Below are 57,671 nucleotides of genomic sequence, written 5' to 3' on the forward strand. Positions count from 1 at the left end.
CCACGGCTTCCGGATCATCGGCGTTGATGTGCAGGACAGGTGCTTCGATCATCTTGACGACGTCCGAGCAGTACAGGGTCGAGCGGGCATCGCGCGGATCCGAGGTGGTGAAACCGATCTGGTTGTTGATCACGATATGCACCGTGCCGCCGGTATGGTAGCCACGGGTTTGCGCCAGATTCAGCGTTTCCATGACCACGCCCTGGCCGGCGAAAGCGGCATCGCCGTGCACGAGGATAGGCAGCACTTGCGCGCCCTGCGCGTCGCCGCGGCGATCCATGCGGGCCTTGACGGAACCTTCGACCACAGGGTTGACGATTTCCAGGTGCGACGGGTTGAACGCCAGCGACAGGTGGACCGGGCCGCCTGCGGTGGAGATGTCCGACGAGAAGCCTTGATGGTATTTCACGTCGCCGGCAGGCAGGTCGTCGCCATGCTTGCCTTCGAATTCTTCGAACAGTTCCTGCGGCGCCTTGCCCAGGGTGTTGACCAGCACGTTCAGGCGGCCGCGGTGGGCCATGCCGATGACGATTTCCTGCACGCCTTTTTCGCCGGCGCGCTGGATGGTTTCATCCATCGAGGCGATGAAGGTTTCGCCGCCTTCCAGGGAGAAGCGTTTCTGGCCCACGTAGCGGGTGTGCAGATAGCGTTCCAGGCCTTCAGCCGCGGTCAGGCGGTCGAGGATGTGGATTTTTTTCTCTGGGGTGAAATTCGGGGTGGAGCGGATCGATTCCAGTTTCTCTTGCAGCCAGCGCTTTTCGGCCGGGTCGGAGATGTACATGAATTCGGCGCCGATCGAACGCGTGTAGGTATCGCGCAGATAATTGAGCAGATCGCGCAGGGTGGCGGTCTCGGGGCCAAAATAGGTATTGCTGATGTTGAACACGGTGTCCATGTCAGCGTCGGTGAAACCGTAGAAGCTCGGCTCGAGCTCAGGGATCATCGGACGTTCCTGGCGTTGCAGCGGATCCAGGTTGGCCCAGTGGGAACCGAGGTAGCGGTAAGCAGCGATCAGCTGCGTGGCGGCGACGCGCTTGCGGCCCATTTCAACATCGAAGGAAGCGGTCACTGTGCGGATCGGACCTGCTTTTGCGCGCTCGGCGAACGAGGCGACGACGGAGGCATGCGCCACGTCAGGCTTGTTGGTGCCATCGACGGCAGGCACGTGCTGCATTGCGTCGAAGTAGGAACGCCAGTTATCGGGGACCGAGCCTGGGTTGTTCAAATATGCCTCGTACAGGTCTTCCACGTACGGAGCATTCCCACCGAACAGGTAGGAGTTGGTCGTTAATTGCTGCATATATTGCTCACCTTTCTTCGCGCTTCGCGAGGAATTAGCGGGTTAATCTAACCTTCCGCGACACGGCCTGACCGGTTAGCGGATTGCACATCAAGTTGTGGGGAAGGGCTTTTTTATTGCACCAGCATTCTGCATACCGTCATTTAGAATAGCACGCGGTATTGTAACGCAACAACGGCAAGTTGAATTTTATTTGGCAAGCAAATGTAAGCTGTGTTGTTGATTTTCCCAGGCTTGCAAGCCTGTCACTGTTGCACTTACAGCACATCGGCGGCCCTGCCGGCCTGCCGCTTGCGGCCAACTGGTCTGCCCGGCGAAGGCGGCGCCGCGATGGCGGCCAGCCACTCGGGATCGCCGGCAAACCACTGCACCAGGAAGTCGAGCATGGTGCGCAGCAGGGGCGACATGTGCTGGCGCGAGGTGTAGACGCCATAGATGCCCATGTCCTGCGGCTGGTACGCGGGCAGCAGCTCCACCAGCTGCCCGCTGGCGATCAGCGGCGCGGCGGAAAAACGCGGCTGCATGGCGATGCCCGCCCCCGCCACCGTGGCCACCAGCAGGACCAGCGACTCATTCGCCGACAGGCGGCCGCTGACGGGAACAGTGAGCGCTTCCCCGTCGTGCGTAAATTGCCACAGGCTCTTGCCAAAATACGTATAGGTCAGGCAGTTGTGCAGGGCCAGGTCTTGCGCCCGGCGCGGCGTGCCGTGCGCCGCCAGGTACGATGGTGCGGCGCACACCACCGAGGCGCAGCTGGCCAGCTGGCGCGCGATCAGGTTCGGCTCGAGCGCGTTCGTGATGCGGATCGCCAGGTCGATGCGCTGCTCCACCAGGTTGACGGCGCGATTCTCCATCTGCAGGTCGACGGCGGCGCGCGGGTAGCGCCGCAGGTAAGCGGTTACTGCGCCAGCGAGCGCCGTCTGCGCCAGCGATTGCGAACAGGTGATGCGCAGCAAACCGTGCGGCGTATCGAGACCCTCGGGCGAGGTGACGGCCATGGCGCCGGCCACTTCCAGCATCTGGCGGCAGCGCGCCAGGGTGGTTTCGCCCGCATCCGTCAGGCTCAGACGGCGCGTGGTGCGATGCAACAGGCGCGCCCCAGCCCACTGCTCCATTTCGGCCAGGTAGCGCGTCACCATGGCGCGCGACATGTCGAGCGTCTCGCTGGCGGCCACCATGCTGCCCCGCTCGGCGATGGCGACGAATACTTGTGCGGCGGTGATACGGTCCATGCGGTGATACCCCCTTGATTCATCCGATCCATGCAACTAATATCGCAATCTACCCTATTTGCCGCGCCTGGCCGAAAGGCGGGAGAGCATTCAATACATAAAGAACAATATATTTGTACGCGGCGCCCGCACCCTGGAAACCGTTCCGATGCGGCGCAGTTAGCGCACACCATCGCCGCCAGCGGCGAGCGGCATTGCATTGAGGCTGACCCCGCCGCCTTACAGCGCGGCCAGGAAGCGCTCATACTCTTGCGCACTGCGTGCCAGCCGCCCGGCATAGTCCGGCTCCTTCGGCCCGTCTTCCGCGCCATAGAAGGCAAAGAAGCGGCGGTTGTCTGCGCCGATATACGCCAGGGTCACATCGAACGGTGCCAGCAGCTGCGCCAGGGTGACGTGCCACTTTCCTTGCGGCGTGAAGTCTTCCTGGTGGATGCCTGCCGTGACGGCCAGCGCCACTTTTCTCCCCTTGAAGGCATCGCCGCCCGTGCCGTAAGCCCAGCCATACGCCAGCACCTCGTCGAGCCACTGCTTGAGCAAGGGCGGGCAGTTGAACCAGTACACGGGGAACTGCAAGACCACATTGGCGTGCGCCTCCACCAGCGCCTGCTCGCGCGCCACGTCGATATTTCCATCAGGATAAGCCTGGTGCACGTCGTGGATGGTGTAGCGGTCGGGATACTGCGCCAGCTCCTGCAGCCAGCGCTTGTTGGCCACCGACGTGTCGATGGAGGGATGGAAGACGATAACAAGGGTTTTCAACATGCTGTTTTTCCTGAAAATGGACGGATGCACCGGCCTCGCATTCTGAGAAAAGCAAGCGAGCCGGTACCCTGCCCCGCAGCGCTTCATTGCACCGCCAGAGGCAAAAACAGCATAACCATGCTGAGTACTTTATACAAGTACGCACATTTACTACTCATACCATACAAAAAGTAAGCTACTCGATTATAGAAAAGCGAGTTGCCATGCGTATCCGGATCAAACTGGCTGGTGCCGCTCGCCCCACTCGCACAAGGTATGCAACACGGGGATCAGCGAGGCGCCCTTGCTTGACAGCGAGTATTCCACCTTGGGCGGCACTTGCGGGTATTCCTTGCGCACGATCAGCGCATCGGCTTCCAGCTCCTTCAATACGACGCTGAGTGTCTTGAAGGCGATGCCGCCGAGATGGCGTTTGAGCTCGTTATGCCGCAGCACCTTGTTGGCCGCCAGCGCATACAGGATCAGCATCTTGTACTTGCCACCGATCAGCGACAAGGTATAGCCGAAGGCCGTATCGCCGAGGGCCACGCCGCTGGGGGCGCAGGTTTCTTCATTCATCGCGTTGTGTTTCCTGTTGAACCAGGGTCCGAGCATAACAGCCCGGCATAAAAAAACGGGCCGAAGCCCGTTTTTTTGTTTGCTAGATACCGCTCTGGATTAACGCTTGTCCAGTGGCAGTACTTCACGCGTGGTCGAACCGACGAACAGCTGGCGCGGACGGCCGATTTTTTGCTCTGGGTCGGCGATCATTTCGTTCCACTGGGCGATCCAGCCGATCGTACGGGCCATGGCGAAGATACCGGTGAACAGCGACACAGGGATGCCCAGCGCCGATTGCACGATGCCCGAGTAGAAGTCGACGTTCGGGTACAGTTTGCGCGACACGAAGTATTCGTCGTTCAGTGCAATCTTTTCCAGTTCCATCGCCAGCTTGAACAGCGGATCGTCTTGCAGACCCAGTTCTTGCAGCACTTCGTAGCAGGTTTCACGCATCAGCTTGGCGCGTGGGTCGAAGTTCTTGTACACGCGGTGGCCAAAGCCCATCAGCTTGACGCCGGAGTTCTTGTCCTTGACTTGCGCGATGAAGGCAGGGATGTTCTCGACGGTGCCGATTTCTTTCAGCATGTTCAGTGCCGCTTCGTTGGCGCCGCCGTGGGCAGGGCCCCACAGGCAGGCGATACCGGCAGCGATACAGGCGAACGGGTTGGCGCCCGACGAACCGGCCAGACGGACGGTCGATGTCGATGCGTTTTGCTCGTGGTCCGCGTGCAGGATCAGGATGCGGTCCAGGGCGCGCACCAGCACGTCGTTGACCTTGTACTCTTCGCACGGGTTGGCGAACATCATGTGCATGAAGTTGGCGCTGTACGACAGGTCGTTGCGTGGGTACACGAACGGCTGGCCGACCGAGTACTTGTAAGTCATGGCGACCAGGGTTGGCATCTTGGCGATCAGGCGGATGGCCGACACTTCGCGGTGACGCGGGTCGTTGATGTCCAGCGAGTCATGGTAGAACGATGCCAGCGCGCCGACGGTGCCCACCAGGACCGACATCGGATGCGCGTCGCGGCGGAAGCCACGGAAGAAGAATTGCATCTGTTCGTGCACCATCGTGTGCTTGGTGACGGTGTCGACGAACTTGGCTTTCTGCGCAGCGTTTGGCAGTTCGCCGTTCAGCAGCAGGTAGCACGATTCCATGAAGTCGGCGTTGACGGCCAACTGTTCGATCGGGTAACCACGGTACAGCAGCTCGCCCTTGTCGCCGTCGATGTAGGTGATCGACGAGTTGCAGGCGGCCGTCGACATAAAGCCTGGGTCGTAGGTGAACTTGCCGCTACCGGCGTACAGTTTGCGGATGTCGATGACGTCCGGGCCAACCGTGCCTTTGTAGATTGGAAATTCAAGCGATGGGCTGCCATCGGAGAACGACAGGGTAGCTTTTGTGTCAGAGATATTCATGGGCTCTTCCTTCTCGGGAGTGAGTCGAAATTAAAATCAAAAATTCTGGCTGCAATTCGCACCGCACTCGGCAGTGCTACAGCGCGCCACTCGCACCGTTTGCAATATATCGCCCAGGCGTCTAGGCAATGCGCAGTCGTTGCAGCAGTGCGCGCACATGCGGCAGATCGACTTCGCCTTCCGGCTCTTTACGGGCCAGTACCAGATCCATTAACGCATTGTCCGATAAATCCAGCAAACGCGTCAGCGCGTCAACTTCTTCATCGGTCAATTCGGTTTCATACGCATCGAGAAAACGGGTCAGGATAATGTCGTTTTCCAGCAGGCCACGGCGTGAACGCCAGCGCAGGCGGGCGCGGTTGGCCGGGTCGGCCTGATGCGAGGACAAAATTGATTCTGTCATTTGGTTTACCACTTTACGTGTGCCTTGCGGCACGGTGCTGCTTTGCAGGCGCCGCCTGCAGGCAAGAGAGGATACCCTCTTCCCGCAAACGGCGCCCGGCGGATGCGATCAGGAGGATCAGATCGCGCGGCGGACCATCAATTCCTTGATCTTGCCGATCGCCTTGTTCGGGTTCAACCCTTTCGGGCAGACGTCGACGCAGTTCATGATCGAATGGCAGCGGAACAGGCGGTACGGGTCTTCCAGGTTGTCCAGACGCGCACCGGTGGCTTCGTCGCGCGAATCGGCGATGAAGCGGTAGGCTTGCAGCAGGCCGGCCGGGCCGACGAATTTGTCCGGATTCCACCAGAACGACGGGCACGACGTGGAGCAGCATGCGCACAGGATGCACTCGTACAGGCCATCGAGTTCTTCGCGCTGTTCCGGCGATTGCAGGCGCTCTTTTTCAGGCGGGATCGAATCGTTGATCAGGAAAGGCTTGATCGAATCGTACTGCTTGAAAAATTGCGTCATGTCGACGATCAGGTCGCGGATGACCGGCAAACCTGGCAACGGACGCAGCACGATAGGCTCCGACAGTTCGTTCAGGTTGGTCGTGCATGCCAGACCGTTCTTGCCGTTGATGTTCATTGCGTCCGAACCGCACACGCCTTCGCGGCACGAGCGGCGCAGGGCCAGCGAGTCATCGACGTCAGACTTGATGCGCTGCAGTGCGTCGAGCAGCATCTTGTCGGTGTCTTTCAGCTCGACCGTCAGGTCTTGCATGTAAGGCTTGGCATCCTGGTCAGGATCGTAGCGGTAGATTTTGAATTTGAGAGTGCGTGCCATGGTATAGCCTTAGAAAGTACGTGGTTTCGGTTTGAAGGTATCAACCGTCAAAGGCTTGGTCACGACTGGCTTGTATTCCAGTCGGTTGCCTTCCGAATACCACAGCGTGTGCTTCATCCAGTTGTCGTCGTCGCGGGTCGGGTGGTCGTCCTGGGCGTGGGCGCCGCGCGATTCCTTGCGCGCTGCCGCCGAAACGATGGTCGCTTTCGCCGTTTCGATCAGGTTGTCCAGCTCCAGTGCTTCCACGCGGGCCGTGTTGAAGACCATCGATTTATCCTTGAAGGAGACGTGCTTGCGGCGCTCGTCGAGCTTCATGATTTCTTCGACGCCCTTGTTCAGCATCTCGTCGGTACGGAACACGCCGCAGTACTTCTGCATCGTTGCGCGGATGTCGTTCGCCACGCCCTGCACCGTTTCCGTGCCGGTCGAATTTTCCAGGCGCTGCAAGCGGCCCATGGCGAAATCGGCGGCGTCGGCTGGCAAAGGCTTGTTTTCCTTGGCTTTCAGGCCGCTGTTGACGATGTGGTTGCCGGCCGCGCGGCCGAAGACCACGAGGTCGAGCAGCGAGTTCGTGCCCAGGCGGTTGGCGCCGTGCACGGAAACGCAGGCGCATTCGCCGATCGCGTACAGGCCGTTGACAACCTTGGCCGAATTATCCGGACCGGTCGGGGTGACGACCTGGCCGTGGATGTTCGTCGGAATGCCGCCCATCTGGTAGTGAATCGTCGGCACGACAGGAATCGGTTCCTTGGTGGCGTCGACGTTGGCGAACTTGTGGCCGATTTCCAGGATCGACGGCAGGCGCTTGGCGATGGTGTCGGCGCCGATATGGCGCAGGTCCAGCATCACGTGGTCCTTGTTCGGGCCGCAGCCGCGGCCTTCCTTGATTTCCTGGTCCATCGAACGCGAGACGAAGTCGCGCGGCGCCAGATCCTTCAGGGTCGGCGCATAGCGCTCCATGAAGCGTTCGCCTTCGCTATTGATCAGGATGCCGCCTTCGCCGCGCACGCCTTCGGTGATCAATACGCCCGCGCCGGCCACGCCGGTCGGGTGGAACTGCCAGAATTCCATGTCTTGCAGCGGCAGGCCGGCGCGTGCCGCCATGCCCATGCCGTCGCCGGTATTAATGAACGCATTCGTCGACGCGGCGAAGATGCGGCCTGCGCCGCCCGTTGCCATGACCGTCGTTTTTGCTTCCAGGATCATGCATTCGCCGGTTTCCATTTCCAGCGCGACCACACCGATCACGTCGCCTTCGGCGTCACGGATCAGGTCGAGTGCCATCCATTCGACGAAGAAGTGCGTACGCGCACGCACGTTGCGCTGGTACAGCGTGTGCAACAGGGCGTGACCGGTACGGTCGGCTGCCGCGCAAGCGCGCTGCACCGGCTTTTCGCCGAAGTGGGCCGTGTGGCCGCCGAATGGACGCTGATAGATGGTGCCGTCAGGGTTGCGGTCGAACGGCATGCCGAAGTGTTCCAGTTCGTACACGACCTTCGGTGCTTCGCGGCACATGAATTCGATGGCATCCTGGTCGCCCAGATAGTCGCCACCCTTGACGGTGTCGAACATGTGCCAGAACCAGTTGTCTTCGGCCATGTTGCCGAGCGACGCGCCGATACCGCCCTGCGCCGCAACGGTGTGCGAGCGGGTCGGGAAAACTTTCGACAGAACAGCGACGTTCAGGCCGGCTTCAGCCAGCTGCAACGACGCGCGCATGCCGGAACCGCCGGCGCCAACGATAACCGCATCAAAGCGGCGGGTAGGGATTGCAGATTTATATGCTGCCACGATTACACACTCCAGAGTATCTGTACCGTCCAGCCGGCACAAGCGATCAACCACAGCATGGTGGCAATTTGCAGGGTCAGACGGAGGCCAGCGCTTTTCACGTAGTCCATCCAGATGTCGCGTACGCCGACCCATGCGTGGTAGAACAGGGCGACGAAGGTCACCAGGCTGAACAATTTAAACCACTGCTGTGCGAACAGACCAGCCCAGCCTTCATAGCTGAAGTTGCTGCCGGTCAGGAAAGAAATAAGCAGGATGGCCACATAGGCCACCATGACGATGGCGGTAACGCGTTGCGCCAGCCAGTCGCGCAAGCCGTAATGGGCACCGACGACGAGGCGTTTCGGTCCGATATTATTGTCTGCCATGTTTAAAATACTCCAAACAGTTTCAAAGCGACCAAGGCCGTCAACACCAGGCTCACGACCAGCACGGACGACGCGGTCTTGCGTGCCGAATCTTTTTCGATGGCAACGTGCACGTCCATGAACAGGTGACGAATACCGGCGCAGAAGTGGTGCAGGAAGGCCCAGACGAGGCCCAGGGTGATCAGCTTGACGAACCAGTGCGAGGCGATGCCCTGGAAGTAGGCGTAGGACATTTCGGAACGCAGGCTCAGTTCCAGCATGTACAGGATACATGGCAGCAAGGCGAAAATGATGAAACCGCTGATGCGATGCAGGATCGAGACGATGGCGCCGACAGCCATGCGGTAGTTCGACAATTCGGTAACATGAATGTTACGGAATTGCGGCCGTTCTTTTTTTGGTACTTCTCTTACGGCTTCAGACATAACAAAAACCTCCCCTTTGAATTTCAACTAAATATTGAAGCCGCGATTTTCGCCGATTTTCGCAACCCATACCAATATCTATTGTTACATATAACCAAAATGGTTTTTTACTACAAAATACCGCGCTACTTTCCGTAGTTCACGTAATTTAATTACAGAATCGCCGGCAAAACACGGCCCGCCGGGGCGGGCCATGCTGTCGCTGCGCTTTCCGTTGTCTCCGTTGCCCGCCTTGCGGCAGGCATCTTGCAAGCGATGCACTTCAGCCTTGCTGCTTGTTCGGACGCCCGCAGGCGCCCCGCCGCTTCAGCTGAGTTCATTCTGATAATGATGGCGACTGGTCAGGTACAAGCCCCGGCGCAGTTCGACCGGCTTGTCGCCGTAGGTAAACGACACGCGCTCGGAACTGAGCAAGGGCGTGCCGAGGTCGATATTTAACAATTGCGCGGCGCCCGCGTCGGCGCACACGGCGCGGATCTGTTCGGACGCGCGTATCATGCGCGTGCCGAATTCCGTTTCGAACAGGCCGTACATGGGCCCCTTGTATTCCACCAGGCGCTCGGCCGTCAGGCCCTTGAAGATCAAGCCGGGCAGCCACAGCTCCTCGACGATGGTCGGCACGCCGTCGAAATACTGCACGCGCTTGATGAAGATGACGGCGTCGCCGGACTTCAGATCCATCAGGCGCGCCACGTCGGCCGGCGCGCGCACGCGCTTGACTTCGATAAATTTGCTTTCGGGATAATGCGGCACGCCTTCGTCCGGCACCAGGCGCAGGAAGCGGAAATGCGCGCGCGCCTCATGGTGGGTGGAAACGAAAGTGCCCTTGCCCTGGCGGCGCATGACGAGATTCTCGGCGGCCAGTTCATCGATGGCCTTGCGTACCGTGCCCTGGCTGACCTTGAAGCGCCCTGCCAGCTCGACTTCGCTGGGGATCAGTTCGCCCGGCTTCCATTCGCCCGATTGCAGGCTCTGCGTGATGAGCGCCTTGATCTGCTGGTACAGGGGACTGAAGGTGGGAGAAGCGGTCGCGGCAGGCGCGGACACAGCGGTGGCAGTGGTATTAATGCTGGCGACAGGGGTGCTGGCCGCAGTGGCGGCAGGCGTGGCCGGGGTGCCCGCGGTCGGACTGACCGCCCCGCTTGCAGCAGTGGCATTGTTGGTCAGATTGGACGAGGCGGAATTCATAGTCCGACATTTCAACACAAATCACTGCCCGCGTCCAGTAAAACAGACGTAGTTATCTGTCTTATATAAGACATAAGATATGATTGACAGATAGGGATCAGAGGCCTAAACTGCCCTCGATAAAACTTGTGAGCCAGCGTTTTATGTTGTCGGCCAGCCACTCTGGCCTCGTGCAGCACAAGCGTGACGGCAGCGTACACCAGCAATTCGGTGGCGCGGGCCGGTTTTGGTATCATTATAGTTTTTCCGGATAAGCGTAAGCCCAGCTTCAAGCCCGTTTTCTTTCCCATTTTTGGAGATTCATCATGGCTAAAACCCCAATGCGTGTTGCAGTGACCGGCGCCGCCGGCCAGATCGGCTACGCCCTGTTGTTCCGCATCGCCAATGGCGACATGCTCGGCAAAGACCAGCCTGTCATCTTGCAACTGCTTGAAATCCCGGACGAAAAAGCCCAGAAGGCGCTCAAGGGCGTGATGATGGAAATCGACGACTGCGCCTTCCCGCTGCTGACGGAAATGACCGCCCACTCCGATCCGCTGACCGCATTCAAGGATGTCGACGTGGCCGTCCTGGTTGGCGCGCGTCCACGCGGCCCAGGCATGGAACGCAAGGACCTGCTGGAAGCGAACGCCCAGATCTTCACGGTACAAGGCAAGGCGCTCGACGCCGTCGCTTCGCGCAATGTCAAAGTACTGGTGGTCGGCAACCCTGCCAACACCAACGCCTACATCGCCATGAAATCGGCGCCATCGCTGCCAGCGAAGAACTTCACCGCCATGCTGCGCCTGGACCACAACCGCGCGCTGTCGCAAGTCGCTGCCAAGACCGGCACCGCCGTGAAAGACATCGAGAAGCTGACCGTCTGGGGCAACCACTCGCCTACGATGTACGCCGACTACCGCTTCGCCACCGTGAACGGCAAGGCTGTCAAAGACCTGATCAACGACCAGGAATGGAACGCCAACGTGTTCCTGCCTACCGTCGGCAAGCGCGGCGCGGCCATCATCGAAGCGCGCGGCCTGTCGTCGGCAGCGTCGGCAGCGAACGCCGCCATCGACCACATCCATGACTGGATGCTGGGCACCGCAGGTAAATGGACCACCATGGGCGTTCCTTCGGATGGCTCGTATGGCATCCCTGAAGGCACCGTGTTCGGCTTCCCGGTCACCACCGACAACGGTGAGTACACCATCGTTCAAGGTCTGGAAATCGATGCATTCTCGCAAGAGCGCATCAACCTGACCCTGAAAGAACTGACCGAAGAGCGCGAAGGCGTGAAACACCTGCTGGCCTAAGTCCAGTTTTGGCGGCGCGGCAATGCGCCGCCCGCCAAAGAAGGCCGCTCCGCGAATGTCGCGGCGCGGCTGTTTTCTCAAGTAGTTTTTACCTGCAGAAATGCCTTAAGCATGCACCCTTCCGAGGTTTTATTCCAAGGCAAACGCCAGCCGCTGTTGCTCGCCGCTTGCGACCACTACGCCGGCTCTGAAAAGCTGATGCGTAAATCGATTGCTTTGCAACAAGAGCTTGGCCCCCTGTTCGACATCACCTTCGACTGCGAAGACGGCGCCAGCGCCGGCAACGAAGAAGCCCACGCGCTGATGATCGCCGGCCTGCTGGCCAGCGGCGAGAACCAGTTCAACCGCATCGGCGTGCGCGTGCACGACGTCGACAGCCCGTTTTTCGTGCGCGACGTGGAAATCATCTGCAGCGCCGCGTCCCGTCTGGCCTACATCGCCGTGCCCAAGGTGGCCGGCGTGCAGGATGCCATGCTGGCCATCGACCTGATCAACCTGCACGCGCGCCGCGCCGGCCGCGACAACCTGCCCGTGCACATCCTGATCGAAACGCATGGCGCGCTGCGCGACGCCTACGCGATCGCCGCCCTGCCCCAGGTCGAATGCCTGTCCTTCGGCATCATGGATTTCGTGTCGGCCCACTACGGCGCCATTCCCGCCGCCGCCATGCGCACGCCGGGCCAGTTCACGCACCCGCTGGTGGTGCGCGCCAAGCTCGAAGTGGCGGCCGCCTGCCATGCGCACGGCAAGGTGGCGTCGCACAACGTGACGACGGACGTGCGCGATTCGGCCGTGGTGGCGAATGACGCCCAGCGCGCGACAGCCGAGTTCGGCTACACGCGCATGTGGAGCATCCACCCGGACCAGATCAAGCCCATCATCAAGGCCTTTACGCCGCGCCTGTCCGAAGTCAACGAAGCGAGCAACATCCTCAACGAAGCGCTGCGCGCCAACTGGGGACCGATTGCGCAAAATGGCCGCTTGCACGACCGCGCCAGCTACCGATATTATTGGACCGTTTTGCAACGCGCCAAACTGGCGGGCCTCGGCCTGCCCGAGGCGGCCGCCGCATTACTCAACACCCCCTCTTCCAGCACCACTGAAAACTGACAGGAATTACACGATGTCCCTCTCCAAATTAGCAATTGCCTGCAGCGTCGCGCTGGGCGCCATGACCCTCACGCTGGCGCCAGCCAGCTTCGCCGCCACGGCAGAGGCAAATCCCAAGGCCGTCAAGGCTGTCAAGGCCAAGCCAAAGGCCAAGGCCACCAAGGCAAAAGCTGCCGCCAAGGAAGCCCATCCGCTCGCCATGTCGGCCGCCGACAAGGAAGAAGCCGATGAACCGAACACCGCAGGCTCGGCTTCCACCGATTTCAATTGCGAACTTGGTAACAAAATTACCATTTACACCAATGCTACTGACGACAAACACATCGCCCTGCGCTGGAAGAAGCGCCTGCACCGCCTGAGCCGCGTTGGCACCACCACCGGCGCCAACCGCTTCGAGAACCGTCTGTACGGCCTCGTGTGGATCGGCATCCCGGCCAAAGGCATGCTGCTCGATTCCAAGCAGGGCCGCCAGCTGGCCAATGAATGCAAGGATGCGGAGCAAGCCAAGCCGGCGGCAGTGGTGGAAGCCGCGCCATCGCTGGGCGTCTTGCCAGCCACCGGCGGCTGATGTGCGTAGCAAGGGCCTCTTCGGGGGCTCAGTCATGTTTTGTAATTTGAATAATCAATAAATAGACGATACCCAACAAGGAGAGGTCATGTCCCGCAACACTCTGAACACGCTCAAGGACTTTAATATTTCGGATAGCAAGAAGGGCAAGCTGTACTCCCTGCCTGCGCTGGAAAAAAGCCTGGGCATCAATGTCTCCCGCCTGCCAGTGTCGATTCGTATCGTGCTCGAATCGGTATTGCGCAACTGCGACGGCAAAAAAGTCACCGAAGAACACGTCAAGCAATTGGCGAGCTGGGGCCCGACCGCCGAGCGCACCGACGAGATCCCGTTCGTAGTGGCGCGCGTCGTGCTGCAAGACTTCACCGGCGTACCGCTGCTGGCCGACCTGGCAGCAATGCGCAACGTGGCCGCCAAGATGGGCATCAACGCCAAGAAGATCGAACCGCTGGTACCGGTCGACCTGGTGGTCGACCACTCGGTCACCATCGATCACTACCGCGAAAAGAAAGCGCTGGACCTGAACATGAAACTGGAATTCTCGCGTAACAACGAGCGTTACCAGTTCATGAAATGGGGCATGCAGGCATTCGACACCTTCGGCGTCGTGCCACCAGGCTTCGGCATCGTCCACCAGGTCAACCTGGAATACCTGGCGCGCGGCGTGCACCACGCAGGCAAGAAAGCCGGCGACGTATACTACCCGGACACCCTGGTCGGCACCGACTCGCACACCACCATGATCAACGGCATCGGCGTGGTCGGCTGGGGCGTGGGCGGCATCGAGGCGGAAGCCGGCATGCTGGGCCAACCGGTCTACTTCCTGACGCCAGACGTCATCGGCGTGAACCTGTCGGGCGCGCTGCGCGAAGGCTGCACCGCCACCGACCTGGTACTGACCATCACCGAATTGCTGCGCAAAGAGAAAGTCGTCGGCAAGTTCGTCGAATTCTTCGGCGAAGGTACCGAGTCCTTGACCCTGACGGACCGCGCGACGATCGCCAACATGGCACCGGAATACGGCGCGACCATGGGCTTCTTCCCGGTCGACGAAGCGACCATCGACTACTTCAAGGGCACCGGCCGCAGCAAGGCTGAAATCGCCGCGTTCGAAGGCTACTTCAAGGCGCAAAACCTGTTCGGCGTGCCAAAAGCCGGCGACATCGACTACACCCGCGTGGTGGAACTGGACCTGGCATCGGTCGCTCCGTCGCTGGCCGGCCCGAAACGCCCGCAAGACCGTATCGAAATCGGCAACGTCAAGGCGAACTTCGCCGAGCTGTTCGCCAAGCCAACCACGGAAAACGGCTTCAACAAGAACCCGGCCGACCTGGCTGCCGTGTACGAAACGACGAACGGCGTGAAAGTGTCGAACGGCGACGTGCTGATCGCCGCGATCACCTCGTGCACCAACACCTCGAACCCGAGCGTGATGCTGGCTGCCGGCCTGCTGGCCAAGAAAGCCGTGGAAGCCGGCCTGAAAGTCGCGCCGCACATCAAGACCTCGCTGGCTCCCGGCTCGCGCGTCGTGACCGAGTACCTGACCGCCGCCGGCCTGCTGCCATACCTGGAAAAACTGGGCTTCGGCGTGACCGCCTACGGCTGCACCACCTGTATCGGCAATGCGGGCGACCTGACGCCCGAGCTGAACGCAGCGATTGCCACGCACGACATCGTCGCGTCGGCCGTCCTGTCGGGCAACCGCAACTTCGAAGCGCGCATTCACCCGAACATCCGTTCGAACTTCCTGGCCTCGCCACCGCTGGTCGTCGCTTACGCCATCGCCGGCAACATGACGCGCGACCTGATGACGGAACCTGTCGGCAAGGGCAAGGGCGGCAAGGACGTCTACCTGGGCGACATCTGGCCGACCTCGGCTGAAGTCTCGGCCATGATGAAGTTCGCCATGAACGCCAAGGTGTTCAAGGACAACTACGCCGACGTCAAGGGCGCGCCAGGCAAGCTGTGGGAAAAAGTCACGACCGTGTCCGGTCAAGTCTACAACTGGCCGAAATCGACCTACATCGCGGAACCTCCGTTCTTCGACAACTTCTCGATGACGCCAGCGGCAGTGGCCACCGGCATCGAAGGCGCGCGCGCACTGGGCGTGTTCGGCGATTCCATCACCACCGACCACATCTCGCCAGCCGGCTCGATCCAGGAAAACGGTCCTGCAGGCAAATGGCTGAAGGAAAACGGCGTCCTGAAAGCGGACTTCAACTCCTACGGCTCGCGTCGCGGCAACCATGAAATCATGATGCGCGGCACGTTCGCCAACGTGCGTATCAAAAACCGCATGATCCCTGCCAAGGCAGACGGTTCGGCGGTCGAAGGCGGCATCACGATCCACCAGCCTTCCGGCGAAGAAATGTCGATCTACGACGCAGCGATGAAATATGTTGCTGAAGGCACGCCAACCATGGTCTTCGGCGGCGAAGAGTACGGTACGGGCTCGTCGCGCGACTGGGCGGCAAAAGGTACGCAACTGCTGGGCGTGAAAGCCGTGATCACCCGTTCGTTCGAGCGCATTCACCGCTCGAACCTGGTGGGCATGGGCGTGCTGCCGCTGCAATTCATCGGCGACGACAGCGTGCAAACCCTGGGCATCACCGGCAAGGAAACCTTCGACCTGAAAGGCCTCGAAGGCGAAATCAAGCCACAGCAACTGGCTACCCTGGTGATCCACCGCGCCGACGGCTCCAGCCAGGAAGTCAAAGTCCTGCTGCGCATCGATACGCCGATCGAAGTCGATTACTACAAGCATGGCGGTATCCTGCCATTCGTGCTGCGTCAACTGCTGGCCGAGTAAGCAGCCCAGCTGTGATGCAAGATCAAAGCGCCGGTTCCGACCGGCGCTTTTTTTCGTCCCTGCATCCCGTTCCGACTTGAAATTTCGACTATTGGCATGATCTAAGGACAGCTTACGTATTGCGTGCGGCTGAATCCTCTACAATACGGTTATAAGGGTTTATCATTGTTTGACTGATCCATTTTTTTCACTTTCCGAGACTCTTATCCCGCTATGCGTCGTCCTTCCAAAGATTCATCCCATAAACTGACTGCCGACAGCCAGCGCCTGGTCACCTTTGCCCAGGCGATCGTACAGGCAGCCAGCCGTCTCGAAGAGCGGTCCTGGGAACACAGCCTGGATACGCAGCTCCAGAAATTACTCAAAACCGGTCACCAGGACACCATCGACAACACCCTGGGCAGCCTGTTCAAGGATGACTTGAACGCCTATGACGTGCTGATGGACTGCGTTGAAGCCGTCAGCGAATCGACCGTCATCACGCATGAAGACGTGCGCTACGACGCCCTGCTCGTCGCCGTGCCCATCCTCGCGTGGACGCGCTTTTCCATCGCCTCCGGCCCCATGGCCGGCGACGCGCACGGTGTGCTGTCGGCGCATTTCGCCGCCCACCTGCTGGCCGACGGCACCAAGATGGCCATGGCGCCAACGCTGTACTCTATCGACCAGTTGCCGCGCAGCCATGTCGAGACCTATGCCAAGACGCAAAAGCTGGCCCTGGCCGCCCTGAAAGGCACGGCCGTCAAGCCCTCGGGCAAAGAAGCGGAAACGGCGCCCTTCCTGGCCGATACGCGCTACCTGCTGGTGGCAGTGGTGGCCCCTGCCGGCGCACCGCTGTTCCGCTGGCAGACACCAGCTAGCCAGCTCGACTTCATCGCCGAACGCAGCGCCGCCCTGGAACAATGGCGCACGCAGGCGACGCCGACGTTCGCCCGCCTGCTGCCCGGCTGCGGCCTGGAATTGCTGCTGCCGGAAGCGTATTACGTGGCCTGCCGCGAAGCGGACAAGCTGATACGTCCCGTCTCCGTGCGCGCCGCCGTGCACTACCTGACGCATACCTTGGCCATCGAACCGTCGGAACTGCGCGCCGTCATCGCCGGCTTCGGCGAGGAAGCGGCCGACGGCCAGGTGGACGAGTACCGCATCGCCTTCACCCTGCGCCAGGCGCCGGACGTCATCTATGGCATCGTCTGGCCTTTGTACGGCCAGGAAGACGAGGATGGCACGCCGATCGAAGGCCTGATCCAGGTCGGCATCGCCGCGCTGGACAAGCAAAAGACACCGGTCGATGAAATCATCGAGCACCTGAACGCCGCCGGCGTGACGCAGATCAAGCGCCACGCGGAACGCTTTGTCGGTGAATACTGCGACGATTGCGGCGCCCCCCTGTTTGCCGACCCGGTCGGCGAGCTGGCGCATGCGGAGATGCCGGAAGATACGCCGCAGGGCACGGAACACTTCCATTAATGCTGTAACGGCGTTGTCGGATTACGCGCTGCGCGCTAATCCGATCTACGCTGCCGGTATGGGCCGTAGGTCGGATTAGCCGGCACGGCGTAATCCGACAGCAGCGTTGGCGCACAAAAAAGGCGGAACCTCGGTTCCGCCTTTTTGCATTGCAAGTCATGCTTACAACACCATCACCACTGTGAAAACGGGTGGCGGATCAGATTCGCGTTGTAGTAGCGCGCATCGCCCGACACTTCCGCGCCGATCCACTCCGGCTTCTCGAACGGCTGGTCTTCAGATGCCAGCTCGATCTCGGCCACCAGCAGGCCCGCATTGGCGCCGAGGAACTCGTCGACTTCCCATACCATGCCCGCGTGTTCGATGCGGTGGCGAACCTTTTCGATCAGCGGCTGTTCGCACAGGCCGTCGAGCAGTTCGGCGGCGTCGGCCAGCGGAATCGGATACTCCCACTCGCCGCGCGTGGCGCCCACGTTGGCGCCCTTGATGGTCAGCATCGCCTGTTCGCCCTCGATGCGCACGCGCACCACGCGCTCGCGCGCGGACGACAGATAGCCCTGGCGCAGCAGCACCGCCTGCCCCAAGCCGCGCCAGGCATCGCCGGCCAGCAGGAATTTACGCTCGATCTCGACGCCCATGATCAACGCCGTTCAATCGAGCGACAGCAGGATAGGCTGCAGCATGGCCGCGCCCAGTGCCGCGCTGCGCGCGCCGTTCCAGCCCACGCTTGGGTCCGGCAAGTCGGCGTTTTCCTTGAACGGCATTTCCAGGGTCAGCGCCAGGCAGCCGAAGTGGTGGCCGATGTATTTCGATGCCAGGGTCAGCATGTCGGACTTGTACTTGCTGGCCGCGTAGCCGAACTTGTCCTGGAAGTCGGGGCTGGCCTGCTTGTAGCGTTCGATGAAGGCCTTCTGGTGTGCAGCTTGCGCCGGCGTGAAGTTTTCCAGCATTTCATTGCCGGCCACAAAGTTGTACGGCAGCGCTTCATCGCCGTGGATGTCGAAGAACATGTCGACACCCGTTTCGTGGATCTTGTTTTTCACGCACAGCACTTCCGGGCTCGATTCCAGCGATGGCGTCATCCATTCGCGGTTCAGGTTGGCGCCGGCCGCATTCGTGCGCAGGTTGCCGCGGATGGAGCCGTCCGGATTCATGTTCGGCACGATGTGGAACACGGCGCGCTGCAGCAGTTTGCGCGCGATCGGGTTGGCATCGTCGAGCAGCGAGTCGATCAAGCCTTCGACGAACCATTCGGCCATCGATTCGCCCGGGTGCTGGCGCGCGATGACCCAGATTTTCTTTTCCGCCTGCGGATTGCCGATGGTAACCATGTTCATGTCGCGGCCGTCGACCGTGCTGCCCAGGTCGGACACGCGCGCCAGCGGATGCTCGGCCACTTCGCCCAGCAGGCGCAGATGGCGTTCCCACGAATACGGCTCGAAGTAGGCGTAGTACACGCTGTCGAGTTCCGGCGTGTGCGAGATCGTCATGACCTGGCCATCGAACGTGGTCGGCACGCGGAACCAGTTTTCGCTGTCGTAGCTGGCCACGGCCTGGTAGTCTTCATAGCCGGCCGGATAGGTGGCCTGGCCCGCGTTCAGGAAGCGCATCGTGCATGCCTGACCCCGCGCGCCCTGCAGGCGGAAGTGGAACCACTGATGGATGTCGGCGTGGCTATCCTTGCGCAAATTCAGGTCGATGGCGCCGGCGCTGGTGGCGCTCACCACGTCGATGGCGCCCGAGTCGAAGTTCTGGCTGATTTTAATGGTCATGTAATGATCCCGTCCGAATGTAAGTGTTCCGGCGTTGCCTCGTGGGCCAGCGCCGTTGCGCTAAAAAACGCAGTGTAAGCTATCCTGCTATTTTCCGCCCTTTGGCCCCGTTCGCAAAGCCTGGCCCGGCGATTTATGCACCATTCCGGGGCATCGATGGAAAAGCGCGGGGCAGAAGCGCGAAAAATCGGTCGACTGTCGCATCCACCGGACAAAAAACTGAATTGTAACAATGCCAGACACATTAGCGGCCCGTCGCCCCCCTATAATTCCTGCTTTTATAGAGTCGCCAGGAAAGAGTCGTGGACAAGAAGCTGACCAATATTCAGGAAAGAAAATTACGCGAGGCGCAGGCGCGGCGCGAGCACATCATCGACGTCGTCAAAGACCTCATCAAGAAGGGCGGCGCGCGCGCCGTCTCCATCCGCAAGGTGGCCGAGGCGGCCGGCTTTTCCACCACCGTCGTGTACGCCCTGTTCCGCGACAAGGCCACCCTGATCGCCCAGGCCATGGACAAGGACTTGCTGGAACTGGTGCGCGCCATGCGCACGGCCTGCGACACCAGCACCGACCCATGGGAACGCATCAGCCTGGTAGGCCGCGCCTATATTGAGTATGGTTTCCAGCACCCCGACGAGTATTCGCTGATCTTCATGGAGCTGCGCCCGCACGCTGAAGTCGACGCCGTCGACGTGGAACACGGCAATATCGAGCAAGACCCGTATGCCTACGCGCTGCACCTGTTCGGCGAGCTGGCGCAAACGGGCCAGGTGCGCCAGGACGAGCCGGCGCTGCACACGATGACGCAAATCTTCTGGCAATCGCTGCACGGCCTCGTGTCGCTGCGCATCGTCATGGATGCGGGCGACCCATGGACGCCGCACCCGGAAATGAACGCGCATATCGACGACTTGCTCGCCGTCGTCACGGCAGGCATCCGCCTGCGCTTTGCACCGCCCTCCTGACGTTTGATCCAGCGCAAACCAGGCGGACGGAAAAGGCGGACAGTCGAGTGAAGCCGCCTGCGCCGATGCAGCGCGGCTTGCGCGAAGGAGTGCGAGATGAACGAAGCCTATTCCACGGACCGGCTTGACAAACAGCAAAGCGCGAACAATGCTGTACGCATGGAAGCGCGCCTGACAAAACTGGAAACGGACCGGGAACATGACCGGCTATGGTTCAAGACCCTGGAACAGCGTCTTGGCGAAGGCCTCGATAAGGTACGCACGGAATTGCACGACGAATCACAGCTGCTGCGCGCCGACCTGACGCAATTTCGCGGCGACTTGCGCGGCGACTGCCACGCCCTGCGCACGGAACTGGGCGACATCCGCAAGCACATGCACACCCACTTCCTGTGGTTCATGGGCATACAGGCCACCACCACCTTTGCCCTGCTGGGCCTGGGCGCCAAGGCGCTGCATATGTACTGAGGAAAGTAAAAAGGCAGCGCGGTGCCGCACCGCCCTGCCCTGTCTTTGCGCTGACGAGGATTACTGCGCTGCCAGCATGCTCTGCGTTTCCTGGTAGCGCACATGCCAGGCCAGGGCCTCTTGCAGGATGTGCGGCGTGTGGCCGCCACGCTGGCATGCCGCATCGTAATAGGCACGCAGTTGCGCGCGGTAATCGGGATGCGTACAACGCTCGATGATCAACGGTGCCCGTTCACGCGGCGCCAGGCCACGCAAGTCCGCAAAACCCCACTCCGTCACCAGCACGTCGACGTCATGTTCCGTGTGGTCCACATGCGAGACCATCGGCACGACGCTGGAAATGCGCCCACCCTTGGCCGCCGATTTCGACACGAACATCGACACTTGCCCATTGCGCGCGAAGTCGCCCGAGCCGCCGATGCCGTTCATCATGTGCGTGCCGCACACGTGCGTGGAATTGACGTTGCCGTAGATATCGAACTCGAGCGCCGTGTTCAGCGCGATGATGCCCAGGCGGCGCACGATCTCGGGATGGTTGCTGATCTCTTGCGGCCGCAGCACGATCTTCGAACGGTAATGGTCGATATTGTCCATCAGCTTTTGATGCACGGCGGCCGACAGGGTGATCGACGAAGCCGAGGCAAACGCCAGCTGGCCCGAATCGAGCAGCTCGATGGCGCTGTCCTGCAGCACTTCCGAATACATGGTCATGTTCTGGAAAGGCGAGCCGATCAGGCCGTGCAGCACGGCGTTGGCGATGGTGCCGATGCCCGCCTGCAGCGGCAGCAATTCCGGCCCCATGCGCCCGGCCGTCACTTCGCCTTGCAGGAAGGCGATCACATGGCCGGCGATCGCCTGCGTTTCCGCGTCGGGCGGCAAGGCGTTCGACGGGCTGTCGGGGCTGTCCGTGATGACGATGGCGGCGATGCGGGCCGGGTCGATGGCGATGGCCGTGCTGCCCAGGCGCTGGTCCACGCGCGTGAGGGGAATCGGCTCGCGCCCCGGCAAGGTGTGCGGAATATAAATGTCGTGCAAGCCTTCCAGCGCCAGCGGCGTGGACAGGTTGATCTCGATGATCACCTGCGTTGCCTGCTGGGCAAAGGCGGCGGAATTGCCCACCGACATGGTCGGGATGATGGCGCCGGCCGCCGTGATGGCTGTTGCTTCGATGACGGCGATATCGACGGCGGCCAGGTTGCCCGAACGCAGCTGCTCGGCCGTTTCCGACAGATGCTGGTCGATGAACATGACTTCGCCGTTGTTGATCTTGCCGCGCAAGACAGGGTCGACCTGGAACGGCATGCGGCGCGCCAGCACGCCCGCCTCGGCCATCAGGCCATCGCTGCCATTGCCCAGCGAGGCGCCCGTGATCAGGGTCAGGCTCAAGGGGTCTTGCAGGGCGCGCTCGGCCAGCGCACGCGGCAGGGCCTTGGCGTCGCCGGCACGGGTAAAACCGCTCATGCCGACACGCATGCCGTTGTGGAACAATTTGGCTGCCTCATCGGCGCTCATGATTTTGCCGAGCAAGCCTGGGTGGCGGATACGGTCCTCGTACATCTGATGCTCCTGATCTTCTTCATATTCTCAAACTGGATGGCTGTCATACACCAGCCCCATAAGTGGAATCAGTATAAAATCGCGGTCACATGCATGGCATGAATTAATTTCGTCACATCCAGTCGATATTTTCATGCCTTGCCAACGCCGAGCACCCTCGTGGATATCCGTTCCCTGCGCTATTTCGTCGAAACCGTGCGTCTGTCGAGCTTTACGCAGGCGGCCGAATCGCTGCACCTGACCCAGTCCACCATCAGCAAAATGGTGCGCCAGCTGGAAGATGAAGTGGGCGCGCAGCTGCTGGTGCGCGACGGGCGCAAGCTGACCCTGACGGACACGGGCCGCATCGTCTACCAGCACGGCCAGGAAATGCTGGCGAACATGCGCCAGCTGACCCTGGAAGTGCGCGACACCCAAGCCTTGCAGCGCGGCAGCCTGACGGTGGGCATCCCGCCCATGATCAATGTGCTGTTCACACCTGTGTTAAAAGCCTTCCGCGCGCGCCACCCGCACATCAGCCTGACGCTGCAGGAAGACACGGGCCAGCAGATCGAGCGCCAGGTGGCGGCCGGCGAACTGGAAATCGGCATGACGGTGCTGCCGGCAGATCCGGAACTCGATCTCGTGGCCGTGGAAGTGGCCAACTACCCGATCTGGGCTCTGGCCGAGCCGGGCACGTTCCAGAAAAACCGCACGACCCTGCCCTTCAAGGCGCTGGCCGAATTGCCGCTGGTGCTGTTAAAGGATGATTTCGCCCTCACGCGCAGCCTGCGCCAGCATTTCGCGCAAGCGGGCTTCGAACCGCGCATTGCCGCGCAGAGCGGCCAGTGGGACTGGCTGGTGGCGATGGCCTCGGCGGGCCTGGGCGTGGCCCTGCTGCCCGAGCCGTTCATCCACCGCCTGGCCGGCGAACCTCTGGAGGCCGTGCGCATCGTCGAGCCGGAGGTGGCGTGGCAGGTGGCACATATCTGGAGCGGGCGCTATCTGTCGCACGCGGCGCGCGCCTGGCTCGAGGTATGCCAGGACGTGCTGGGTACGCAGTTCGCGCACTGACGTAAAAAAGGGTGGCCGAGGCCACCCTTTTGCTTGATCACGCCACCTTGCTTACTTGGCGCTGTCGTTGTACATGCTGGCGTACTTCCAGCCGAAGTACAGAATGAAGGTGTAGCACAGGGCCGGCACGAGGAAGGACAGTTGCAGGTTGATGTGGTCGGCCAGGAAGCCCTGGATGAACGGCACGATGGCGCCGCCGACGATAGCCATGCAGAGGATGCCCGAACCTTGTCCCGTTTGCGCACCCAGCTTGTTCAAGGCCATGCTGAAGATGGTCGGGAACATGATGGAGTTGAACAGGCCGACGGCGATCAAGGCCCACATGGCCGTGTGACCGCTGGAGAACACGGCGACGAGGATCAGCGCGATGACGACGGCGGCATTGAAGGCCAGCGTCTTGCCCGGGCTGACATAGCGCATCACGGCAAAGCCGACGAAGCGGCCCAGCATGGCGCCACCCCAGTAATAGCTGACGAAATAGGCGGCGTCGGCGTGGCTGAGGCCCGCGATATGGCTCTCGCCCAGGAAGTTGATCAGGAAGCTGCCGATGCTGACTTCACCGCCCACGTACAGGAAGATGGCCAGCGCGCCCAGCACCAGGTGGCGGTGCGACCAGATCGAGACCTTGTGGCCATCGTGCGCCAGGGCGGCGGCATCGTCGGCATGCGAAATCTTCGGCAATTTTGCCAGCGCAAACAGCACGGCCAGGATCACCAGGGTAGCGGCCAGCACCAGGTACGGGCCTTGCACGGAGGCCGCTTCCTTGGCGCGGTAAGCCAGTTGCTCGGCCGCCGGCAGCAGGTCGAACTGCTGCACCGTCAGCACGGTGCCCGACAAGATCAGCATGCCGCCCAGCGCAGGCGCCACGGTGGTGCCCAGCGCGTTGAACGCTTGCGTCAAGGTCAAACGGCTCGACGCCGTCTGCGGATCGCCCAGCTCCGTCACGTACGGGTTGGCCGCCACCTGCAGCACGGTGATGCCGGCCGCCAGGATGAAGAAGGACAGCAGGAACAGCGCGTAGCTGCCGGTCGACGCCGGGTAGAACATGGCGCAGCCGGCGGCCGCGATCAGCAGGCCGGCGACGACGCCGCGCTGGTAGCCGATCTTCTTGATCAGCATGCCGGCCGGCAGCGAAACGATGGCGTAGGCGCCAAAGAAGCAGAACTGCACCAGCATCGCCTGCACATACGTCAGGGTGTAGATCGAGCGCAGATGGGGAATCAGCACATCATTGAGCGATGTCAGCAGTCCCCACATGAAAAACAGCACCGTGACTATAATCAGGGCGCCTGTATTGTTTTGCGTGCCGGCCTGTGCGGACGGTACGCCCTGGCCTTGCTTTACGTATTCCATACCTTCTCCATTTTTCAATTCCAAGTTGATCTTGCCTGGCATGGAAGCGTTTCCATCCGGGCAGCACCAGGACACGCAAGCGCCACGCAGATATCAGCGTGGGCCATGACTGCCATCAGCAAAACAGGGGCAGGCATGGCGCTACTTGCGCGCGGCAGGCGCACGGCCGACCGTTTCTCGCCAAAATGATGTCTTGTGGGCGCGGCACGCCTGCGGGCTGCGTCAGAAAACAACATTCAGGACAAAACAGTCTTGTAGTAAAACTACGATACTGCGCCCGCATTATGCCTTAAAGCCCCGTATTGCGCAGCTTTCCCGCCTGTTATTCTAAAAATGAATAGCCGACATTTGAAATCAAAAGTAGCCTTATAACTTGGAATCGCTATACTTATATTGCAGTGCAGCACAACGCGGCACGCCACATAAGGAGTCTGCCATGTCTACCGCATTTACTTACCACACCACGCAAAACAGCAATATCGTCGCCACCCTGGTCCACGCCGCCAAACGTGTCGGCGCCTGGCTGAACCAAAGCAGCGACCGCCGCGAACGCGCTTACGAAGAAGCCTACCTGGCCGAATCGACGGACCGCTACGACCTGGAATACCGCATGCGCGAACTGGCACGTGCCAATCCGCAGCCAAGCTGGATGAGCGGTCTGAGCCGTTAATATTGCCGCAGTATTGCCGCAGTCCCCAGTCGCTCACCGGCTGTTGCAACATCGATAGCGCCATCCTGCTCGCCTTGCGCTTGAGCACAGGATGGGCTATACAGGCGGGATGCACACGCCCATTACCATTCTCGCCATCGCCGGCAGCCTGCGCGCTGCCTCGCTGAACACCGCCCTGCTGCGCGCCATCGCCGGGCTTGCACCACCGCCATTCGACATCCGCATCTATTCGGGACTCGGGCAATTACCGCTGTTCAATCCCGACCTCGATGCGGACAGCCTGCCGGCCGTGACCGGACTGCGCGACGCCATCCTGGGGGCCGACGTGCTGATGCTGGCCAGCCCCGAGTACGCACACGGCGTGAGCGGCCCCATGAAAAACGCGCTGGACTGGATGGTGGGAAATGAATCGTTCATAGACAAGCCACTGGTGCTGCTGAACGCCTCGCCGCGCGCCACGCATGCGCAGGCAGCCCTGCGCGAAACGGTGCTCACCATGTCGGCACGCCTGATCGACGACGCCTGCGTCAGCTTGCCCCTGCTGGGATCAGGTCTCGATGCCGAGGGCATCGCTGCGGACCCGGCATTGCGCCGGGCCATCCTCGCTATGTTGCAGTGCATCAGGTCATTTTCATGACCATCTGCACGTTTTACTGTCAATTCATCTAGTTTTACTACGTACTTCTACGGACCGCTCAATGCGGGATCATGCCCGTGAAGACGTAGGCCTGCAGCATGGTGATGATGCCGATGATGACGGCAAACAACAGGCTGTGCTTCAAGGTGAAGCGGAACAGGTCCGATTCCTTGCCCACCAGGCCGGTCGCTGCACAGGCGACGGCGATCGACTGGGGCGAGATCATCTTCGCCGTCACGCCGCCCGTCGTATTGGCCGCCACCATCAGGGTGTCGGACACGCCGATCTGGTGCGCCGTCGTGTTTTGCAGGGAGCAGAACAAGGCGTTCGACGAGGTGTCGGAACCCGTCAGGAAGACGCCCAGCCAGCCCAGGAACGGCGAGAAGAACGGGAAGGCGGCGCCGCTGCCGGCCAGCAGCAGGGCCAGGGTGGACGACATGCCCGAGTAGTTGGCGACAAAGGCAAACGCCAGCACCAGGCCGATCGACAGCACGGGACGGCGCAACTCCACGATCGTTTCCACAAACGCCTTCAGACCATCGCGCGGCTTCATGCGCAGCATCAACATCGACAGCACGGCCGTCAGCAAGATCGCCGTACCCACGGCCGACAGCAGATCGAGCTTGAACACGGCGTCATACGCCTTCGGCTCGGCCACGATGGGCATCGTCTTCATCACCAACTTGTCGAGGTAAGGCACGTGGATCTTGATGACCAGGCTGGACAAGGCGCCGCCGGCGGCAAACAGCGCCTTGAAGCCGGGCAGGCTCCACACGGTGACGATGGCCGTCAACAGGCCGAACGGCGCCCAGGCGCGCATGGTCTGCGCCATCGTGTAGGGCGAGGCGGCGCGGTTGCCGCCACCGCGCACGGCCGCAGCACCGCCCGCACCGCCAAAGCCGGACAGCGCTGCCGTGCCGCCGCCGACGGCATGCGCCACTTTCGCATTCTTCGGCTGCCACACTTTCAGGAACAGGGTCAGCGACACCAGGCTGACGAGGGCCGAGGTGATGTCCGGCAGTTCAGGGCCGATATGGTTCGATGTGAAGTACTGGGTGACGGCAAAGCTCAAACCCGTCACCAGCGCGGCCGGCCACACTTCGCGCACGCCGCGGAAACCATCCATCATGAACACCAGCCAGAACGGCACCAGCAGCGACAGCAGCGGCAACTGGCGGCCCGCCATGGCGCCGATCAGGAAGGGGTCGATGCCCGTCACCTGACCCGCCACGATGATGGGGATGCCCATGGCGCCGAAGGCCACGGGCGCCGTGTTGGCGATCAGGCACAGGCCCGCCGCATACAGCGGGTTGAAGCCCAGGCCCACCAGCAAGGCCGAGGTAATCGCCACGGGCGCGCCGAAGCCGGCCGCCCCTTCCAGGAAAGCGCCGAAAGCAAAGCCGATCAACAGCACCTGCAGGCGCTGGTCGTCCGTGACGGACAGCACGGAGGCGCGGATGATGTCGATCTGCCCTGTTTTCACGACGATCTTGTACAGGAAGACGGCCGTGACGATGATCCAGGCGATCGGCCACAAGCCGTACGCAAAACCGTAGCCGGCCGCCGCCAGCGCCTGCGGCACGGGCATGCCATACGCGAAGATGGCGACGGCCAGCGCCAGCGCCAGGGTGACGGCGGCCGCCACGTGTCCCTTGATGCGCAGCGCCGCCAAGGCGATGAAGAAGAAAATGATGGGGATGGCTGCCGCCAGCGACGACAGCCACAAGCTGCCGAGCGGTGTATAAAGTTGGGTCCAGGTTTGCATGTCGGGTCTCCTCCGGTGGATGCGGGTTAAGTGAAAAAACGGCTTTTGATGTAATTGTGTGTAGCGTGTTTTTTGCGGTGCTCCGGGATCGGGCTATTCTTCCTGCCCCCGTGCATTGAGCAGGTCGGCCAGGCTGCGCGGCGCCGGCGTCAATGGCTTGCGGTGCTGCGTCCAGCCCAGCTGCGCGCGCGGCGTCAGCAGGCGCAGCCGCGTGGCGGCCCAGCGGAACAGCCGGTAGCTGGCGGGGCGCGCGAAGGCGCCGCTCCAGAAGCGCCAGATCAGGCTTTCGCCGCGGCTGAACTTGGCGCCCTGCCCGCGCAGCGGATGGCTGACTTCCTCGTTCGGATTGCGGTTCGCTTCCGTGCGCAGGCGCACCAGCAGTTGCGGAATCGGAATGCGCACGGGACACACTTCGCCGCAGGCGCCGCACAGGCTCGATGCGGTGGCCAGGTCCGCCGTCGCGTCGAGTCCCAGCAAGTGGGGCGAAATGATCTTGCCGATCGGCCCCGGATACGTGGTGCCGTAGGCGTGGCCGCCGATGCGCGTATAGACGGGACAGTGGTTCATGCAGGCGCCGCAGCGTATGCATTGCAGGGTGGCGCGCAGCTGCTCGTCGGCGTAGGCCTGGCTGCGGCCGTTGTCGAGCAAGACCAGGTGCACTTCGCGCGGCCCATCTTTTTCACCGACAAGGCGCGGGCCGGAAATCAGGTTGAAATACGTGGTGATGGCCTGCCCCGTGGCCGAACGCGTCAGGAGGCTGGCCAGCGGGACGATATGTTCGAGCTTGGCCACCACTTTTTCCATGCCCATGATGGCGATGTGCACGTCCGGCACGGACGTCGTCAAGCGGCCATTGCCCTCGTTTTCCACCAGCCACAGGGTGCCCGTGTCGGCCGCCGCGAAGTTCACGCCCGACAGGCCGATATCGGCGTCAACGAAGGCCTGGCGCAGGGCGCGCCGTCCCGTCTGGATCAGGCTGTCGACGTCTTCCGTGTAGGGCGCGTCGGGGATATGCTCGGCGAACAGGCCGGCGATGTCGGCCTTCGTCTTGTGAATGGCCGGCATGACGATATGCGACGGCTTTTCGCCCGCCAGCTGCACGATGTACTCGCCCATGTCCGATTCCAGGCACGTCATGCCGCGCGCTTCCAGATAATGATTGAGCTCGATTTCCTCGCTGGCCATCGACTTGCCCTTGATGAAGCGCGTCGCCCGGTTCCTTTCGGCGATGGCGTGGATGATGGCGTTGGCCTGCTCGCCATCCTCGGCCCAGTGCACCTGCACGCCGGCCGCCGTCAGCTTGTCTTCCAGCTGCACCAGCAAATCGGGCAGGCGCGCCAGCGCGTGCCGGCGCACGGCTTCGCCGATGTCGCGCAGGCGTTCCAGTTCGTCGCCGTCGGGGAATTGCGTCTTGCGCTTGTCCTGTAAAAAATCCATGGCGCCGCGAAAGCTCTGGCGCAGTTTCGGGTCGTCCAGCGCGGCGCGGGCGCGCGCATGGAAATCAGCCGGCTTGACGAATTGCAGGGGCTTGGCGTTCATGGCTGCCCCCCTTCATGGGCGGACAAATCATCGATGATCAGTACCCACAGCCAGCGCGGGCCGTGCGCGCCATAGGCCAGCGTTTGCTGGATATCGGACGTTTTCGAGGGACCGGACACCAGCACCAGGTTGGCCGGCATGCCGTCCGCCCAGCGCTCGGCGCGCGCCGCCGCATGCAAGTCCACGTGCAGGGTGCTCGCATACACGAGGCAGACATGCAGGGGTGGCGCCAGGGACACCGTGCGCGGCGTGGCCGCATCGGGTGCGATGACCAGGGTTCCCGTGGCGGCGATGCCGGAACGCGCGATGGTAAAGCCCGCATCGACGGTGTCGAACAGTTCACTTTTCCACTGCGCCAGCGGACGCGCGAAAGACAGCGTCTCCACCTCGGCCGGCAAGGCGGCGCGCAAGGCCTGCCCTTCGGCGCTGCCGGTATCGAGCAGTAAACGCCGCACGCCGTGTTCGCCGAGGCGCTGCGCCAGCAAGGCGGGCCAGGCCTCGCTACTGATGCAGTAGACCTCCGCATGCGAAGCGCGCAAGGCGGCCTGCATGGCGGCGATCCTGTCCCGTGCCGGCAGCGGCGCGGCGGCGCGGCGCGCCAGGTAGTGCTGGTCGATCGCCGTATCGATGGCGCCCACCGCTTCGGGTGCGGCGGGCGCGGCGGCGCGCAGGCGTCCCAGCATGCGTTCGCGGGCGGTCAGGATCGCGCTCATGCCGCGCCTCCCGTGCGGCGCCACAAAAAGCTGGCCATATGCTCGACGGGTAGCGGCGCGCCCTGGTGCTGCGCGGCGTGGCCGATATTGAGCAGGCAGCCGCAGTCGGCCGAGACGAGCCGGTCGCAGCCTGTGGCGCAGGCCGAGGCGATCTTGTCGCTGACCATGGCGCCGGAAATATCGGGATGCTTCAATGAAAACGTGCCGCCAAAGCCGCAGCATTCCGATTCGCGCTGGTGTTCGATGCGCGTCACGCCGGGCAAGGCGTCGACCAAGGCCATGCCGTGGGTGCGCGTACCCATTTCGCGGCGCGCGCCGCACGAGGTATGCAGCACCACGTTTTCATCGGCCTGCGCGGCGGCGCCCATGCCGGCCAGGTCGAGCTGCAGCACGCAGACGAGAAATTCGCTCAGTTCATACACGCGTTCGGCCAGTTCTATCGCCTTGGGGCCGGCGACGGGGTCGTCCTGGAACAGCTGCGGCCAGTGGTGGCGCATCATGCCGGCGCAGGAACCGGACGGCACGATCACGGGCCACGGCTGCGCAAACAGGTCGAGCTGGGCGCGGGCCACGGCGCGCGCCTGTTCCGGATTGCCGCTGCTGTAGGCGGGCTGGCCGCAGCAGCTCTGGCCGCGCGGATAATGCACGAGCAAGCCTTCCCGCTCCAGCAGGCGTACGGCATCGAGGCCCGCCTGTGGCACGAACAGGTCGACCAGGCAGGTGGCGAACAGGTACACCTGCGGCGGTGGCGATGGATAGTGGCGTGGCTGGCGCGGGTCTGGCTGCATGCGTTGTCTCCCCGGCGCTCTGTGTGTTGCTGCGGCGCCGCTGTGTGTTGTTAAGAATGACCGGTTCACGCATAATTCCAGCTTCCGCAAGCCACTTCAAATTGCTCGGACCACTTTAAAACAACACCGGAAAGACATCGATGGCGACAGGCATGCAAACGCGGGGCAGGGTCGAGATGGTGATGCGCAGGCTGGAAACGGCCCTGCTGGACGGCAGCTTGCCGGCGGGGGCGCAGTTGCCGGCAGAACGCCTGCTGGCGCAGCAATATGCAGTTTCGCGCAACACCGTGCGCGAAGCGGTGCAGCGTCTGGCGGCGCGGGGCCTCGTGCGCAGCCGGCGCGGCGCCGGCGTGTTCGTGACGGATCAATTGCGCACCGGCATGGCTTCGCCGTGGAGTCAGCTGGTGGCCGACCACCCCGCCCTGCGCGACGACATCCTGGAATTTCGCCGCGTGCTGGAAGGGGCGACGGCCTACTTTGCGGCGCAGCGGGCCAGCGGGGACGAGCGCGCGCAGATCATGGCGCTGCTGGCCGAGCTGGAACAGGCGCGCGCCAGCGACGACAAGCACGGCGAGGCGCAGGCCGACGCGCGGCTGCATGAAGTCATCGCCCAGGCGTCGCACAACACCATGTTTTTGCACTTGCACACCAGCATCATCGGCATGCTGCGCGAACACATCACCATCAATGGCACGGGCTTGCGCCAGCAGGACGACGCCACTTCGCTGCACCTGCTGTCGCAGCACCGCACCCTGTGCGTAGCGATCTGCGCCAGCCAGCCCGAGGAAGCGCGCACGGCCATGCAAAGCCACATCGATTTCGTGCGCACGCGCGTCACCAGCGATGACGATTGAGGCCACTGGTAGGACCAGTACCTGCGCACAGCGGACGCAAAAACTGCTACCATCGCGCGCCGCCAACCGATCCATCCTGCCATGACCGTCCTCGCCCACACCCATCCGCTGGTGCTCCAGCTGGAAAACGACTTGCTGCCCCTGTTTCGCGCCGCCCTGCCACCACTCTCAGCCGCCGCGCCACGGGCGCTCGCCTCTGTCTTCGCCTTTTCCAGCGGCACGGCCAGCGCCTTCCAGGATTATCACTTCGGCATTTCCTGCCTGCTCGCAGACGTGCCCGACGATGCGCCGGAAGAAGTAGCCCTGCTGGTCAGCGTCACGGGCCTCGATGCCGGCGCACGGCTCAGCGCCCAGGTCGTTTGGGGCCAGCCATCGGGCCAGGTGGAAATGCAGGCCGAACTGCAGGCAGATGACTTGCCAACCCTGCATGCCGCCCTGCCCGGCTTGCTGGCCGGCTTGCAGCAGGCAGCCAGCCGGGGCGCACCAGCAAGATGACAGGTGCATGAAAAAGTGCCAGGAAACAACAACTTACGCTTTCCTCTACGCAACTTTGTTGACTTCCACTAGCCCCAGCCCCTATCCTTTCAGTTACGTTTGGTGAGAATGTGTGCGTGTTCATGCGAGCATGCAAGCGGCATCGCCTTGCCTCCCAAAAAGTCCATTCCGCATTTTTATTGCAACCATCAGGGCAACGCGCCTGAACGGCCGCTGCCAGCAAATACGGAGCTGACTGCCATGCCATCGCACCACCATTTTCCTGCAACACCATTGCTCGGCTGCCTCCTGCTGCTGGCCGTCCTGCCCGTGCAGGCGCAGACCACGGACAGCCCCGCCGCCACCTTTACCGCCAATGCCAGTCTCACATCGCAATACATCTCGCGCGGCTTTCGCCAGACCTGGGGCAAGCCGGCGCTGCAGGCGGGGGCCGACTATGCGCACCCGAGCGGCTGGTCGCTGGGCACGTGGGCGTCCACCGTCAGCGACCGCTATATCGAGGATGCGACCATCGAATGGGACGTGTACGGCGGCTACAGCGGCACGGTCGGTGAACTCGGCTACAGCGTGCTGGCCTACTATTACAAGTATCCGGGCGCCGTCTACCGCGCCACGGGCGTGAAGTACGACTATGGCGAACTGTCGCTGGGCCTCAGCTACATGATGCTGTACGCCAAGTACAACCGCACGGTCACGCCGGATTTCTTCGGCATCACCAATGCGCGCGGCACGGGCTACCTGGACGTGGGCGCGAATGTCGACCTGGGCAATGCCTGGACCTTGAATCTGCACGCCGGCAATGGCCGGGTGGCGGGCACGGGCAATGCCATGTGGAACTGGCGCGACGCCAAGATCGGTGTCACCCGGACCTTCGACGGCGGCTGGAGCGCCAGCGCCGCCGTCACGCGCGCCTGGGGCGCCACCGATGCCTACGACCATTACACCTTGGGCATCCCGAATGCGGCCGGCCAGTTCGACATGTCGAACCCCGCCGCGACCACCCTGGTCGTGGCCATCAGCAAGACGTTCTAGGCGCGCCCCCGCGACGCCCATGACACCAATACCCCTCCCCATCAAGGAACAGCATCATGCAACTCTCACTGAACAGTAAAATCTGCGTCGCCGCCACCGCGCTCGCCATCCTCAGCCTCGGCGTCACGGCGGCCGTGATCGGCTACAAGAGCAGCGCGAGCGCCGAAGCGGCCGCGCTGGACCTGGCGCGCACATCGGCGCGCGAAGTGGCCGGCGCCTTGCAGGCGCGCATCGCCAGCAACCTGTCCAGCGTGTCCAGCCTGGCCGGCGCCATGCGCGGCACCAAGAGCGCCAGCCTGCCCCTGCAGCGCGAGCAGATCAATGAACTGACCAAGGCGACGTTGACCAGTTCGGAAGACTTGCTGGGCTCGGCCGTGACGTGGGAGCCGAACGCGCTCGACGGCAAGGATGCGGATTTCGCCAACCAGAAGCCGTACTACGACGCCAGCGGCCGCTTCATGCCCTACTGGACGCGGGGCGCCGGCGGCAAGCTGCAAGTCGAACCCATCGTCTTCGACCCGAAACCGGGCGCCAACGACTGGTATGACGTGCCCAAGCGCACAGGCAAGACTTACTTTACGGAACCGTACATCTACCCCGTCGATGGCAAGAATGTACTGATGGCCTCGCTGGTGGCGCCCATCATGATCGATGGCAGCTTCAAGGGCGTGGCCAGCGCCGACTTCATGCTTACGCGCCTGGCGAAAATCCTCGCCGACCTGAAAGTGATCGAGGGCGGCAAGCTGGCCCTGATCTCGAACGGCGGCCTGTACGCGAGCCACCCCGTGCCCGAGCGGCTGGGCAAGAAGGCCGACGACGTGCCGGCCGCCGGCCTGGAAAAGGTGCGCCAGGGCCAGGCGTATGAATACGAGGACGACAACGGTTACATCCATTTGCTGCAGCCGCTGCAGATCCACCCCGATATCGCGCCCTGGAGCGTGGAGCTGAATTTCCCGAAAAGCGTGGCCACGGCCTCGGCGCGCGACCTGATGATCTACACCCTGATCGTCGCCCTGTTGTGCGCGGCGGCCACGGCCGGTATTTTGATTCTCGTCGTCAACCAGCTGACGCGCCCCCTGCGTACCCTGGGTCGCACCATGACGGACCTGTCGAGCGGCGACGCCGACCTGCGCGTCAAGCTGGAAGTCAAGGGTACCGACGAGCTGGCCGTGATCGGCAAGGGTTTCAACGCCTTCGTGGAAAAGATCCACGCCGTGCTGCTGCAAGTGCAGGCCAGTGCCGACAACGTGGCCCGGGCCAGCGCGGAAATTGCGCAAGGCAATAACGACCTGTCGGCCCGCACGGAACAGCAAGCCAGTTCACTGGAAGAAACGGCCGCCTCGGTGGAAGAGCTGACGGGCACGGTCAAGGAAAACGCCGACCATGCGCGCCAGGCGAATCAACTGGCCGCGTCCGCATCCAGCGTGGCGCAAAAGAGCGGTGAAGTGGTCGGCAAGGTTATCGAGACGATGACGTCGATCAATGACTCGTCGAACAAGATCGTCGACATCATTTCCGTTATCGACGGCATCGCCTTCCAGACGAATATCCTGGCCCTGAACGCGGCCGTGGAAGCGGCGCGCGCAGGCGAACAGGGCCGCGGTTTCGCCGTCGTCGCCACGGAAGTGCGCAACCTGGCGCAGCGCTCGGCGGCCGCCGCCAAGGAAATCAAGCTGCTGATCGACGACTCCGTCGGCAAGGTGGCGGCCGGCAGCAAGCTCGTCGACGAAGCGGGCGCCACCATGGAACAGGTGGTCGACAGCGTGCGCAAGGTGACCGCCATCATGGCCGACATCAGCGTCGCCACCACCGAGCAAAGCGACGGCATCGCCCAGGTCAACCAGGCGCTGGCGCAAATGGATGGCGTGACGCAGCAGAACGCGGCCCTGGTCGAGGAAGCGGCAGCCGCCGCCGAAAGCCTGCAAGACCAGGCCAGCCACCTGGCCGAGGTGGTCAGCGTGTTCAAGCTGGGTGCACTGCAGCAAACGACGCCGCAGGCAATGCCGGCGGTGAAAAAATCAGCGCCGCCGCCAGCCAAGCGCCTGAGCGTTGCCAAGCCGGCGCCCGCGGAAAGAGCGCAGGCCAAGGCGCCGGCCGGCGATGATTGGGAAGAGTTTTAAGCCTGTCTTGCCAGGCGGCTGCGAGTGCCCTTGATCTATATCAAGTCACGAATACATTCGGTGAGAATTGCCCCTGATCCATCCTTTTATACTGTTGCCGCGTCTACGGCACGCATGCTTGCCGGAATAAAAGGATGGAGCATGAAAAAATTCGTGGCAATATTCCTGACATCAAGCACGGCACTGCTGGCTGGCTGCGGCGGTGGCGGCAGCAGTGACCCAGGCAATTCCAATGCCGGCTCGACCCTGGCACCCTACGTCGGTACCTGGCAAGCGCCGTGCGACGAACATGAACGCCAGACCATGGTGGTCGCAGCCAAGGCCGATGGCAGCGGCGCGATGGAACTGACCTCCACCATCGAAACCTATCTCAAGACCGGCTGCAGCGGCACCTTGCTGGGCACGGAAACCATGACCGCAAAGATGAGCGCGACACCGGATGGCGTGGCCGACGTTCTCGTCAAACTGACGGAGAACGGGGCAGCGAGCAATGTGCGCATCGACAAGCTGAATCTGTCCATGCCCGCCTATACCTTCAACGTCACGGGACCTGGCGTGCAATACGTGAAGAAAGATGGCAAACAGCAATGGTGCATCGAATATGAAGGCGGCTCCACTTGCCTGCTCGACGAAGGCATGCGCCCGGCGCAAACCATCAAAGGCGGCATTCTCTTGCGCGACAACAAGCTCTACACCTTCTCGCATAACGGTAGCAGTTATGAGCCCGACATGCTGTACGTGAAAAAATAAGCGCGTGACTGGCTGCGGGGCCCACGGCCATGCTGCTTCATGGCCTCGAGCCCGTCAGCGAGGGTAGGTGTAGAATCGAACAGACATTGCAAAAGCAGAAAGCTATCCTGTTAAAAAAGGAGCTTGCCATGTCGACCAACGCTTTCTCCCTGCCGTCCGACGCCGCACTGGCCACCCTCTTGCCGCCGCAGGACAGCGCCCTCCCCTCCATCGACGGCTTGCGACGCCTGCGCGACGCGGGCCTGGACCAGCTGCCCCTGCCCGGCCACGGCGCCACCCTGCGGCGCTGGCAAATGCTGGCCGCCATCGCCGCCATCGACCTGTCCCTGCTCAAGCTGTACGAAAGCCATACGGATGCGCTGGCCATCCTGGCGGAACTCGGCGGCCCCGGCGCGCCGGCTGGCAGCAGTTGGGGCGTCTGGAGCGCGGACATGCCGGACGCGCGCGTGCGCTTGCGGCAGATGGCCGATGGCCGCCATGTGCTCGACGGACGCAAGGCCTGGTGTGCAGGCGCACATGGCCTCAGCCATGCCTTGATCAGCTGCTGGAACGACGCTCACCAGGCTTGCCTGGCCACCGTAGAGCTGTCGCAGCCCGGCGTGCGCGTCACGGACGAAGGCTGGCAAGCCATCGGCATGCGCGCCTGCGCCAGCGTCGACGTGACCTTTTCCGCTGCGCGCGTCTTTCCCGTCGGCGCGCCAGGCGCCTATCTTGAGCGGCCCGGCTACTGGCATGGCAGTGCCGGCATCGCGGCCGCGTGGTATGGCGCCGCCTGCGCCATCGCCAGCCATCTGCATGCACGCGCGCAGCACGCCGCCCCCGATCCCGTGCGCCTGGCGCAATTGGGCCAGATCGACTGCGCCCTGCGCGCGGCCGGCGCTCTGCTGCGCGAAGGCGCGGCGGAAATCGACCGACATTCGCAACGCGATGCGATGGCCCTGGCGCTGCGCCTGCGCCTGGCCGTGGAAGACGCGGCCACCCTGGTGCTGCACCTGGCCACGCGCGCGCTGGGTGCCGGTCCCCTGTGCCGCGATGCCCATTTCGCGCGCCTGGCGGCCGACCTGCCCGTCTTCCTGCGCCAGAGCCATGCGGAACGCGACCAGGCCGTGCTGGGCGGCATCGTCGCCGGCGCGGAAGAACATCCGTGGATGCTGTGACACGCACGGGCAAAAAAATCGCCGGACCGGATGGACTCCGGGCCGGCGATCAGGACTAGTCTGACTGGATGATTACTTGAGCGGCATCGCGATACCGAACATCACCGACTGGGTACGTCCGCTATCGATGTTCAGATTGCTGTTGTAGTCCAGCGTGATGGTCATGCCGTTCGACAGCAGCAATTTCACGCCCAGCCCCGCCGCCCAGTTGCCCGTCTGCTGCGGCACCGTGCGGATCACGTACACGGGGCCGTCGGCCACCAGGTCGGCATATGCCAGGCGCGCGTCGTCGGCGCCCTGGAACTGGTGCCGGTACTCGAGCCGCGCGCGCGGGAACCACGTGCCCAGGCCGCCCACATAGATGCCCTCGGCCCGCACACCGAGCGCGCCGATGCGCGAACGCACGGTCTGCTTGAAGTAGCTCAGGGCGTTGATGCCCGCCGCCTTTTCCGTGTACGGATCGAGCTTGGCCGACATCAGTTCCACGCGGCCGTACGGCGACCACATCCAGGTGTCATGGCGCATCTCGATACCGCCGACGACTGCGCCGAACACCTGCTTGCCGTCGCGCTCGCCCGTGGCGAAACCGCTGCCATCGGCGAGGTAGCGCGATGCGTCGTACTGCAAGGTGCCGTAGCCGAGCACGCCGTCAAGGAAGACGCCCTTGCTCGGACGCAGGCTGCCATACACGGCCGCCACGGCGCTGTCGGCCGTGCTGCGGCTGCCGTTCTGGCCCACGTCGCTGCGGTCATGGCTGAAGCCGGCGCCCACGCCCACGGTCGCCAGGTCGCTGAGGCGGTAATCGCCGCCCACGCTCACGCCGTTGGTGCGGAAACGGAAGCCCGTGTCGCGGCCATTCACATAGTGCTGGCCGAAGTCGACCGCGCCACCGAGCCACAGAGCCAGCGCCTGCTTCTGCGTGTCCGGCTTTTGCGGCATGTCCGGCAAGCCGCTGGTAGCGCCGCTGACGTCCATCTGCTGCCGCTCGCCACTGAAACCAGCGCCTGGCTGGCGCAAGGCCGCCTTGCGCATGAACGGTTTGACGGCCGTGCCGAACACGCGGTCCGCTTCATCCGCCTGCCAGCGCGCCAGCGCCGCCGTCGGATTGCCGCTGTCGTTCGGCGGCGTCAGGCTCAGGCCGAAGCTCGAACGTCCCCAGCCATCGCCATGCAGGCTTTCCAGGCGCTGCGTGAAGTTCGACAGCTGCGCACTGGCGAAACGCCGCGCCGCATCGGCTTGCGCCGCCTGCAGGCCGATCACTTCCGGATCGACCGACGGGTCGCGCCGCGCCGTCACCGTCACGTTGACCACGCCCGGTTTCGACGTGGCAAAGGCATTGCTCAGGGTGTAGCTGACGACCGCCGCGCCGGCGAACTTGCCCGAGGCCGCAAAGCTCAGCTGGTACGACGGCTTGCCGGCCGTGCCCACATCGCGCACCACCACCTTGCCCGCTTCGGCCGGCGCCACGCTCAGCACATTCGCCGCCGTGAACGGACCGCCCGTGGCGCCCGCCGTCAGGTCGACAGTGACCGTCAGGCCGGCCACCACCGTGACGCTCTGGCTGAGCACTTGCGGCATCGGATTGACGGTGATGGTCGACGTCACCGGCGCCGAGGTGCCGAACGCGTTCGACACGGTGTAGCCGATGCGGATCTCGCCGCTGGTATTGATGCCTGGTGTGTAGACGATGTCCATGCCATTGACCACCGCCGTGCCGCTGGCCGGCTGCGTCGTGATGGCCACCACCGTGAACGGCCCGCCCGTGGCGCCTTGCGTCACGGGCAAGGTCACCGGCGTGCCGGCCAGGACCGTCGCCGTCTTGGCGACAGGTACGGGGACCGGTTGCGGCGCCACCGTCACGCTGACCGTGGCGGGGGCGGAGGTGCCGCCCGGTCCAGTCGCCGTGTAGCTGAAGGCATCCGGGCCGAAGTAGTTCGCATTCGGCACATACGTCACCTTGAAAGAGCGACCGCTGCCGCCCCCCGCCGCGCCGCTCGACACCACCGTGACGGTGCCATGCTGCGGCGGCGTGACGATGGTCACCGCCGTGATCGGGCTGCCATCGGTGGAAGCGATGGTCAAGCTCACTTCCTGGTTGGCCGAGGTCGTCGCCGTTTCATTCGGCACCGGCGGCGGCGCCTGGTTCACCTGCAGGGTCAGCGCTTGCTGCACCATGAACTGGTGCACATCCTTCGCCTGCAAGGTAAAGCTGTAGCTGCCCGCCACGGTCGGCGTGCCACTGACGATGCCGGTCGCCGCATCGAGCGCCAGGCCGGTCGGCAAGGCGCCGCCGCTCACGGCATACGCATACGGCGCCACGCCGCCGCCGGCCGTGAAGGCCTGGCTGTAGGCATCGCCGGCGCGGATCGCCGCCAGGCTGGCCGGCGTCAGGGTCAAGGTGGGCGCCGCGACGGCCAGCGTATAGCTGTTGGTCGCGCTGAACGGCGCCCCCACGCCCGTGCTGCTGTCCGTGACCTTGATGCTGAACGGGAAACTGCCCGCCACATTCGTCGTGCCGGACAGCACGCCGGTGGATGCGTTCAGGCTCAGGCCCGCTGGCAGCGAACCAATCACGGCGAAGCTGTAGGGTGCCGTGCCGCCCGTCGCCGTCAGGGTCGTGCTGTAGGCCGCTTCCGCCGTCGGGTTGGGCAGGCTGGCCGGGGTCAGGGCCAGTGTTGCCGACGCCACAGGCAAGACATAGTTTTTCGTTACCGTGAACTGACGTGTATCCGTCACTGTAACGCTCAGCGCAAAACTGCCGGCTGCTGTTGGCGTACCGCTCAGTGCACCGCTGGTACTCAGCGTCATGCCGGCTGGAACGGTACCGGTGACCGCAAACGCGTATGGCCCGATACCGCCATTGGCCGTCAGTTGCTGGCTGTAAGCCGTACCAACAGTAGCGCCCGGCAAGCTGGCTGGCGAGATGCCCATCGCGGCCGTCACCGTCAAGATATAGCTTTGCGCTGCCTGGGTATTCACGCCAGCCACTGCGGCCTGCGTCGCGGTGATGTTGCTGGTCCCTGCGGCCACGGTCGTGATGACGCCAGAGCTGCTGACGGTGGCCACGCCAGCATTTGAGCTGGTATAGCTGATGGCGCCATAACTGCCGCCCGCGAGGCTGGAAGTCGCCACGTTGGTCAAGCTATTTCCCAATGGGACCGATGCCGCAGTCGGTGTTGCAAACGTGATGACGCCGGTCGGAATATACGTAAATTGATCCGCAGCGTTGCTGGCACTGGTACCACCAACCGTGGTGACTTTCACGTCTACCACGCCCAGGCTGCCCGATGGACTGGTGGCCGTGATCTGCGTAGCACTGTTGACCGTGAAGCTGGTGGCATTGGCGCCACCGAATCGCACCGCCGTGGCACCGCCAAATCCCGTGCCGGTGACGATCACGCTGGTGCCGCCGGCAATGGGACCGAAAGCGGGCGCAACACCGGCAACTGCCGGTAACGTCACATAGGTGAACTGGTCCGATGCGCCGGTGGCGCTGGTACCACCCGTCGTGGTGACGCGCACATCGACCGTGCCCGTACCGGCAGGCGCCGTCGCCGTGATCTGCGTGGCGCTGTTGACCGTGAAGCTGCTCGCCGCCGTGGCGCCAAACGTCACTGCCGTCGCGCCGGTAAAACCCGTGCCGGTGATCATGACGCTGGTGCCGCCCGCCGTTGGACCAGCTGCGGGCGACAGACCGCTCACCACCGGGGCGCCCACATAGGTGAACTGATCCGCAGCAACGGCAGCACTGGTGCCGCCAACCGTCGTGATGCGCACATCGACCGTGCCGGAACCGGCTGGCGCCGTTGCCGTGATCTGCGTGGCGCTGTTGACCGTGTAGCCGGTCGCCGCCGTGGCGCCGAAGGTCACCGCCGTGGCGCCGGCAAAGCCGGTGCCGGTAATGGTGACGCTGGTGCTACCCGTCGTAGGACCGGCCGTGGGCGACAAAGCGCTCACCACCGGTGCAGCGACATACGTAAATTGATCGGCGGCGTTGGTGGCGCTGGTACCGCCAATGGCCGTAACGCGCACATCGACCGTGCCAGAGCCACTTGGCGCCGTCGCCGTGATCTGCGTAGCGCTGTTCACAGTAAAACTAGTGGCCGCCGTGCCGCCAAAGGTGACCGCCGTGGCACCGGTAAAGCCGGAGCCGTTAATGGTGACGCTGGTGCCGCCCGTGGCCGGTCCGTTGACAGGAGAAATACTGGCGACCGCCGGTGCCAGCACGTACGTGAACTGGTCCGCCGCACCGGTGGCGCTGGTGCCACCGGTCGTGGTGACACGCACATCGACCGTGCCGGAGCCGCTTGGCGCCGTGGCCGTGATCTGCGTGGCGCTGTTGACCGTGAAGCTGCTCGCCGCCGTGGCGCCAAACGTCACTGCCGTCGCGCCGGTAAAACCCGTGCCGGTGATCGTGACGCTGGTGCCGCCCGCCGTTGGACCAGCTGCGGGCGACAGACCGCTCACCACCGGGGCGCCCACATACGTGAACTGATCCGCAGCAACGGCAGCACTGGTGCCGCCAACCGTCGTGATGCGCACATCGACCGTGCCGGAACCGGCCGGTGCCGTTGCCGTGATCTGTGTGGCGCTGTTGACGGTAAAGCCGGTCGCCGCCGTGGCGCCGAAGGTCACGGCTGTCGCGCCGCTAAAATTCGAACCGGTGATGATGACGGTGCTTCCGCCAGTAGCTGGACCTGATGTGGGAGAAATGGCGCTTACCGCCGGCGCCACCACATACGTAAACTTGTCCGCTGGGCTGATGGCGCTGGAGCCACCAGGTGTGGTAACGGTCACATCTATCGTGCCCGTGCCCGCTGGCGCCGTGGCCGTGATCTGCGTGGCGCTGTTGACCGTGTAGCCGGTCGCCGCCGTGGCGCCGAAGGTCACGGCTGTCGCGCCGCTAAAATTCGAACCGGTAATGGTGACGGTACTGCCGCCAGTAGCTGGACCTGACGTGGGAGAAATGGCGCTTACCGCCGGCGCCACCACATACGTAAACTTGTCCGCTGGGCTGATGGCGCTGGAGCCACCAGGTGTGGTGACGGTCACATCTATCGTGCCCGTGCCCGCTGGCGCCGTGGCCGTGATCTGCGTGGTGCTGTCGATCGTGAAGCCGGTCGCTGCCGTGGAGCCAAAGGTCACGGCTGTCGCGCCGCTAAAATTCGAGCCGGTGATGGTGACGGTACTGCCGCCAGTAGCTGGACCTGACGTGGGAGAAATGGCGCTTAACGCCGGCGCCACCACATACGTAAACTTGTCCGTTGGGCTGATGGCGCTGGTGCCGCCAGGCGTGGTGACGGTCACATCCACTGTGCCCGTGCCCGCTGGCGCCGTGGCCGTGATCTGCGTGGCGCTGTTGATCGTAAAGCCGGTCGCTGCCGTGGAGCCAAAGGTCACGGCTGTCGCGCCGCTAAAATTCGAACCGGTGATGGTGACGGTGCTGCCGCCAGTAGCTGGACCTGACGTGGGAGAAATAGCGCTTACCGCCGGCGCCACCACATACGTAAACTTGTCCGCTGGGCTGATGGCGCTGGAGCCACTCGGTGTGGTGATGGTCACATCCACCGTGCCCGTGCCAGGTGGTGCCGTGGCAGTGATCTTCGTGGCGCTGTCGATCGTGAAGCCGGTCGCTGCCGTGGAACCAAAGGTCACGGCCGTGGCACCCGTAAAGCCCGTGCCAGTAATGGTGACGGTGCTGCCACCGGTAGCTGGGCCTGCCGTGGGCGAAATGCTGGTGACCGTCGGCGCAGGAATATACGTGAACTGGTTGGCGGCGCCGGTGGCGCTGGTGCCGCCGCTGGCGGTGACGGTGACGTTCACGGTGCCGGCGCTGCCGGGTGGCGACGTGGCGGTCATGGTCGTGGAATTAACGACGGTAACGGCGACACCATTGTTGGTGCCAAACTTCAGCGCCGTGACGCCTGTAAAGCCAGTACCGGTAATGGTGACGGCCGTGCCGCCAGAGGCTGGGCCGGACGCAGGCGTCACGCCAGTGATGGTCGGCGGCGGCTGGGTGTTGATCACCATGGAATAGCTGCGCGAGGTGTTGTACGGTCCGTTGCCTCCCGTGACATCGGTGGATTTGATCACAAAATTATAGGTGCCCAGCGCGGTGGGCGTACCCGATAACAAGCCGCTGGAGGACAGGCTCAGGCCCGGTGGCAAACTGCCCGACTCCACCACATACGTATAGGGCTCGGTGCCATTTGCGGTCGACATCTGCTGGCTATACGGCGTCGCCAAGCCTCCCGCCGTCAGGACGGTAGGCGTGATGGACAGGGTCGGTATGGCGACCGTCACGGAATAGTTCTTGATGACCACCTGCGGCGTGCCTGCGGTCGCATCGGTGACCTTGATGCCAAAGGCAAAGGAGCCGGTAGCCTTCACAGTACCGGAAATCACGCCGCTCGACGACACGGTGATGCCAAGGGGCAAAGTGCCGGAATCCAACGCGTAATTGTAGGGAGCCGCGCCGCCGCTCGCCGACATGGTCTGGCTGTAAGGTGTGCCGATCACGGGCGCCGTCAAACTGCCCGGCGACACAGTGAATGCATTAGCAGCGGGCAAGACGGTCACATTAAAGGTGATCTCTCCTTGCGACTCATCGAGCAGCACAAACGTATCGGACAGCGCGCCATCACCATTATTGGTATAGGTTGCCTTGTTATCCTGATTGTTGGTGAGACCGGTAATCGTGCCGTGCAATGCTGTCGCGCCATTATCGTTCAGGCCGAAGGTGTTGCAGCTCGACAGGTCGATGACATACGAAGCGCCCGAGGCGACGGTAAAACTCTGCGGGGTAGGACAGATAAGGCTCGGACCTGCCGCCAGCGCGGGAGTCGCACCGAACGCCAGCATCAGCAAGCACAGCGCAGCGAACCACTGCCCGAGACGGCAAGCTAACAACGTCCCGCTGGCGCCGCGATCCGACATTCGTTTCCGATTTCCAGCAAACAAGGCGAGCAGAAAAGAAAGTGCCGGACGGCCGATGATGTCGTTGCAAATACGCGACATAGTTTCTCCAATACAGAGTTTTTCAGACAAAAATGAAGGTGATTTCAGGCCGTCAGCGCTGCCCATTCCGGGCTCTTCTACAGTGCCAACATATGTTGACGCTTGCCATATGACAACGTATGCTACTCCGAGATTTCAATAAAGTAACTATAACAAAAAGGGTTTTTTAAAACGCAACATTGATTGCAAATGGAAAATATTATTCATTTGCCATTGAGCTGCATTCCAACCGTGGGAGAACGATGATGGCTGATGTGTACCTAGGACAAATCATGATGGGCGGCTTCAATTTTGCGCCGCGTGGCTTTGCAGCATGTAACGGGCAATTGCTGCCCATTGCGCAGAATCAGGCGCTGTTTGCACTGCTGGGTACCGCTTACGGGGGGAACGGCAGTAACACCTTTGCCTTGCCTAACTTGCAAGGCTGTACCCCGGTTGGCGCGGGTGCTTCGGTCGATGGCGCGTGGCAACCATCGCCATACCAGACCGGTACGCGGGCGGGGCAGGAGGCTGTCACCTTGCTAGCGACCCAAATTCCGCCGCACACGCATGCGGCCAATGCGGTGACGACGCCCGGCACCTCGAAAAACCCCACCAATACCCTGTTTGGCGGCAGTGGCGCGGAATCCATCTACGGTTCGGCGGGGCCGCAAGTGACCCTGTCCAGCCAGACCTTGGCGTTGGCCGGCGGCAACCAGGCGCATCCCAACATGCAGCCGTTCTCGGTCATTAACTTCAATATCGCCTTGAGCGGTATCTTCCCGTCGCGCAACTAACGAATCCGCCACTCTTACGGAGCATAGTCATGACCACACCCTATGTCGGCGAAATTCGCCTGTTTGCCTTTTCCCGCATTCCCAGCGGCTGGTTCGCCTGCGACGGCAGCCTGAAATCGATCGCAGAGAATGAAGTCCTGTTCGCCCTGCTGGGTACCACCTACGGCGGCGACGGCGTCAACACCTTCGCCGTGCCCGACCTGCGCGGCCAGGTCCCTCTACACATGGGTACCGGCCCCGGCCTGAGCAACCGTCCCCTCGGGCAACGAAGCGGCAGCGAATCGGTGACCCTGCTGCCGACCCAGCTTCCTTTGCATACGCACCCGTTCAGTGTGAACAGCACCCTGGCGACCTCGAACGTGCCGGCGGCCAACCTGCTGCTGACTGCCCCGTCGAATAACGACAAGATGTACACGAGCGACCTGACCGGCCTGACCGCCTATGCACTGGCACCGGCCGCCACGGGCGCGACAGGCGGCAACCTGCCGCACGAGAACACCATGCCAACCCTGACAGCGTCCTTTTGCATCGCATGGGCAGGCATTTTCCCATCGCCGCAATAACAGCCGGCACGCAAGCGCAGCCCCTAAAATCGATCAGGAGAACCTACCGTGACCTCACCATACCTTGGCGAAATACAAGTCTTCGGCTTCAATTTCACACCCTACGGATGGGCCAGCTGCAATGGCGCCACCCTGCAGATACAGCAATATTCGGCCCTGTTTTCCTTGATCGGCACGCAGTATGGCGGCAATGGCACCACCACCTTCCAGTTGCCCAACTTCACGGGACGCGCGCCGTGCAGCCAGGGCCAGGGGCCGGGCCTGACACCGCGCGTGATGGGCGAGACCTTCGGCACCAACAGCGTCACGTTGAACACCACGGAAATGCCGAACCACGCCCACCAACTCAATGTGTACCGCCAGCCCACCGCCGCCCTGCAGCACAACACACCGCTTCCGGGCGATGGCTTGATTGCGCTTGGCGGCACGTCCGCGTTCGTGCCGGCAACGCCACCCAATGTATCGCTGTCCCCGACCGCGATCGGTAGTGCCGGTGGCGGCCAGGCGCACGAAAACCGCCAGCCGATGCTGGCGGTGAATTTCTGCATCGCGCTGCAAGGCGAATTCCCGTCATTCGACTAAGTTGGGTTCATCCAGGCAGGCGGCGCCAGCGCGGTGCCGCCCTGCCCTTCTCGCGTACCGGCCTCAGTTGAACACCGCCTGGTACAGAAAGCCGTGGCTGTCACGCGCCACCGGCACCAAAAAGATACCCACCTCGCCAAACGCCTCATGCTGCATCTGGAAGATTTTCTGGCTGAACAGGATGGGGGAGCTATGGTGAAACAGCAGACTGAACGGCTTGCGCATCAAGCCCTCCAGGGTCGCTGACGGCAGCGGCTGCACTTCCTTCAGGACAAAGGCGGCATTGCCGTCACTGGCCGCAATAAACGTCTCGTTGATGCGCGCGGCAAAATGTTCAAGGGTCAGGACAGTCATCATTCCAGGCATTCCATTCCGTAAGCAGTGTGGTGAAGACGATGCCTGATTCTAATGGAATCATTGCCGCCCTGGCACGGCAATGACATGAAAAAACAGACGCCACATGCGCCGCGGGGCGGAAGCACCGGCTCCCGCCCTGCGGCGTCACTTCCTTGATTCACAACGCTACTTGAGCGGCATCGCGATACCGAACATCACCGACTGGGTACGTCCGCTATCGATGTTCAGATTGCTGTTGTAGTCGAGGGTGATGGTCATGCCGTTCGACAGCAGCAGCTTGACGCCCAGCCCCGCCGCCCAGTTGCCCGTCTGCTGCGGCACCGTGCGGATCACGTACACAGGGCCGTCGGCCACCAGGTCGGCATACGCCAGGCGCGCATCGTCGGCGCCCTGGAACTGGTGCCGGTACTCGAGCCGCGCGCGCGGGAACCACGTGCCCAGGCCGCCCACATAGATGCCCTCGGCCCGCACACCGAGCGCGCCGATGCGCGAACGCACGGTCTGCTTGAAGTAGCTCAGGGCGTTGATGCCCGCCGCCTTTTCCGTGTACGGATCGAGCTTGGCCGACATCAGTTCCACGCGGCCGTACGGCGACCACATCCAGGTGTCATGGCGCATCTCGATACCGCCGACGACTGCGCCGAACACCTGCTTGCCGTCGCGCTCGCCCGTGGCGAAACCGCTGCCATCGGCGAGGTAGCGCGATGCGTCGTACTGCAAGGTGCCGTAGCCGAGCACGCCGTCAAGGAAGACGCCCTTGCTCGGACGCAGGCTGCCATACACGGCCGCCACGGCGCTGTCGGCCGTGCTGCGGCTGCCGTTCTGGCCCACGTCGCTGCGGTCATGGCTGAAGCCGGCGCCCACGCCCACGGTCGCCAGGTCGCTGAGGCGGTAATCGCCGCCCACGCTCACGCCGTTGGTGCGGAAACGGAAGCCCGTGTCGCGGCCATTCACATAGTGCTGGCCGAAGTCGACCGCGCCACCGAGCCACAGAGCCAGCGCCTGCTTCTGCGTGTCCGGCTTTTGCGGCATGTCCGGCAAGCCGCTGGTAGCGCCGCTGACGTCCATCTGCTGCCGCTCGCCACTGAAACCAGCGCCTGGCTGGCGCAAGGCCGCCTTGCGCATGAACGGTTTGACGGCCGTGCCGAACACGCGGTCCGCTTCATCCGCCTGCCAGCGCGCCAGCGCCGCCGTCGGATTGCCGCTGTCGTTCGGCGGCGTCAGGCTCAGGCCGAAGCTCGAACGTCCCCAGCCATCGCCATGCAGGCTTTCCAGGCGCTGCGTGAAGTTCGACAGCTGCGCACTGGCGAAACGCCGCGCCGCATCGGCTTGCGCCGCCTGCAGGCCGATCACTTCCGGATCGACCGACGGGTCGCGCCGCGCCGTCACCGTCACGTTGACCACGCCCGGTTTCGACGTGGCAAAGGCATTGCTCAGGGTGTAGCTGACGACCGCCGCGCCGGCGAACTTGCCCGAGGCCGCAAAGCTCAGCTGGTACGACGGCTTGCCGGCCGTGCCCACATCGCGCACCACCACCTTGCCCGCTTCGGCCGGCGCCACGCTCAGCACATTCGCCGCCGTGAACGGACCGCCCGTGGCGCCCGCCGTCAGGTCGACAGTGACCGTCAGGCCGGCCACCACCGTGACGCTCTGGCTGAGCACTTGCGGCATCGGATTGACGGTGATGGTCGACGTCACCGGCGCCGAGGTGCCGAACGCGTTCGACACGGTGTAGCCGATGCGGATCTCGCCGCTGGTATTGATGCCTGGTGTGTAGACGATGTCCATGCCATTGACCACCGCCGTGCCGCTGGCCGGCTGCGTCGTGATGGCCACCACCGTGAACGGCCCGCCCGTGGCGCCTTGCGTCACGGGCAAGGTCACCGGCGTGCCGGCCAGGACCGTCGCCGTCTTGGCGACAGGTACGGGGACCGGTTGCGGCGCCACCGTCACGCTGACCGTGGCGGGGGCGGAGGTGCCGCCCGGTCCAGTCGCCGTGTAGCTGAAGGCATCCGGGCCGAAGTAGTTCGCATTCGGCACATACGTCACCTTGAAAGAGCGACCGCTGCCGCCCCCCGCCGCGCCGCTCGACACCACCGTGACGGTGCCATGCTGCGGCGGCGTGACGATGGTCACCGCCGTGATCGGGCTGCCATCGGTGGAAGCGATGGTCAAGCTCACTTCCTGGTTGGCCGAGGTCGTCGCCGTTTCATTCGGCACCGGCGGCGGCGCCTGGTTCACCTGCAGGGTCAGCGCTTGCTGCACCGTGAACTGGTGCACATCCTTCGCCTGCAAGGTAAAGCTGTAGCTGCCCGCCACGGTCGGCGTGCCACTGACGATGCCGGTCGCCGCATCGAGCGCCAGGCCGGTCGGCAAGGCGCCGCCGCTCACGGCATACGCATACGGCGCCACGCCGCCGCCGGCCGTGAAGGCCTGGCTGTAGGCATCGCCGGCGCGGATCGCCGCCAGGCTGGCCGGCGTCAGGGTCAAGGTGGGCGCCGCGACGGCCAGCGTATAGCTGTTGGTCGCGCTGAACGGCGCCCCCACGCCCGTGCTGCTGTCCGTGACCTTGATGCTGAACGGGAAACTGCCCGCCACATTCGTCGTGCCGGACAGCACGCCAGTCGTCGTATTCAAACTCAGGCCGACGGGCAAGGTACCCACCACGGCATAGCTGTAGGGGGCCGTGCCGCCTGTTGCCGTCAGGGTCGTGCTGTAGGCCGCTTCCGCCACGGGATTGGGCAAGGTGGCCGGGATCAGGCTGACGGCGGGCACGCCCACGGTGACCATCACGGTGGCCGGTGCCGAAGTGCCGCTGCCATTCGTGGCCGTATAGGTAAAGCTGTCGCTGCCCCCGTAGCCCGTCGTCGGCGTGTAGCTGATGCTCGTGCCGCTGGCCGTCGCCGTGCCATGTGCGGGTGGCGATGCCACGGCCACCGAGGCCGCCGCGCCGCCGCCCAGGTTCAAGGTGATCGGATTGGCGCTGCTGCCGTAGGCCACCGTCGTGGTGACGGCGCCGGCGACAGGCACGGCGACCGCCACCGTACCGGAATAGGCGCGGACACCGGTATATGGTCCGCTACCGCTGCTGCTGTCCGTGACCATGATGCTGAAGCTGTACGCACCCGCCACCGTCGGCGTGCCGGACAGGGTACCGTTCGCCGCCAGGGTCAAGCCGGTGGGCAAACTGCCGGCAGTGACGGCATAGCCATGCGGCGACGTGCCGCCAGTGGCGGTGACGCCCTGGCTGAAGGCGACGCCGGCCGTCATGGCAGGCAAAGCCGCCGGGGCGACGCTGATCGCTGGCACTGCCACGGTCAGCGAGTACGCCCGCGTACCGGCATACGGACCGCTGCCCGTCGAACTGTCCGTGGCAAGCACGGTAAAGTTGAAGGTACCGCCCGCCGTCGGCGTACCCGCCAGCAGACCGGCATTGGACAAGGTCACGCCGGTCGGCAAGGCGCCGGCGCTGATCGCGTAGGTGTATGGTGCCAGACCATTTGCGGCCGTCAGGGTCTGGCTGTAGGCCGTGCCTACTGTGGCTGCAGGCACCGTGGTCGGCGCCAGCGTCACGCTCGGCGTGCCCACCGTGATCGTCACCGTGGCCGGCGCCGAAGTACCGATGCCGTTCGATGCCGTGTAGGTAAAGCTGTCTGACCCGCCGTAACCTGCCGTCGGCGTATAGCTGATGCTGGTGCCACTGGCCGTCGCCGTGCCGTGCAACGCAGCGGAAGCGATGGCCACCGAAGTTGCCGCACCGCCGCTCAGGCTCAAGGTGATCGGATTGGCGCTGCTGCCATACGCCACCGTGGGGCTGACATTGCCGGCAACGGGTGCACCGGCAGCTACCGTGCCGGAATAGGCGCGTGAGCCCGAGAACGGAGTACCTGCGCCAGTGCTGCTATCGGTCGCGGTGATGGTAAAGCTGTAAGCTCCGGCCGCCGTGGGCGTGCCGGACAGGGTGCCGTCCGCCGCCAGGGTCAAGCCGGTGGGCAGGCTGCCGGCCGTTCTGGCATAGCTGTACGTGCTGGTTCCCCCGCTGGCGGTAATCGTCTCGGTGTAGGCAACGCCGGCTGTCATCACCGGCAAGGTCGATGGCTCGATGCTGATCGCCGGTGCCGTCACCGTCAGCGAGTACGCCAGCGCGCCAGCATACGGGCCGCTGCCCGTCGAACTGTCCGTCGCAAGCACGGTAAAGTTGAAGGTGCCAACAGCCGTCGGCGTGCCCGACAGCAAACCGGTGGCAGTATTCAGGCTGACTCCGGCCGGCAAGGTGCCGGCGCTGATGGTGTAGGTGTACGTGCTGGTTCCGCCGCTGGCGGTAATCGTCTGGCTGCCGGCAACGCCAGCTGTCATTGCCGACAAGGTCGCCGGCGCGATGGCGATGGTTGGCGCGGCCACCGTCAGCAAGTAGCCCTGCGTCGTGGAGAACGGACCGCTGCCGGGCGAGCTGTCCGTGGCGCGCGCGGCGAAGTTGAAAGTGCCACTCGCCGTCGGCGTGCCCGACAGCAAACCGGTAGACGTATTCAGGCTGATACCGGCCGGCAAGGCGCCGCTGGTGATCGCGTAAGTGTACGGCGCAGTGCCGTTCGCAGCGGACAGGTTCTGGCTGTAGGCCATGGCGATAGTTGCGCCAGGTACGGTGGGCACCAGCGTCACCTCCAGCGCATTGACTATGACCGCCACGGTGGCGGCTGCGGAAGTGCCGATACCATTGCTGGCCGTATACGTAAAGCTGTCGAGACCGGCATAGCCGGCCGCCGGCATATAGGTGATGCTGGTACCGTTGGCCGTTGCCGTGCCATGCAAAGCAGCAGACGCCACGGCCACCGAAGTTGCCACGCCGCCGCTCAGGTCGAGCGTGACCGGGTTGGCGCTGCTGCCGTAGGCCACCGTGGCGCTGACATTGCCGGCAACGGGCGCACCGGCTGCTACCGTGCCGGAATAGGCGCGCGCGCCCGAATAGGGGCCGGCGCCGGTACTGCTGTCGGTGGCGGTGACGGTAAAACTGTAGGCACCGGCCGCCGTGGGCGTGCCGGACAGGGTGCCGTTCGATGCCAGGGTCAAGCCTGCGGGCAGGCTGCCGGCCGTTCTGGCATAGGTGTACGTGCCGGTTCCGCCGCTGGCAGCTATCGTCTGGCTGTAGGCGACACCGGATGTCATTGCCGGCAGGGTCGTCGGCAGGATGGCGATGGTGGGCGCGGAGACCGTCAAGGTATAGGCGCGCGTGCCATTGACGGCCAGCGAGTCGGTGGCGCGCACGGTGAAGTTGAAGGTGCCGCCCGCTGTCGGCGTACCCGACAGTACACCGCCGCCACTCAAACTCATGCCAGCCGGCAAGGCGCCAGCGCTGATGGCATAGGTGTACGGCGCCGCGCCACCCGTCGCCGTCACGGTTGTCGTGGAGTAAGGCTGGGCCACCGTGGCATTCGGCACGGTGGCCGGCGCCAGCACGATGGCGGAGGTGATCGTGACGTTGTACACGATGGGCTGCCCCACATCGTCCCTGACGGTAAACGTGTCCGAGGTCGCGCTGAGATTGGTATTCCGGTAGCGCACGGCATTCGTGGCATTCGAATCTTCCAGCGTGCCATACAGCGGCGCCACCAGGGTGCCCGTCAGGCCGAACTGGGAGCAAGGCGCATTGGTGTAATCCTCATAATACTCTCCCCCCGCGACGATGCTGACGGCGCGCGGGCTCGGGCAGGTGCTGGCGGCGGAAGCCTGGCTGGATAAGAGGGAAAGCAGGACAAACAGCAGGGTTCCAGCGAGGCGCATCAGCCACGATGGCACCAGGGTCTGGGCAGCCGGTGCGCCAGGGTTTCCGGCAACGAGACAATCAACAGCCCGGACAGGCGTGTTTAACCATCCAAATTTCATGAAATTTAGAAACATTTGTCTTCCCTCGATACATTTATCCTGGCGCTGGGCCTTGTACGGATATCGGTCATGGCAAACCTGCACGCCGATGACAGCGACCGTCAACAGGACTGGAGATGGCTTCCCAGCATGGTTGAACCTTGCTTTACGTCAATCCATGCTACTACGACTTACAAGGAAAGCAATTCCAAAAATATTATCAAATAGGGAAGTTTTTAACGCAAAACAGTTGTGGTTGAAATTATGTATTTACTAACAACAAATGAGAAAAAGAAGGCCTTTGGAAGGTGGGATTGACCCTCTCGACGTGTATCATGCCCGCCGCTGATCGGCGGCGGCCGCAGCGAACCGGCCTTGCGCACCCCAAAGTCAGTTGTACGCACGCAACGCCGGAGACTGTCATCTTGCAAGCCACCCGCCCATAATTTCTTGCCGGCGGGCGGCATGGCCTGCCAGGCAGTTTGCCCGGCAGGCCGCGCCACCTGGTGGCCGCTTACTGCATGGCTTGCTGCAAGCCCGGCGCGAACTCGGCGCCATGCTTGATCTGCGCCGTGGACGCCTTCAGGGTGGCGCCGATCGGCTCGGCACGGCCAGCCAGGCATTGCCCCAGGAAGTTCTCCGTCACGGCATTGAAGGCGATGTTGTTCACGGGCCGGGCAAAGCCATGACCCTCGTCGGGGAACAGCACATACGTGACGGGGATATTCTTCGCTGCCATGGCCGCCACGATCTGGTCCGATTCCGCCACGTTGACTCGCGGGTCGTTCGCACCCTGGCCGATCAGCAGCGGACGCTGGATGTTCTGCGCAAAGTTCAGCGGCGAACGTTCCTTCAGCAGCGCCTTGCCCTCTTCCGTGGTCGGGTCACCCATGCGCTTGTAGAACTGCTGCTTGCCCGCTTCCCAGTACGGCGGGATGGTTTGCAGCAGGGTAAACAGGTTCGACGGACCGACGATGTCGACGCCGCAGGCAAACGTCGTCGGCGTGAACGCCATGCCGGCCAGGGTGGCGTAGCCGCCATACGAGCCGCCCATAATGGCCACCTTGTCGGCGGTGGTCACGCCGCTCTTCACGGCCCACTGCACGGCGTCGAGCAAGTCGTCATGCATCTTGCGGCCCCACTGCAGGTCGCCGGCCGAGATGAACTGCTTGCCGAAGCCCGTCGAGCCGCGGAAGTTCACGGACAGTACGGCGTAGCCGCGGTTGGCCAGCCACTGGTGGTAGCCGTTGTAGCCATAGGTGTCGCGCGCCCACGGGCCGCCATGCACCAGCAGCACCATCGGCACCGCCTGCGTGGCCTTGCCATCGGACGTCGCCTTCGACGCCTGCGGCAAGGTCAGATAGGACACCAGGGTCAGGCCGTCGCGCGCCTTGAGTTGCTGCGGATACATGGGCACCAGCGGCGCGCCTTCCAGTTCCGGACGCGTCACATATAAACGCGTGAGTTTTTTGGTCTTGCGCTCGTACAGCCAGCTCGATGGCGGCGCCGTGACGGCATCGACGGACACCAGCCACTTGTCGTCGGCATCCGTGCGCGACGTCACCGTGAACTGGCCCTTCGTGTTTTTCTTCAGGAAAGCCAGGTCGGCTTTCAGCTCGTTCGTCAGCGGCAGATATTCCTGCTGCAGATAATTGACCGTATAGGCCTGCACCTGGCCCGTGCGCGTGTCGTACAGCGCATCGGCGATGTCGGAGCGCGGGTCTTGCGCCACGACCGTGCTCTTGCCGCTGGCCACGTCCTGCGCCAGCAGCGCCGAGGTATTGCGGCCGCGCGAATCGGTCCAGTACAGGGTCTTGCCGTCGACCGTGAAGGCCAGCGGCGCCGTCGTCTGCGAGTCTTCCAGGGCCACTTCGGCCAGTGGCGTGCTCTCGACCTTGCCGTCCGCCAGGCGGAAATACTGCATGCCGCCATCGGCGCGCGCCTTGCTGGCGATGCGCAGGTTGAGCAGTTCATCGGCCAGGTAGCCGCCATAGCCATCGTTCTGCTGTACCAGTGTCAGCTTGCCGCTGGCCAGGTCCAGGCTGTACACGTCGTGCCAGCGCGCATCGCGATTATTGATGCCGACGAGGATGCGGTCCTTCACCTTGCTGCTGATCTGGACGATCCGCACACGCGTTTTTTCGAACGGTGTGTAGTTGATCTGCTTGCCGCTCGCCACGTTCACGCCGTACAGCAGGAAATTCTCGTCGCCACCCTTGTCCTGGATGAACAGCAGGGTTTTCGAATCGGGCGACCAGAAGCTGCTGCGGATGGGCCGCACCTTTTCTTCCGTCAACGGGCGCGCCTGCGCCAGGTCGCCGGCCGGCGCCACCCACACATTGAGCACGCCATCGCGCGGCGCGATCCACGACAGCCACTGCCCATCGGGACTGAGCTTGCCACCGGACTTGCTGGGATTGCCGAACAGCTTGGCCCGCTCGATCAGCGGCGTTTCCTTGACAGGGGCTTGGGCGTGCGCCGGCAGTGCGCCAGCGAACAACAGGACAGGCAGGACATAGCGAATCATGGACACCTCATGGTTGTGGGATGAAGGGAAAACATAATAATTATGCATGTGCCAGCACATCATAGGCCAAAGCCATATCGCCAGGTTGATGACAGTGATGGGCGACGCGAATCGGGGGATGGAATGCGGGAAAGGGAGTATGGAATGCGATGCGGACGACCATCCCAACGCTGGGCTGCGTTTGATGGGCTAGGTCTGCGGCGCAGCCATCGTTGTCTGCTTCGCCTCGGCCAGTATCCATTGCGTGAATGTCTGGATGGGTTTTCCGCTCAAGCCGATGGGCTCGGGAAGGACGATGCAAAAGGTCTTGGAGATGGTTTTTCCATCGGGCCACGGAGCGGCCAAGCGGCCTTGCGCCAGCTCCGTTTCCACGTAAAGGCGCGGCACCAGGGCGACGCCGAGACCGGCCAATGCCGCCTCGATCAGCATGGCATGCAGATCGTGGCGCGCACCGGTCGCAGGATTGTTCAGCGCGACTCCGGTTTCCAGGGAATAACGTTCCCAGGCATCCGGATTCTGCCGCCGGTGCAGACGCGGCAGCGTGTCCAGTGTCGTTGCTCCTTTGCCCTCTTTCAGAAGTGCGGGATGGCAAACTGGCACCAGCACCTCATGCAGCAACGGATACGTACGCATTCCTGTCCAGGCCGGATGCTCGAAATTCGGCGCAGACGACTATCTGGTGACGAGTACGGTCGGCCCGGAGCCGCTTATCGACATGGGCCTCGCTCCCTGTCGGATGCAGGCTGTCGCATTGGAAAGGTTTCCTGAATATCGATGGGTGGCGAAGATGGGGCGCGCCACTGGCCCCGGCATGCATCAGCTGCCGGAGGGCGTCCATCTGTATGCGCCCATGACCGGTCAGTTGACGAATGGCAGCGATATCGCTGCGCACATTTCGCGGTAGAGCCCACATGCCCAACGTGACGATTTTCATGCCAACAGAAAAGATGCCGCCGGATGCAAATCTGGCGGCACTCACCGACCAATGTACCGAACTCTGCACAGGGATGCTTGAAGCTGCGCTGGAGAACGTGCACATCATCTATGTCGGTGTCCGTCATGGCCGGGGGAATCCGGCCTATGCGGAAATCCAATACCGGCTTGTACCGTTCAGGACGAAAGCAGTCATGGATGTGTTCATGGAAAGACTGGAGGCCATCATCAAAGCAAATACCGGCCTTGCTGCACGCATCCGCTGTTTTGGCTATGCGGCCCCGGCCATTCATGCACGCAATTGATTATCAGAAAGGAATACGGCAGTGGATCACATACCATTTCCCAGCCAGCAGATAGGCGAGTTTTCGATCACGGCCATCAGTGACGGATACCTGTCCGCCAGTCTGGATTTGCTCTCCAATATCGGTTCGATGGATGCGTCAAAATTGCAGCAAGACGCGGGGGTGAACGATCCCTCCTCCATCCATATCAACTGCTACCTGGTGCGCGGCCGCGGCCGCACAATCCTGATTGATGCGGGTGCGGGCGGATTCAAGCACTGGGGCGGCAAGCTGAAAGTCAATCTTGCGCTGGCTGGCGTACAACCTTCCGACATCGACACGATACTGCTGACGCATGCGCATCCCGATCATGTCGGCGGGCTGCTTGATGCGTCAGGAGAAGCCGCCTTTCCCGACGCGCAGCTGGTGGTTCACCAGCATGAGGTTGCTTTCTGGGAAGACGATGGCAATCTCAGCCGGGCAAGTGATCGCGCTCGCGGCAACTTTCTGTTTGCCCGCAAGGTATTTGAGAAGTACCGGGAAAAGATGCGCTTGTTTACCTGGAACGAAGTTCTCCCTGGCATTGGTGCCATGCCCCTACCGGGGCATACCGCAGGGCATTCCGGTTATCGCATCGAATCCGGTGGCCGCAGTCTGTTGATTTGGGGGGATATCGTGCATTTCCCCCAAATCCAGATTGCGCGTCCCGACGTATCCATTGCCTTCGATCAGGATCCCCTGCTGTCGGCCGAAACACGCTCGACACTGCTCGATGTGGTCAGCGCCGACAACATCCTCATCGCCGGCATGCACCTTGGCGAACTCGGCTTCGCACACATCCGACGCAAAGGCAATCTCTACAGGATAGTCTACGAAGCCTAGCGGCTGCTCGCGCACAGGCAGGTCAAGGCCTGCCTGCGAGTTGCTTCGTCCGGGGAAGCGACCCGGCGCCTTCACAATCGTCGCTTGCCTGCGCGCAGATCTCCCAGCCGCCGCCCAGCGCCTTGTAGATGCTGACAACGGCAAGCCGCTGGTTGGTGCGCGCGACGGCCAGCGCACGCCGGCTGGCGAAGTCGGCCCGTTCCGCTTCGAGCACGTCCAGGTAGAGACCTGCGCCTGCCGAAAACTGTAGCCTGGCAAGACGCGCAGCCTCGCGGGTTGCCGCCGATTCCTGCATTCGCAAACCGAGCGTGCTGCCTGCCGTGCCATGGGCTTTGAAGGCATCGTCCGTTTCCTGGAGTGCGCGCAAGACGGCCCGGTCGTAGACGAGCAGGGCTTCCCGGGCGCGTGCCTCGCTGGCGGCGATGCGGGCGCGCACGCGCCCCGTATCGAGCAGATTCCAGCGGATGACGGGGCCAAGGAAGCTCGACTGCATGCCAGCGTCGCCCATTGCATCGAGGCTCCCCCCGACGAGTCCGATGGAACCCGTTACCTGGACCTCGGGATACAGGCCAGCCGTCTCCACCCCGATGCGGGCGGTCGCGGCAGCCAGATTGCGCTCGGCCGCCGCAATATCGGCGCGCCGCGCGAGCAGCCCGGCGGGATCGCCTACGGCGATCGTCCGCACCGTCAGCGCGTCA

45 protein-coding genes and 2 pseudogenes (2 of these 47 cut by a window edge) are annotated in these 57,671 nt (G+C 63.1%); 22 read left to right on the plus strand and 25 right to left on the minus strand.

Annotation, left to right across the window (positions count from 1 at the left end):
* The 11 genes from AC4BCN_RS21865 to AC4BCN_RS21915 all read right to left on the minus strand — a co-directional run.
* Positions 1-1,300, minus strand: the 5' end (the start) of a protein-coding gene (locus AC4BCN_RS21865) for a 2-oxoglutarate dehydrogenase E1 component (protein ID WP_128142393.1). The gene continues 1,553 nt to the left of window position 1, outside the view; the window shows 1,300 of its 2,853 coding nt (coding positions 1-1,300); the start codon lies at positions 1,298-1,300; its stop codon lies off the left edge, out of view.
* A 257-nt stretch (positions 1,301-1,557) separates the two neighbouring features.
* A complete protein-coding gene (locus AC4BCN_RS21870) occupies positions 1,558-2,532 on the minus strand; it encodes a LysR family transcriptional regulator (protein ID WP_128142392.1) in 975 nt (324 codons plus the stop codon).
* Between the two features lie 219 nt (positions 2,533-2,751).
* Positions 2,752-3,294, minus strand: coding sequence for an NAD(P)H-dependent oxidoreductase (locus AC4BCN_RS21875; protein ID WP_490491759.1), 543 nt, complete (start codon positions 3,292-3,294; stop codon positions 2,752-2,754).
* A gap of 216 nt (positions 3,295-3,510) precedes the next feature.
* Positions 3,511-3,852 carry a winged helix-turn-helix transcriptional regulator gene (locus tag AC4BCN_RS21880; protein ID WP_490491760.1) on the minus strand — a complete coding sequence of 114 codons (342 nt, stop codon included), beginning with the start codon at positions 3,850-3,852 and terminating at the stop codon, positions 3,511-3,513.
* Positions 3,853-3,951: 99 nt separating this feature from the next.
* Complete coding sequence (gene gltA, locus AC4BCN_RS21885) at positions 3,952-5,253, minus strand: citrate synthase (RefSeq protein WP_034752071.1); 1,302 nt, start codon at positions 5,251-5,253, stop codon at positions 3,952-3,954.
* Between the two features lie 121 nt (positions 5,254-5,374).
* Positions 5,375-5,656 (minus strand): FAD assembly factor SdhE, encoded by a 282-nt coding sequence (locus AC4BCN_RS21890; RefSeq protein WP_034752073.1) that lies wholly within the window; start codon positions 5,654-5,656, stop codon positions 5,375-5,377.
* 117 nt (positions 5,657-5,773) lie between these two features.
* Positions 5,774-6,484, minus strand: a complete 711-nt coding sequence (locus AC4BCN_RS21895) for a succinate dehydrogenase iron-sulfur subunit (RefSeq protein ID WP_034789099.1) — start codon at positions 6,482-6,484, stop codon at positions 5,774-5,776.
* Between the two features lie 9 nt (positions 6,485-6,493).
* Positions 6,494-8,275, minus strand: coding sequence for a succinate dehydrogenase flavoprotein subunit (sdhA, locus tag AC4BCN_RS21900; protein ID WP_046685730.1), 1,782 nt, complete (start codon positions 8,273-8,275; stop codon positions 6,494-6,496).
* Between the two features lie 2 nt (positions 8,276-8,277).
* Positions 8,278-8,643, minus strand: coding sequence for a succinate dehydrogenase, hydrophobic membrane anchor protein (gene sdhD, locus AC4BCN_RS21905; RefSeq protein ID WP_034752078.1), 366 nt, complete (start codon positions 8,641-8,643; stop codon positions 8,278-8,280).
* Between the two features lie 2 nt (positions 8,644-8,645).
* Positions 8,646-9,068: a succinate dehydrogenase, cytochrome b556 subunit gene (sdhC, locus tag AC4BCN_RS21910; protein ID WP_034752080.1), complete on the minus strand. Its 423-nt coding sequence runs from the start codon at positions 9,066-9,068 to the stop codon at positions 8,646-8,648.
* A gap of 306 nt (positions 9,069-9,374) precedes the next feature.
* The gene (locus tag AC4BCN_RS21915; protein WP_081367944.1) at positions 9,375-10,256 is read right to left on the minus strand and encodes a GntR family transcriptional regulator; all 882 of its coding nucleotides are present in this window, start codon (positions 10,254-10,256) and stop codon (positions 9,375-9,377) included.
* 305 nt (positions 10,257-10,561) lie between these two features.
* Between AC4BCN_RS21915 and AC4BCN_RS21920 the strand changes: the two genes are divergently transcribed.
* The 5 genes from AC4BCN_RS21920 to AC4BCN_RS21940 all read left to right on the plus strand — a co-directional run bounded on the left by AC4BCN_RS21920 (position 10,562) and on the right by AC4BCN_RS21940 (position 17,505).
* Positions 10,562-11,551: a malate dehydrogenase gene (locus tag AC4BCN_RS21920; RefSeq protein WP_034752084.1), complete on the plus strand. Its 990-nt coding sequence runs from the start codon at positions 10,562-10,564 to the stop codon at positions 11,549-11,551.
* Between the two features lie 111 nt (positions 11,552-11,662).
* Positions 11,663-12,661, plus strand: coding sequence for an HpcH/HpaI aldolase/citrate lyase family protein (locus tag AC4BCN_RS21925; RefSeq protein WP_490491761.1), 999 nt, complete (start codon positions 11,663-11,665; stop codon positions 12,659-12,661).
* A 13-nt stretch (positions 12,662-12,674) separates the two neighbouring features.
* On the plus strand, positions 12,675-13,229 hold the full coding sequence (locus AC4BCN_RS21930; RefSeq protein ID WP_490491762.1) for a hypothetical protein: 555 nt from the start codon (positions 12,675-12,677) through the stop codon (positions 13,227-13,229).
* Between the two features lie 88 nt (positions 13,230-13,317).
* The gene (acnA, locus tag AC4BCN_RS21935) at positions 13,318-16,038 is read left to right on the plus strand and encodes an aconitate hydratase AcnA (protein ID WP_128142387.1); all 2,721 of its coding nucleotides are present in this window, start codon (positions 13,318-13,320) and stop codon (positions 16,036-16,038) included.
* Between the two features lie 213 nt (positions 16,039-16,251).
* Positions 16,252-17,505, plus strand: a complete 1,254-nt coding sequence (locus AC4BCN_RS21940) for a DUF2863 family protein (RefSeq protein WP_070301542.1) — start codon at positions 16,252-16,254, stop codon at positions 17,503-17,505.
* Between the two features lie 173 nt (positions 17,506-17,678).
* Here the strand turns inward: AC4BCN_RS21940 and AC4BCN_RS21945 are convergent, their stop codons facing one another.
* On the minus strand, positions 17,679-18,143 hold the full coding sequence (locus AC4BCN_RS21945) for a CYTH domain-containing protein (RefSeq protein ID WP_456150583.1): 465 nt from the start codon (positions 18,141-18,143) through the stop codon (positions 17,679-17,681).
* Positions 18,144-18,155: 12 nt separating this feature from the next.
* Positions 18,156-19,277, minus strand: a complete 1,122-nt coding sequence (locus AC4BCN_RS21950; RefSeq protein WP_128142384.1) for a M14 family metallopeptidase — start codon at positions 19,275-19,277, stop codon at positions 18,156-18,158.
* A 302-nt stretch (positions 19,278-19,579) separates the two neighbouring features.
* Between AC4BCN_RS21950 and AC4BCN_RS21955 the strand changes: the two genes are divergently transcribed.
* Together AC4BCN_RS21955 and AC4BCN_RS21960 are read left to right on the plus strand one after the other, a co-directional pair.
* Positions 19,580-20,242 (plus strand): TetR/AcrR family transcriptional regulator, encoded by a 663-nt coding sequence (locus tag AC4BCN_RS21955; protein ID WP_456150584.1) that lies wholly within the window; start codon positions 19,580-19,582, stop codon positions 20,240-20,242.
* A 96-nt stretch (positions 20,243-20,338) separates the two neighbouring features.
* A complete protein-coding gene (locus AC4BCN_RS21960) occupies positions 20,339-20,710 on the plus strand; it encodes a hypothetical protein (protein ID WP_436480467.1) in 372 nt (123 codons plus the stop codon).
* Positions 20,711-20,770: 60 nt separating this feature from the next.
* On the opposite strand, the gene scpC is transcribed toward AC4BCN_RS21960, so the two are convergent.
* Entirely contained in the window at positions 20,771-22,267 is a 1,497-nt protein-coding gene (scpC, locus tag AC4BCN_RS21965) for a succinyl-CoA:acetate CoA-transferase ScpC (protein ID WP_490491763.1), read from the minus strand.
* Positions 22,268-22,426: 159 nt separating this feature from the next.
* On the opposite strand from scpC, the gene AC4BCN_RS21970 reads away from it, so the two are divergent.
* Positions 22,427-23,320: a LysR substrate-binding domain-containing protein gene (locus AC4BCN_RS21970; RefSeq protein WP_490491764.1), complete on the plus strand. Its 894-nt coding sequence runs from the start codon at positions 22,427-22,429 to the stop codon at positions 23,318-23,320.
* A gap of 51 nt (positions 23,321-23,371) precedes the next feature.
* On the opposite strand, the gene fucP is transcribed toward AC4BCN_RS21970, so the two are convergent.
* Positions 23,372-24,673: an L-fucose:H+ symporter permease gene (fucP, locus tag AC4BCN_RS21975; protein ID WP_070301562.1), complete on the minus strand. Its 1,302-nt coding sequence runs from the start codon at positions 24,671-24,673 to the stop codon at positions 23,372-23,374.
* A gap of 436 nt (positions 24,674-25,109) precedes the next feature.
* On the opposite strand from fucP, the gene AC4BCN_RS21980 reads away from it, so the two are divergent.
* The gene (locus tag AC4BCN_RS21980) at positions 25,110-25,343 is read left to right on the plus strand and encodes a DUF3563 family protein (RefSeq protein ID WP_080698581.1); all 234 of its coding nucleotides are present in this window, start codon (positions 25,110-25,112) and stop codon (positions 25,341-25,343) included.
* A gap of 109 nt (positions 25,344-25,452) precedes the next feature.
* A complete protein-coding gene (locus AC4BCN_RS21985) occupies positions 25,453-25,980 on the plus strand; it encodes an NADPH-dependent FMN reductase (protein ID WP_490491765.1) in 528 nt (175 codons plus the stop codon).
* 58 nt (positions 25,981-26,038) lie between these two features.
* Here the strand turns inward: AC4BCN_RS21985 and AC4BCN_RS21990 are convergent, their stop codons facing one another.
* From AC4BCN_RS21990 to AC4BCN_RS22005, 4 genes are all read right to left on the minus strand, one after another.
* Positions 26,039-27,745, minus strand: coding sequence for a lactate permease LctP family transporter (locus AC4BCN_RS21990; protein ID WP_319992970.1), 1,707 nt, complete (start codon positions 27,743-27,745; stop codon positions 26,039-26,041).
* A gap of 93 nt (positions 27,746-27,838) precedes the next feature.
* A complete protein-coding gene (locus AC4BCN_RS21995) occupies positions 27,839-29,284 on the minus strand; it encodes a LutB/LldF family L-lactate oxidation iron-sulfur protein (RefSeq protein ID WP_490491766.1) in 1,446 nt (481 codons plus the stop codon).
* Positions 29,281-29,997: a LutC/YkgG family protein gene (locus AC4BCN_RS22000; protein WP_490491767.1), complete on the minus strand. Its 717-nt coding sequence runs from the start codon at positions 29,995-29,997 to the stop codon at positions 29,281-29,283. The genes AC4BCN_RS21995 and AC4BCN_RS22000 overlap by 4 nt, the downstream gene beginning before the upstream one ends.
* On the minus strand, positions 29,994-30,785 hold the full coding sequence (locus AC4BCN_RS22005; protein WP_034752112.1) for a (Fe-S)-binding protein: 792 nt from the start codon (positions 30,783-30,785) through the stop codon (positions 29,994-29,996). The genes AC4BCN_RS22000 and AC4BCN_RS22005 overlap by 4 nt, the downstream gene beginning before the upstream one ends.
* A gap of 152 nt (positions 30,786-30,937) precedes the next feature.
* Between AC4BCN_RS22005 and AC4BCN_RS22010 the strand changes: the two genes are divergently transcribed.
* The 6 genes from AC4BCN_RS22010 (at position 30,938) to AC4BCN_RS22035 (ending at position 37,193) form a co-directional block, all read left to right on the plus strand.
* Positions 30,938-31,639, plus strand: a complete 702-nt coding sequence (locus AC4BCN_RS22010) for a FadR/GntR family transcriptional regulator (RefSeq protein ID WP_230519025.1) — start codon at positions 30,938-30,940, stop codon at positions 31,637-31,639.
* A gap of 81 nt (positions 31,640-31,720) precedes the next feature.
* A complete protein-coding gene (locus tag AC4BCN_RS22015) occupies positions 31,721-32,134 on the plus strand; it encodes a hypothetical protein (RefSeq protein ID WP_338679370.1) in 414 nt (137 codons plus the stop codon).
* Positions 32,135-32,374: 240 nt separating this feature from the next.
* The gene (locus tag AC4BCN_RS22020; protein WP_338679371.1) at positions 32,375-33,166 is read left to right on the plus strand and encodes a TorF family putative porin; all 792 of its coding nucleotides are present in this window, start codon (positions 32,375-32,377) and stop codon (positions 33,164-33,166) included.
* A 56-nt stretch (positions 33,167-33,222) separates the two neighbouring features.
* A complete protein-coding gene (locus AC4BCN_RS22025) occupies positions 33,223-35,286 on the plus strand; it encodes a methyl-accepting chemotaxis protein (RefSeq protein ID WP_338679372.1) in 2,064 nt (687 codons plus the stop codon).
* 141 nt (positions 35,287-35,427) lie between these two features.
* Complete coding sequence (locus AC4BCN_RS22030; RefSeq protein ID WP_338679373.1) at positions 35,428-36,036, plus strand: hypothetical protein; 609 nt, start codon at positions 35,428-35,430, stop codon at positions 36,034-36,036.
* Positions 36,037-36,164: 128 nt separating this feature from the next.
* Positions 36,165-37,193, plus strand: a complete 1,029-nt coding sequence (locus AC4BCN_RS22035; protein WP_338679374.1) for an acyl-CoA dehydrogenase family protein — start codon at positions 36,165-36,167, stop codon at positions 37,191-37,193.
* A 72-nt stretch (positions 37,194-37,265) separates the two neighbouring features.
* Here AC4BCN_RS22035 and AC4BCN_RS22040 read toward each other — a convergent pair whose 3' ends face one another.
* Complete coding sequence (locus AC4BCN_RS22040; RefSeq protein ID WP_338679375.1) at positions 37,266-44,129, minus strand: IPT/TIG domain-containing protein; 6,864 nt, start codon at positions 44,127-44,129, stop codon at positions 37,266-37,268.
* A 356-nt stretch (positions 44,130-44,485) separates the two neighbouring features.
* On the opposite strand from AC4BCN_RS22040, the pseudogene AC4BCN_RS22045 reads away from it, so the two are divergent.
* The 4 genes and pseudogenes from AC4BCN_RS22045 to AC4BCN_RS22060 form a co-directional block, all read left to right on the plus strand.
* Positions 44,486-44,629, plus strand: a pseudogene (locus tag AC4BCN_RS22045) (phage tail protein); the annotation flags it as partial.
* A 99-nt stretch (positions 44,630-44,728) separates the two neighbouring features.
* Complete coding sequence (locus tag AC4BCN_RS22050) at positions 44,729-44,986, plus strand: phage tail protein (RefSeq protein WP_254798449.1); 258 nt, start codon at positions 44,729-44,731, stop codon at positions 44,984-44,986.
* A gap of 29 nt (positions 44,987-45,015) precedes the next feature.
* The gene (locus AC4BCN_RS22055; protein WP_338679376.1) at positions 45,016-45,549 is read left to right on the plus strand and encodes a phage tail protein; all 534 of its coding nucleotides are present in this window, start codon (positions 45,016-45,018) and stop codon (positions 45,547-45,549) included.
* A gap of 48 nt (positions 45,550-45,597) precedes the next feature.
* Positions 45,598-46,131, plus strand: a complete 534-nt coding sequence (locus AC4BCN_RS22060; RefSeq protein WP_034752121.1) for a phage tail protein — start codon at positions 45,598-45,600, stop codon at positions 46,129-46,131.
* 63 nt (positions 46,132-46,194) lie between these two features.
* On the opposite strand, the gene AC4BCN_RS22065 is transcribed toward AC4BCN_RS22060, so the two are convergent.
* The 4 genes and pseudogenes from AC4BCN_RS22065 to AC4BCN_RS22080 form a co-directional block, all read right to left on the minus strand.
* Positions 46,195-46,488: a DUF6916 family protein gene (locus AC4BCN_RS22065; RefSeq protein WP_235194233.1), complete on the minus strand. Its 294-nt coding sequence runs from the start codon at positions 46,486-46,488 to the stop codon at positions 46,195-46,197.
* Between the two features lie 165 nt (positions 46,489-46,653).
* Entirely contained in the window at positions 46,654-52,266 is a 5,613-nt protein-coding gene (locus AC4BCN_RS22070) for a putative Ig domain-containing protein (protein WP_338679377.1), read from the minus strand.
* Between the two features lie 595 nt (positions 52,267-52,861).
* Positions 52,862-54,874 (minus strand): S9 family peptidase, encoded by a 2,013-nt coding sequence (locus AC4BCN_RS22075; protein ID WP_338679378.1) that lies wholly within the window; start codon positions 54,872-54,874, stop codon positions 52,862-52,864.
* A gap of 189 nt (positions 54,875-55,063) precedes the next feature.
* Positions 55,064-55,543, minus strand: a pseudogene (locus AC4BCN_RS22080) (LysR substrate-binding domain-containing protein); the annotation flags it as partial.
* 242 nt (positions 55,544-55,785) lie between these two features.
* On the opposite strand from AC4BCN_RS22080, the gene AC4BCN_RS22085 reads away from it, so the two are divergent.
* Complete coding sequence (locus AC4BCN_RS22085) at positions 55,786-56,112, plus strand: hypothetical protein (protein ID WP_072452542.1); 327 nt, start codon at positions 55,786-55,788, stop codon at positions 56,110-56,112.
* Between the two features lie 21 nt (positions 56,113-56,133).
* Positions 56,134-56,973 (plus strand): MBL fold metallo-hydrolase, encoded by an 840-nt coding sequence (locus AC4BCN_RS22090; RefSeq protein WP_338679379.1) that lies wholly within the window; start codon positions 56,134-56,136, stop codon positions 56,971-56,973.
* A gap of 22 nt (positions 56,974-56,995) precedes the next feature.
* Here the strand turns inward: AC4BCN_RS22090 and AC4BCN_RS22095 are convergent, their stop codons facing one another.
* Positions 56,996-57,671, minus strand: partial view of an efflux transporter outer membrane subunit gene (locus tag AC4BCN_RS22095; RefSeq protein ID WP_338679380.1) — the final stretch only. Its footprint extends 818 nt past the window's final position; the window shows 676 of its 1,494 coding nt (coding positions 819-1,494); its start codon lies off the right edge, out of view; it ends in the stop codon at positions 56,996-56,998.

The organism is Janthinobacterium sp. Bl 1 (assembly GCF_058215535.1).

Excerpts from the sequence above, each read along its gene's own strand:
- AC4BCN_RS21870 (WP_128142392.1), bottom strand. The coding sequence starts at position 2,532 with ATGGACCGTATCACCGCCGCACAAGTATTCGTCGCCATCGCCGAGCGG.
- AC4BCN_RS21875 (WP_490491759.1), bottom strand. The coding sequence starts at position 3,294 with ATGTTGAAAACCCTTGTTATCGTCTTCCATCCCTCCATCGACACGTCG.
- AC4BCN_RS21880 (WP_490491760.1), bottom strand. The coding sequence starts at position 3,852 with ATGAATGAAGAAACCTGCGCCCCCAGCGGCGTGGCCCTCGGCGATACG.
- gltA (WP_034752071.1), bottom strand. The coding sequence starts at position 5,253 with ATGAATATCTCTGACACAAAAGCTACCCTGTCGTTCTCCGATGGCAGC.
- AC4BCN_RS21890 (WP_034752073.1), bottom strand. The coding sequence starts at position 5,656 with ATGACAGAATCAATTTTGTCCTCGCATCAGGCCGACCCGGCCAACCGC.
- AC4BCN_RS21895 (WP_034789099.1), bottom strand. The coding sequence starts at position 6,484 with ATGGCACGCACTCTCAAATTCAAAATCTACCGCTACGATCCTGACCAG.
- sdhD (WP_034752078.1), bottom strand. The coding sequence starts at position 8,643 with ATGGCAGACAATAATATCGGACCGAAACGCCTCGTCGTCGGTGCCCAT.
- sdhC (WP_034752080.1), bottom strand. The coding sequence starts at position 9,068 with ATGTCTGAAGCCGTAAGAGAAGTACCAAAAAAAGAACGGCCGCAATTC.
- AC4BCN_RS21915 (WP_081367944.1), bottom strand. The coding sequence starts at position 10,256 with ATGAATTCCGCCTCGTCCAATCTGACCAACAATGCCACTGCTGCAAGC.
- AC4BCN_RS21920 (WP_034752084.1), top strand. The coding sequence starts at position 10,562 with ATGGCTAAAACCCCAATGCGTGTTGCAGTGACCGGCGCCGCCGGCCAG.
- AC4BCN_RS21925 (WP_490491761.1), top strand. The coding sequence starts at position 11,663 with ATGCACCCTTCCGAGGTTTTATTCCAAGGCAAACGCCAGCCGCTGTTG.
- AC4BCN_RS21930 (WP_490491762.1), top strand. The coding sequence starts at position 12,675 with ATGTCCCTCTCCAAATTAGCAATTGCCTGCAGCGTCGCGCTGGGCGCC.
- acnA (WP_128142387.1), top strand. The coding sequence starts at position 13,318 with ATGTCCCGCAACACTCTGAACACGCTCAAGGACTTTAATATTTCGGAT.
- AC4BCN_RS21940 (WP_070301542.1), top strand. The coding sequence starts at position 16,252 with ATGCGTCGTCCTTCCAAAGATTCATCCCATAAACTGACTGCCGACAGC.
- AC4BCN_RS21945 (WP_456150583.1), bottom strand. The coding sequence starts at position 18,143 with ATGGGCGTCGAGATCGAGCGTAAATTCCTGCTGGCCGGCGATGCCTGG.
- AC4BCN_RS21950 (WP_128142384.1), bottom strand. The coding sequence starts at position 19,277 with ATGACCATTAAAATCAGCCAGAACTTCGACTCGGGCGCCATCGACGTG.
- AC4BCN_RS21960 (WP_436480467.1), top strand. The coding sequence starts at position 20,339 with ATGAACGAAGCCTATTCCACGGACCGGCTTGACAAACAGCAAAGCGCG.
- scpC (WP_490491763.1), bottom strand. The coding sequence starts at position 22,267 with ATGTACGAGGACCGTATCCGCCACCCAGGCTTGCTCGGCAAAATCATG.
- fucP (WP_070301562.1), bottom strand. The coding sequence starts at position 24,673 with ATGGAATACGTAAAGCAAGGCCAGGGCGTACCGTCCGCACAGGCCGGC.
- AC4BCN_RS21980 (WP_080698581.1), top strand. The coding sequence starts at position 25,110 with ATGTCTACCGCATTTACTTACCACACCACGCAAAACAGCAATATCGTC.
- AC4BCN_RS21985 (WP_490491765.1), top strand. The coding sequence starts at position 25,453 with ATGCACACGCCCATTACCATTCTCGCCATCGCCGGCAGCCTGCGCGCT.
- AC4BCN_RS21990 (WP_319992970.1), bottom strand. The coding sequence starts at position 27,745 with ATGCAAACCTGGACCCAACTTTATACACCGCTCGGCAGCTTGTGGCTG.
- AC4BCN_RS21995 (WP_490491766.1), bottom strand. The coding sequence starts at position 29,284 with ATGAACGCCAAGCCCCTGCAATTCGTCAAGCCGGCTGATTTCCATGCG.
- AC4BCN_RS22000 (WP_490491767.1), bottom strand. The coding sequence starts at position 29,997 with ATGAGCGCGATCCTGACCGCCCGCGAACGCATGCTGGGACGCCTGCGC.
- AC4BCN_RS22005 (WP_034752112.1), bottom strand. The coding sequence starts at position 30,785 with ATGCAGCCAGACCCGCGCCAGCCACGCCACTATCCATCGCCACCGCCG.
- AC4BCN_RS22010 (WP_230519025.1), top strand. The coding sequence starts at position 30,938 with ATGCAAACGCGGGGCAGGGTCGAGATGGTGATGCGCAGGCTGGAAACG.
- AC4BCN_RS22015 (WP_338679370.1), top strand. The coding sequence starts at position 31,721 with ATGACCGTCCTCGCCCACACCCATCCGCTGGTGCTCCAGCTGGAAAAC.
- AC4BCN_RS22020 (WP_338679371.1), top strand. The coding sequence starts at position 32,375 with ATGCCATCGCACCACCATTTTCCTGCAACACCATTGCTCGGCTGCCTC.
- AC4BCN_RS22025 (WP_338679372.1), top strand. The coding sequence starts at position 33,223 with ATGCAACTCTCACTGAACAGTAAAATCTGCGTCGCCGCCACCGCGCTC.
- AC4BCN_RS22030 (WP_338679373.1), top strand. The coding sequence starts at position 35,428 with ATGAAAAAATTCGTGGCAATATTCCTGACATCAAGCACGGCACTGCTG.
- AC4BCN_RS22035 (WP_338679374.1), top strand. The coding sequence starts at position 36,165 with ATGTCGACCAACGCTTTCTCCCTGCCGTCCGACGCCGCACTGGCCACC.
- AC4BCN_RS22040 (WP_338679375.1), bottom strand. The coding sequence starts at position 44,129 with ATGTCGGATCGCGGCGCCAGCGGGACGTTGTTAGCTTGCCGTCTCGGG.
- AC4BCN_RS22055 (WP_338679376.1), top strand. The coding sequence starts at position 45,016 with ATGACCACACCCTATGTCGGCGAAATTCGCCTGTTTGCCTTTTCCCGC.
- AC4BCN_RS22065 (WP_235194233.1), bottom strand. The coding sequence starts at position 46,488 with ATGATGACTGTCCTGACCCTTGAACATTTTGCCGCGCGCATCAACGAG.
- AC4BCN_RS22070 (WP_338679377.1), bottom strand. The coding sequence starts at position 52,266 with ATGCGCCTCGCTGGAACCCTGCTGTTTGTCCTGCTTTCCCTCTTATCC.
- AC4BCN_RS22075 (WP_338679378.1), bottom strand. The coding sequence starts at position 54,874 with ATGATTCGCTATGTCCTGCCTGTCCTGTTGTTCGCTGGCGCACTGCCG.
- AC4BCN_RS22085 (WP_072452542.1), top strand. The coding sequence starts at position 55,786 with ATGCCCAACGTGACGATTTTCATGCCAACAGAAAAGATGCCGCCGGAT.